We start from the raw sequence: 55,421 nt of genomic DNA on the forward strand, positions 1-55,421 counted from the left end.
CGGGGGTTTTTGGGTCGCGGGCCCCCCCCCCCGGCGTTTCTCTAACCTGTTCGCCCTTCCGGCGCCCCCCCACCCCCCCCCCACGACCGGGCCCGGAAGCACTCCGCCACGTGGTCGTCGACCATCCCCGTCGCCTGCATCAGTGCGTAACAGGTCGTCGGCCCGAGGAACACGAAGCCGCGCTTCTTGAGTTCCTTCGCCATCGCCTTCGACTCGTCGGTGATCGCCGGGACGTCCGCCATCGTCGCGGGCCGGACCTGCGAATCGGGCGCGAACGACCACAGCAGGTCGTCCAGCGAACCGTCGAGTTCCTCGATCGCCCGCGCGTTGGTGATCGCCGCCAGGATCTTGGCCCGGTTCCGCACGATCGAGGCGTCTTCCATGAGACGGGCGACGTCTTCGTCGGTGAAGGCGGCGACCTTCTTGGGCTTGAACTTCTTGAACGCCTTCCGGAACGACTCGCGTTTCCGCAGGATGGTGATCCACGAAAGCCCGGACTGGAACGACTCCAGGCACAGACGCTCGTACAGTTCTTCGTCGCCGTGGAGCGGGACACCCCATTCGGTGTCGTGGTACTCGACGTAGTCCGGGGCCGAGTTACCCCACGAGCACCGCTTGATCCCGTCCGCGCCCAGCAGACCCGCCTCAGCCAACCCGATACCCCTCCGCGTACTTCACGAATCTCTGCAGGCACAGCCGCAGTCCCAGTTCGAAGCCCGGCTTCGCGACCGGCCAGCCGAGCCGCCCGACGACGCCGAACGGCGGCCGTAGATGCTCCGCCCAGACGAACGTCGACGCGTGCGGCCCCTTTTCGATCACCTGGAACACCCCGGTGCCCCGCACGATCTTGCCGGTATGCCGCACGACGCAGCGCAGCGGCGGTTCCCAGCCGGTGATCTCCATGGTGTCGGTGAAGCCGATCCCGGCCACGCCGGTGAACGCCGACAGTTTCGAGCCCACGCTACGCCCGTTGCCTTCGACGACCTCGACCTCGGTGCCGAGCATCCATTCGCCCTGGTGTTCCCAATCCGTCAGGGCGAGCCAAGCCGTCCCGGCCGGTACCGCGACGTCGACGGAGACGACGACATCGGTCACCTGGCGCCCTCGCGCTCGGCCTCCAGTTCGGCCACCTTGGCGCGCAGCTCTTCGATCTCGACGCCGAGCCGCCGCATCACCCAGTCCACTTCGGACATCTTGTAGCCGCGCAGCACCATCTGGAAGCGGACGGCGTGGACGTCCTCGGCCGTGATGTCCTCGGCGGGCAGCCTGGTCGGCGAGCTGCCGGGCGGCAGCGGGGCCAGTTCCTCACCCCTGCCGAACACCACGGCGGCCAGCAGAAACACCACGGCGGCCACCAGCAGCATGACTACGAGATAGATCAGGGCGGTCGTCACGCCACGATCGTGGCACACGAACGCCACGATCGTCGCGCCAGCAACGCGAGTCGCACGCTGACCACCACCCAGAGCACCATGAGGATCCCGCACGGTACGGACAGGAACAGTCTCGACGCGTCGAGGAACCCGGTGGCGATCACCAGCAGCGCCACCGAAAGCAGGTTCAGCCCGACGGCCTCGCCGATCAGCACGCCGGCGGTCTTGACCAGCCGGGTGCCGTCCATCCGCCGGGACAGCCAGCGCATGGAGACGAGGGCGAGCACGCCCAGCACCGGCACGATGAAGACCGAACCGTGGGTGAACTGGGCGATGTACTTGTACCAACCCGGCGTCGGCGCGAGCTGCGACCAGTCGCCGAAGGTCCACTTGCGGGCGAACTCCCAGGCGAGCTGCATCAGCGGCACACCGAGGATCAGTTTCCACAGGGTCCGGATGCCGCTGTGCATACCCAGTTCGGCCTGGTAGTCCCTGGCGATCAGGTGCACCGGCCCGAAATCGGCGACGGCGCGCCGCTGCGCCTCGTGTTCGCTCCAGCCGCCGTCCCGGTACGCGTCCGCCGCGTCGTTGAGCCCGTCACGCGCCTCGCGCAGCAGATCCCGCTTCGCCGACGCCGGGCCGTCCAACCGCGAGCGCAGCTCCCCGAGATAGGCCTCGATCACCGTCATGCCGTGGTTCTCCAACTCCGCGCGGCGACCGTGAGCCGCATGCTGAACAGGATCCAGGTTCCGGACAGGACCGCGCACGGCACGCTGACGAGCATGCGGGCGGGCTCCAGCAGTCCGGTCGCTCCGCCGTACGTCGCGACCGCGACCAGGTTCAAGCCCACCGCCGCGGCCAGCGTCCACGAAATCGCACGCGCGACCGGCGGGCCGGCCATCCGCCGCGAGAGCAGCCGTGCCGCGAGCAGCCCGGCGACCGCGACGGCCGGGGACAGCGCCGCCAGCGTGTCGGCCACGCCGATCGCGCGGTGGTACCAGGACGGCGTCGCATCGAGCCGCGACCAGTCGGCGAAGGCCCGAGCCAGATCCCAGGCGAGGATCAGCAGCGGGACACCGGCGATCAGCTCCCACAGCACGCGAATGTCGCGCCGCAGTCCCAGTTCCGTTTGGTAGTCGCGGGCGATCAGGTCCGCGGGACCGAAGTCCGCGACGGCCCGGCGTTCGGCTTCCGCCTCGTCGACACCGCCCGCGCGGTAGGCGTCGGCCGCGTCGACCAGACCGTCCCTCGCCTCGGTGAGCAGATCGGCTTTCGCCGAGCACGGCCCGGACAACCGGCCCTCCAGCTCTCCGATGTAGGCCTCGATCGCGTTCATGCGGCGAGCGCGGGCCGGGGCCGGAAAGCCGGTGAGAGCAGCCAGAAACTGAAGGCGACCCAGCCGAGCGCCACCAGGTTGCACACGAGGCTCACGTTCATCCTCGACGGATCGAGGACCGTGGTGCTCACGGTGAGCAGCAGCAGCGCCAGCAGGTTCGTGCCCGCCGCGGCGCCCACCGTCCACCGGGTCAGCTTCCCGAGGCTCACGCTGTCGAGCCTGCGCCCCAGCCGCCGCGCTCCGAAAAGCGAAACCGCTCCGATCACGGCCGGAACGAGGACCAGGACGCCGAAGACTTCGATGACGGCCGTGTACCACTCCGGGTTCGGCTTCCCCGAGCGGCTCCAGTCGCCATAGGTCCAGATCCGCGCCAGCTCCCAGGTCACCTGGATCAGCGGGACACCGACGATGACCTTCCACAACGTGCCGATGTCGCCGCGCAACGCCAGCTCGGCCTGATAGTCGCGCGCGATCACGGCGGCCGGGCCGAAGTCGGCGACGGCACGGCGTTCGGCTTCCGCCTCGTCGATACCACCCTCGCGATACGCCTCGGCCGCGTCGACCAGACCGTCCCTGGCCTCGGTGAGCAGATCGGTCTTCGCCCTCGCCGACCCGTGCAACCGTCTGCCCAGGTCGCCGATGTAGGCCTCGATCGCGCTCATGCCGTGCTCCCCCCGAGGACACCACCGATCACGGTGGTGAACTCCTGCCACTCCGCTCGCTCCGCCGCCAAGGCCTTCTGCCCGGAGCGGGTGAGCTTGTACGTACGACGTTTGCGGCCGGAGACGACATCCCATTCGCTGGCGAGGAATCCGGCACGCTCCAAGCGGCGAAGCGCCGGGTAGACGGTGCCCGTCGGCAGGTCGAGCGCGCCGTCACTGCGGAGCTGGAGCGCCTCGATGATGGCGTACCCGTGCAGCTTCCGGCCGTCGAGGACGGCGAGGAGCAGCGCGTCGAGGTGCCCGCGCAGACTGTCGGCCTTCATAGATAGACAGTCTACACATCGCCGCAGACCAGGGTAGCCGGGACATTCCCGGAGCGGCCTCAGGGAATGTCCCCGAGATCACCCCGATTTCATAGATTTAGTGGCTACATGTAGCCAGCCTACGTATACAGTGCCTCGACATGGACGCACTCCCGATCGCGAGACTCCAGTTCGCGACGACGACCTCGTTCCACTTCCTGTTCGTGCTGCTCACACTGGGGCTCGTGACACTCGTCGCGGTGATGCAGACACGCTCCGCGTTCGGCGGCAAGCCGGAACTCGCGCGGATGACTCGTTTCTGGGGCAGGCTTTACGTGATCAATTACGCGCTGGGAATCGTCACCGGAATCGTGATGGAATTCCAGTTCGGGCTCACCTGGACCGGCCTGTCCGCGGTCGCGGGCGACGTGTTCGGCGCACCGCTGGCCATCGAGACGCTGGTGGCCTTCTTCGCCGAATCGACCTTCCTCGGTCTGTGGATCTTCGGCTGGGGGCGGCTGAACAAATGGATCCACCTGACGCTGATCTGGCTGGTCACGCTGACCGCGTACGCCTCGGCGCTGTTCATCATGGTGGCCAACTCGTTCCTGCAGAACCCGGTCGGCACGCACGCCGAGAACGGCGTGCTGAAACTCGACGACTTCGGTGCGCTGTTCACCAACCCGGCGCTGACGGCCTCGCTGCCGCACGTGTTGAGCGCGGCGCTGCTGACCGGCGGCTTCTTCGTGGTCGGTGTCAGCGCGTACCACTTCACCAAGCGCACCAAGGAGATCGAGTTCTTCCGGCGCTCGATGCGGATCGGTGTACTCGCCTCGCTCGTCGGCAGCACGATGGTGATCGGCTTCGGCTTCGCCCAGTTCGGCCCGCTCGGGGAGTACCACCCCGGCAAGCTGGAAGGAGCGGATCCCGTCGTCGGCGCCTCGCTGGGCTTCATGATCCAGATCGGGTTCATCGCCTTCCTCGCCTCGATCCTCGGCACGCTGCTGCTCTTCCGGAACTGGATCACCAAGGTCCGGCCGCTGCTGTACGTGATGGTGCTGGCCATCCCGCTGCCGTTCATCGCGGCGATCCTCGGCTGGCTGGTGCGGGAGATCGGCCGCCAGCCGTGGCTGATCCGCGGGCACCTGACCACCGCCGACGCCGTCGCGGCGATCCCGGCGGGACAGATCTTGTTCTCCTTCATCGCTTTCACGCTGTTGTTCCTGGTGCTCGCGATCGCCGACTGGGTGCTGATGTCGCGGGTCGCGAAACGCGGCCCGGAACCCGTCGAAGAGGCGGCCCCGCCCCGTGCCGAAATTCCCGTCCTGAGCGGAGTCTGACCGATGGTGATCCTCTGGTGGTGCGTGCTCGGTTTCCTGACCGCCGGCTATTTCGCGCTGGCGGGCTACGACTACGGCGTCGGCATGCTGCTCGGCAGGCTGGGCCGTGACGAGGCGGGGCGGCGGCGCGTGCTCGGCGCCTTCGGCCCGTTCTTCCTGGCCAACGAGGTGTGGCTGGTGGCCGCGGTCGGTGTCCTGTTCGGCGCTTTCCCGCATCTGGAAGGAAAAGTGTTCGCCGGGGCGTACATCCCGGTGGTGACCTTGCTGCTCGGACTGGTCACGTTCACCGCGGCGGTGCAGCTGCGCAGCAGGCGGCCGGACGCGGGCCGCGGCGCCTGGACGCTGGCGATCACCGTCGGCGCCTGGGTGACGGCGGTGTCCTGGGGTGTGTTCCTCGGCAATCTCGTCCTCGGGCTCCCGCTCGACGCGGCCGGGAAGCCGAGCGGCGACGTCCTCGCGGTGTTCAGCCCGTACGCGTTGCTCTGGGGCGCGGGGTTCGTCGCACTGTTCGCCTTGCAGGGCGCGGCTTTCCTCGCCGTGCGGGCGCCCGCCGACCTCACCGCCCGCGCGAACCGGATCGCCAAGGCGCTGCTCGCGCCGGCGCTCGCGTTCCTGGTCGTGGCGGTCGGCTGGGGCGCCTTCGAGACCACCGTTTCGTGGTCCGCGCTGCCCGCGATCGTGCTGGCGTTCGCTGCGCTGGGCGTCGCGGCCGCGGCCTTGCGCACCGGACGGCACAAGACGGCGCTGATCGCCACGATGACGCTGTCCGCCTCGCCGGTGCTGGCCGTCGGGACCGCGCGCCTGCCCGACGCACTGGTGTCCTCTGTGGACGGAGGCTTTTCGTTGAGCCTGACGGAAGCGGCCACCAGTACCGAGATGCTCAGCCTGCTCACCTTCGTCCTGCCTCCCGCGCTCGTGGCGATCGCCGCCGTGCAGTGGGTGACGTGGCGCAGGCACGACAACCGGGTCGACCAGCGTTCCCTGCTGCACTTCTAGGAGTTCGAAATGCCTCCCCTTCCCGGGCTGCGACGCCATTTCGGCGTACTGGCCGTCCTCGGAACACTGACCGCCGCGGCGATCCTCGTCCAGGCTGACGGCCTCGCGACGCTGCTCACCGGCGGCGGCGTGACCTGGACGCTCGTGGCCGCCATCGCGGCACGGGCGTTGCTCGCGGGCGTCCAGGGCTCCGTCGGTGGCCGGTTCGCGGCGACGGTCAAGGCCGGGCTGCGCAAACGGCTTCTCGGCGCGGACGCGGAGAAGCCCGGCGAGGTCGCGACCCTGGTGACCAAGGGGATCGACGCGGGCGACGCCTACCTGACCGGTTATCTGCCGACGGTGGTGCTGTCGGCGATCGTGCCGGTCGCGGTGCTCGTCCGACTGTTCGCCGCCGATCTGTCGTCGGCGCTGATCATCCTCGCGACGCTGCCGCTGATCCCGGTGTTCGCGATCCTGGTCGGACAGCACACGAAGGCTAAGACCGCCAAGCAGTGGTCGCTGCTTTCCAAGCTGGGCGGGCATTTCCTCGACGTCGTGCGCGGGCTCGGCACGCTCAAGGTGTTCGGCCGCGCGGAGGCGCAGGCGAACACGGTGCGGGCGATGGCGGACGCGCACACCGACGCGACGATGCGCACGCTGCGGGTCGCGTTCCTGTCCGCGCTGGTGCTGGAACTGGTGGCGACGCTGTCGGTGGCGCTGGTCGCGGTGCCGATCGGATTCCGACTGCTTGAAGGCGGCATGGTCGTGCACACGGCGGTGCTGGTCCTGCTGCTCGCGCCCGAGGCGTACCTGCCGCTGCGGGCGGCCGGGGCGAAGTTCCATGCCAGCGCGGAAGGGCTCGCCACGCTGCGAGAGGCGCTGGCCGTGCGCTCGGAGGACGTGGTTCGGGGTTCGCGGGTGGCCCGCGGCGGTGCGCCGCGGATCGTGTTGGAGAAGGTGAGCGTCGCGTACGGCGACGAGACCGTACTGTCCGAAGTGGACATGGCGATCGAGGCGGGCGAGCATGTCGCGCTCGTCGGGCCCAGCGGCTCCGGGAAGAGCACGCTGCTGGCGGTCCTGCTGGGTTTCGTGACGCCGACGTCCGGCCGGGTCCTCGTCGACGGCGTCGATCTGCGTGAGCTGGATCCTCTGACGTGGCGGGCGAGCGCGGCGTGGGTGCCGCAGCGGCCGACGTTGTTCACCGGGACCGTCGAGGAGAACATCGCCATGGGCCAGGTGCCGGACGTCCAGGCGGCGGCGCGCGCCGCCGCGTTCGACGAGGTCGTGCGCGGGTTGCCCGACGGCTACCGCACCAGGATCGGCGAACTGGGCGCGCCACTTTCGGCCGGGCAGCGGCAACGGCTCGGCCTCGCCAGGGCGCTGGCCCGTACGGAGGCGGGGCTCGCGCTGCTCGACGAGCCGACCGCCAGGCTCGACGCGGAGACCGAAGCCGCCGTGCTCGGCGCGACCCGTGAACTGCTCACCGGCCGGACCGCGGTGCTCGTGGCCCACCGGCCCGCGATGGCGGCGCTGGCCACCCGCGTCCTCGAAGTCCACGAGGGCGCCGTACGAGAACGGGAACTGGTGTGAACGTCTGGGGTGTGTCCACAAAGGACGTGGTGCGGCTGGTCCGTGCCGGGCTGATCGGGGCCGGGGCGGAAATCGCCGGGCTGGCCTTGATGGCCACCGCCGCTTGGCTGCTGCTGAAAGCGGCCGAACAGCCGCCGCTGGCGTCGCTCACCGTGGCGATCGTCGCCGTCCGGACGCTGGCACTGGCGCGCGGCGGATTGCGCTACGCGGAACGGCTGGCCGGACACGAGGTCGTCCTGCGGTATCTCGGTGCCTTGCGGACGCGGGTGTACACGTCGTTGCTGCCGCACCGCACCTCCCGGCATTCCGGTGGTGATCTCGTCACGCGGCTGGTGTCCGATGTGGACGCCGTACAGGATGCGATCCTGCGGTGCCTGCTGCCCGCCGGTGTCGCCGCTTTCGTCGGCGCGGTCTCGACGACGGTCGCGCTGATCGCCAGCCCGGCCGCCGGGCTCGTGCTGGCACTCGGGCTCGTCGTCGCCGGAATCGGGTTGCCGTGGCTGTGCGTGCGGATCACCCGCGCGGCGGCGGAGAAGAGCGCTCCGGCCCGCGCGGACCTCGCCGAACGGACGGTCGAGTTGATCACCGGGCGGCGGGAGCTGATCGCCTACGGTGTGCACGAGTCCACTGTGGACGCCGCCCACACCGCCGTCGAGGCCCTCGCTTCAAGGGACCGCGCGACGGCGAACCGCACGAGCCTGTTGACCGCGGCCGGGATCCTCGTCCAGCTGCTGACCTGCGTCGCGATCGCCCTGACCGCCGGGGTTTCGCCGCCGCTGACCGCGGCCCTCGCGCTGGGCGCGCTGGCCGTGTTCGAGCTGGTCCTCCCGCTGACCGCGGCCGCCCAGCGCTGGGTCGAGGTCCGCGTGTCGGCCGAGCGGGTGCGCGCGCTGCTGACGGAACCGCCGCCCGCGCGCGGCACCGTGGTGCCCGAGCCGGGGCATCTGCGGCTCGAAGGGGTCGGCGTTCGGTTCGAGGGCAGGGCCCCGGCGCTGGACGGCGTCGACCTCGACCTTCCGCCGGGCAGGCGCGTCGGGATCGTGGGACCGAGCGGAGCCGGGAAGACGACGTTGCTGAACGTGCTGCTGGGTTCCGTGGCGCCGACGTCCGGGCGCGCTCTGCTGAACGGGAAACCGCTGGAGACCTACGATCCGACGCTGCTGCCGTCGGTGATTTCGGGCGCGCTCGCGGACGCGCATGTCTTCCACACGACGGTCCGGGAGAACCTACTGCTCGCGAAGCCCGGCGCCACCGACGCCGAACTGCTCGACGCGTGCGCCACGGCCGGTTTCGACCTGCCGCTGAATCGCGAAGTCGGCTCCGACGGCGACGCGTTGTCCGGCGGGCAGCGCCAGCGACTCATCCTGGCGAGAGCAGTGCTCTCGGCGCCGCCGGTCCTCGTTCTGGACGAACCCGTCGAAGGGCTGGATCCGGAACACGGCGACGCCGTCCTGGCCGATGTGCTCGCCGCCGCGCGCGGGACCGTCGTCCTGGTGACGCATCGTGAGTCGCAGGTGGCCGGGTTCGACGAGGTCCTACGACTCGGTTAAACCGCGTACGTCCCGCATCGGCGGCCGGTCACTCACCGACACCTCGGCGACCTCCGGCAGCCATTCGTCACCTACTTGCGCGAACTGGGTGAGCTGGGCCGGGTCGTCCGACTTGATGCCGCAGCGCGCGAGCGCCGTCCCGAGGATCTGGCGCGCCATCACACCCAGCTGAAGCAGCGAACGGTTGCGATGCTTGCGTACGCCGAGGTTGACCTGTGCGAGCCCTTCAAGGCCGTAGCGCGCTTCGGCGTCGAGAATGAGCCCGATCTCGACGCCGTACCCGGCCGCGAAGGGCACTGACTCCAGGAACTCGCGCGTCGCGGCGTACTCGCCACCCAAAGGCTGGATGAGCCCCGAGAGCGACGGGCGCAGCGCCGACAGGACCGGTCGCGCCAGCAACTCGGTGACCCGGCCGCCACCGCTGCTCTCCAGCCGCAGCGGCCGCCGGTAGAACCCCTTGACCAGGTGGACGCCCTCTTCGCAGAGCAGGGGGCCGAGCAGAGTCGGCACGAACGCCGGATCCGGGTCGACGAGGTCGGAGTCGAGGAACACGACGACGTCCCCGGTCGTCGCGGCCAGCGACCGCCACAGCACCTCGCCCTTGCCCGGCACCGGCGGCAGGTCGGGGAGCACGTCCTCGCGGTGCACCACGCGCGCGCCGGCGCGGGCGGCGAGCTCGGCGGTGGCGTCGGTGGACCCGGAGTCCATCACGATCAGCTCGTCGACGACCGTGCCCAGCAACGGCCGGACCGTCCCGACGACCTCGGCGACGGTGTCCTCTTCGTCGAGTGCCGGTAGCACGACCGAAACCGTCCGGTCACCCTTCGCAGCGACGATGTCATCGACCGTCCAGCCGGGGTTCTGCCACGTACGCCGCTCGAACCAACTCATGAGTAGTGATCGTGCCATGCTGGAGTCCGACACCCTGTCGATGGAGGAACCTTGCTACCGCTACTCGTCCGATTCGTGCTCGGCCCGCTGGTCAGGGCGCTGTACCGCCCCGAGATCCGCGGCGTGGAGAACATTCCCGCCACCGGGCCGGTGCTGCTGGCACCCAACCACCGGGCGGCGCTGGACACCGGCGTGATCACTTTCACGGCGATGCGGCAGGTCAAGTTCCTCGGCAAGGCGGAGTACTTCACCGGCCGCGGGCTCAAGGGCAAACTGATGGCCGGTTTCCTGGGCGGCCTCGGCTACGTCCCGGTCGAACGCGGCAACGCGCAGGCCGGTCTCGCCGCGCTGGAAGCGGCGCGGAAGGTGCTCGACGCGGGCGGCGCTTTCGCGATCTACCCCGAAGGCACCCGCTCATTGGACGGGCGGCTGCACCGCGGCCACACCGGTGTCGCGGCGCTGGCGCTGGCGACCGGCGCGAAGGTCGTGCCCGTCGCGCTTTCGGGGACCGAAAACCTGCAGCCCGCCGGGAAGCGGATCCCGCGGCGGGCGAAGATCACCGTCACCTACGGTTCGCCGCTGGACTTCTCGCGGTACGAGGGGCAGGACTCGTCGCCCGCGATCCGGCGCTCGGTGACCGACGAGATCATGTACGCGATCCTGGAGCTTTCGGGGCAGGAGTACGTCGACTCGTACCACAAACGGCCTGATCAGAGCGCTGCCTGACGGTCTTGCCTGGCTGGGGTGGTAGCAAAGGTCCCTTGCTCCCTTTTCGCAGGCCGGCGCGGTGACTGTGTGGGTTTCGGGACATCTGACGTCCCAAAATCCACACAGTCGGTAGACGCCGCTACGCGGAGTGAGGGGCGTGGGGAATTAGGTCACTCAGCGTCCCTACCCCCGGGTGATAGCAAAGGTCCCTTGCTCCCCGCTGGTCGGGTCCCCTGCCTCGCCGCTGCAATGAAAGGCTCTTTCCTTGCAAAATTTGCAAGGAAAGAGCCTTTCATTGCACGCGCGAGTGGGGCTTTGGGGACCAAAGGGACTTTTGGAGCGTTCCGGGCGCGTGGAGCTGGCTGGGTGAAGTGCCCTGGGTCCCTCAAGAGGTCCTTCACGGACTTGGCCGGTCACCTCAAGCGCACCAGTGACCCCACAAGTCACAAGCAGCGCGCGTGAAGGCCCCTTCCCTCGGCTCAGCCGGAGAAACTCGCCCTTCGCGGCGGCCCAAGTACATGAAGGCCCCCTTCACGGCGCTAGGCGCAATGAAGGGGGCCTTCATGTACCAAGGAGACCAGCCCCAAGCCCTACTTGGCCCACTTAGGCCGAGGCGGAGGCACGTAGGCCGCGAAGCCGTCCAGAAGCACCGAAGCGTCCGAGTCGATCGACAGCATGTCCCGGTACCCCGCCGACAGGAAGCCCTCCGACACCATGTGGTCGGCGAACTTCAGCAGCGGCGCGTAGTACCCGCCGACGTCGACCAGCCCGATCGGCTTCTCGTGCAGCCCGAGCTGCGCCCACGTCCACACCTCGAACAGCTCCTCCAACGTGCCCGCGCCGCCGGGCAGCGCGAGGAAGCCGTCGGACAGCGCCGCCATCTTCGCCTTCCGCTGGTGCATGTCGGCGACGACGTGCAGTTCGGTCAGGCCGGCGTGCGCGATCTCGACGCTGCCCAGCGCCTCCGGGATCACGCCGATCACCTCGCCGCCCGCGGCCAACGCGGCGTCCGCGACGACGCCCATGGTCCCGACCGACGCTCCGCCGTAGACAAGCCCGATGCCCCTCGAGGCCAGCAGGGTGCCCAAGGCGCGAGCTTCGTCCGCATACCGCGGATCGAAGCCCATCGAAGAGCCGCAGAAGACGCAGACCCGGCGCGGCGCCGCCATCAGTGGGTGTCCTCCCATGCCTGGTACGACTCCTGGACGACACGCACGGCGTCGTCGATGTCGTCGGTGACGTGCAGCAGGTCGAGGTCCTTCTCGCCGATCTTGCCCTCGGCGAGCAGCGTCTTGGCGATCCAGTCGTACAGGCCGCCCCAGTAGTCGCTGCCGAACAGCACGACCGGGAACTTCGTGACCTTCTTCGTCTGCACCAGGGTGAGCGCCTCGAACAGCTCGTCGAGCGTGCCGAAGCCGCCGGGCAGGCAGATGAACGCCTGCGAGTACTTGATGAACATGGTCTTGCGCGCGAAGAAGTACCGGAAGTTGACGCCGAGGTCGACCCACGGGTTCAGCCCCTGCTCGAACGGCAGCTCGATGCCGAGGCCGACCGAGAAGCCGCCGGCCTCGTTGGCGCCGCGGTTCACCGCTTCCATCGCGCCGGGGCCGCCGCCGGTCATCACCGCGAAGCCCGCGTTCGCGAGCGCGCCGCCGATCTTCCGGCCGAGTTCGTACTCCGGGTGGTCCCGCTTCGTCCGCGCCGAACCGAACACCGTCACCGCGCGCGGCACCTCGGCCAGCGCGCCGAAGCCCTCGACGAACTCCGCCTGGATCCGCAGCACGCGCCACGGGTCGGTGTGCACCCAGTCGCTCGGACCCCGCGAGTCCAGCAGGCGCTGGTCGGTGGTGCTGCCCTGGTCACGGCGATCCCGCCGCAGCACGACCGGGCCCTTGTGGCGCTCGATCGGACGTTCCGGGTACTGGCCGTCGGGGAACTCGCTTGTCTCACTCACCCCGCCAAGCCTACGACGTCGTCACCGTCCGGAGCGGCGGCATCGCCGCGAACAGGAGTTGTCGGATACGCGAACGCGGGGCCCGCCGTCGAGCGGGCCCCGCGTGCACGCCTCAGGAACGGCCGGTCAGCGCGAACGCGAGCATGGCCGTCGAGGTGAAGTCGATGGCGGGCTCGTTGCTCGGCCACGACGCGAGGTCGTCGGCGTAGCGGGACTCGGGGGTGTCGAAGGCTTCGAAGGGCTTCCTGCAGTCCTTCGAACCCGGCGGGAGCTCCATGTGCTCGAAGTTCTCCGCCCCGTTGGGACCGTTCACGACGGCGCCGTAGAGCAGCTTCTCCTCGCCGGCGAGGTTCGCCGCCTGGTGGTGCGGGCACCGCGGGTACGTGGTGCCGACACCGACGACCAGCGAGATGCCCCAGGCGTTCGCGCCGAGGGTGAAGTTCCGCTGCTGTGAGCCGAACGCCGCGTACCGGCGATCACCGGTCAGGTCCGCGTACAGCCGCTCGGTCGCGGCGAACCCGAAGCTCTTGCTGGCCGCGTCGAACTCCTTCACCGAGACAGCGGTCCGGAAAGGACTCTGAGCCGCGCTCGCGACACCTTCGTCGAGCTGACGCCGGAGGTCGCCGATCAGTTCCTTCGGACCCAACGCGGCACCCGGGACACCGTGCCGCAGGAGCTTCGCCAGTTCGGCGTGCGCCAGCGCGCTGGTGTCGTACAGGTTGAGCGTGCTCTTCTCTTCGAGGTCGATGTAGGCCTTCGCCCAGCGCGCCGCCTGCCGCGTCCATTCGGCGGACCGCGGGTCACGCAGGGCCTTGGCCGCCAGTGCCAGCTGCGTCGCGCCGAGTTCCATGTCGTCCCGCCAGGACGACTCCGGGTAGTACGCGTGCGGGAACGCGGTGACCAGTTCGCCGACGTTCTCGGTCTTGGCCTGCGCGAAGACCGACGAGGCCTCGGCGAGGTATTCCCTTGCCAGCGCGGGGTTCCGCTTCGCCTCGACCTGGGCGCCGAGCGCGAAGGCGGCGGCGACCCGGCCGGCGAGGTTCGGGCTGAGCCCCGATCCGCCGGGGTTCGCGGGGAAGACCGGCCGGTGCTTCACGAAGTACTTGGGATCACCCGGCTTCACGTCGAGCGGGTCGTCGTCGTGCGGGTTCCGCCAGACGTCGTGGTCGCCGAGGAAGCCGAACTTGTCGCTGCCCGTGCCGATCCCGACCTGGGCGTAGAGCGTCTTGCTCTTCTCGTCCCACATCTTGTCGAGCCAGTCGAGGCCGAGCTTGACCTCCTTGGCCAGCGCCCGGTCGTAGTCCTCGCGGAGCACGTATCCCAGCTCCGCCAGCGAGTACGCCGTGTTCGACGTGAACTTGACGAAGTCGCCCGCGTCGACCCAGCCGCCCTCGACGTCGATCGGCCCGCCCGCCGGCTTCAGCGGTTCGGTGATCTCGTCGCCGAATTCGCCGCCGAACGACGGCCATTCGTAGACCGTGGCCTGTTTGTCGGCCAGATGCGAGGGTTTGCGGTCGAGACGGCCGGGGATGATGTCGTCACCGTCGCGCTGCGCCTGGAAGAACTCGTTGGTGGCACGGACGAGCGGCGTGAAGAGCCGGTCCTTCGTGTCCACCCGGAACGTCGGCGACGTCGCCTTGGTCTCGCCGGTGACCTCGATCCGGTACTTGCCCGGCATCCAGACCTTGGACAGGTCGAGCTGATACACCGCCGGGTACTTCGCGTTCCACGCGCCGAGCGACTGCCCGGTCCGTCCACGATGGACGGTCCGGCCGCGTTCGTCGATCACCGAGAACGCACCCGGCGCGCTGGACAGGAGATAGGCGTGCTTGGTCTCGGTGATGCCGTAGCCGACCTGATCGACCCGCACCTCACCTTGGACCGCCGCCGCGGCCGAAACCGCCGGAACCGTCAAACCCCCGAGGACCAGTGCCGAAACCGCGGCCACCGTCCGGGACCAGGAACTCACCATCATCGGCGCCCCGCTCATGGATTAGTTAAGAAAGTTTCCTTTTTATTGCGCAAGACGCTAGCGCCCGGAACGCCACCAGTCAATATGTCCGTTTCGCCGGTCGGAAGTCACCGGATCCGACTGTTGTCGGCGGGTAATCGTCTACCGTGGATCGATGCCGCCAGGGGCAGAACCACTCGGCGCGCGGATCCGGCGGTTGCGCCGGGCACGCGGGCTGACTCAGCGTGAGCTCGCCGAGCCGCGCTACGACCGCGGTTTCCTCGCCAAGGTCGAGTCCGGCCGCCGTCTGCCCTCGGACGACGTGCTCTCCCACCTCGCGCGACGGCTCGGCCTCACCACCGACGAACTCCGCTTCGACCGGCCACCCGGTGCCGCCGAAGAACTCACCGACGCCCTGGAGACCGCCTACCGCGAGTTGCAGAAGGGCGGACTCGAAGCCGCCGAGCGCGAGTTCACGCGAGTGGAACGCCGAGCGGCGGAATACCGGTTGCCGGACGTCCAATGCCACGCACGCTTCCATCTCGGCGAAGTCCAGTGGCAGCGCTACGACATCTCGTTGGCGGACAAGGGATTCGCGCACGCCATGGAACTCGCCGACGCCGCGTCGCCCCGGCTGCGCGCGATGATCGTCAACCGCCTCGCCGCCTGCCGCGCGCTTTCGGGCGACCTGGGCGCGTCGGTCGCGCTCGTGGAGAACGCGCTCGCCGATCTCCGCGCCCCCGGCACGAGCGATCCCGACGCGGAACTCGCGCTGGTGACCGCGTTGATCCATCCGCTGATCGAAATGGGCGCGCTCCGCCGGGCCCGCCGGGCCGCCGAGGAAGGCCGTCGCGTCCTTCCGGCCGCTCGCCACGCGGACATCGCCGCGCGCTATCACCGGCAGGCCGCGCAACTGTGGCAGGAGATCGGCCTGGCCGACCGTGCGGAGAAGGACCTTTCGCGGGCACTGCGCCTGTTCACTTCCCTCGGCTACGACCGCGACGCCGCCCGGTGCCGCTGGGCGCGCGGCTTCCTGTGGCGACGGCTGGGCAAACTCGACGAGGCACACGCCGAACTGCGACTTGCCCGCGATCTCCTTGCCAAGGCGGGATCGCGGGAAGGCGTACTCGGCGCGACCATAGAGCTGGCCGACGTCCGCCGCCGCCAAGGAAAACTCGACGAGGCCGCCGAACTCGCCGAAGGGATCCGCCCGCTTCTGGATCGATCCCCCGACATCGAGGCCAGGGCCGAGGTACTCCGGCTACTGGGACTCATCGCCCGCGCGCGCGGCGACTTGCCCGAGGCGACCGCGCTACTCGAAGAAGCGGCCACCGCACAGGAAAAGTCCGAACTGCGCGGCGCACTCGTCGCCACCTCACTGCATTTGGGCGACACGTTGCGCGCCCGCGGATTAATCGAAAAGGCCGCCGAGGCCTATCGTCGCGGCGTACGCGCGGCCGCTATGTCCGATTTCGGGCCGACCGGCTGAAGACCATACGAAAGTCGCCATATATCGCGTATCGCGGGAAAACTCTTACTACACAGGCATTTCATTCCCTGCATGTCGATCTTCACCCGCTCCGCTACGCCATCCGGCCCATTGACGCACCTTGCGACCGGCTCCTTTACTCGGACGTGTCCATCGGGATAACTCCAGTTATCCGAATGGGCACGCTCCCCGTCCCCGCCGTGCGCCCGCCAGGTCGAATTCCCCGCCGCGCCTGAAGGCCGGACGGGTACACGGTCCTGCCCATGGAAGGTTCACATGACCGTTCAGCGAGGGCTCAGAACAGGGTTGGCGGCCGTCGCCGGCCTTGCCCTGAGCATGACGTTCCCGGTGACCCCGGCGAACGCGACCACCGCCACCATCCAGCCCGCGAGCCCCGACGCCGTGGCCGCTAGCGCGGCCGACCGAGCCGCCGCGACCGGTGTAGACCAGTTGCGGAAGGGGGCGCAGGAGGACTTCCGCCGCGTCGGGCTGACCCCCGGTGGCGGAGGACTTTTCTACGCCGCATACGAACGGACCTACCGCGGCCTGCCGGTCGTCGGCGGGGACGCGGTGGTCGTCGCCGACGGCGCCGGGCGCGTCCGTGGCACCAGCGCCGCCGAGACCGCGGCGATCTCGGTCGACACCAAGGCCAAGATCTCCGCGGCCAAGGCCACCGAGGTCGCCCGCGGCCAGATGTCCAAAGTAGACAGTGTGGTCGCGCCGAAGCTCGTCGTGCTGGCGGGGAACTCCCCCAAGCTCGCCTACGAGGTCGTCGTGGCCGGGACCAAGGCGGCGAACCCGAGCAACCTGCACGTCTTCGTGGACGGCGTCACCGGCGCGGTGCTCGAAACCCGTGACGACGTCAAGATGTCCAACTTCCCCGCCGCCGCACCGAAGGCGACCTCGAACGAGGTCAGCACGCTGGGTGCCGGGAACAGCTACTACGCCGGCAACGTCACCATCGACACGACGAACTCCGGCGGCACGTACACGATGCGCGACCCGCAGCGCACCAACATCAGCTGCGCCCGCCAGAACGGCTCGCCCTACAGCGGACCGGACGACAACTGGGGCAACGGTTCCGGCACCGACCTGGAGACCGCCTGCGTCGACGCGCTCTTCGGTGTGCAGACCGAGTGGAAGATGCTGGGCGAATGGCTCGGCCGCAACGGCATCAACGGCAGCGGCGGCGGCTTCCCCGCCTACGTCGGCCTCAACCAGGCCAACGCCTACTGGAACGGCTCCTCGACCACCTACGGCCGCTCCTCGGACAGCCAGCGCCAGGCCACCCCGATGGACGTCGTCGCGCACGAGTACGGCCACGCCATCTTCCAGACCACGCCGGGCGGCGCGGGCAGCGGCAACGAGAACGGCGGGCTCAACGAGTCCACCGGTGACATCTTCGGTGCCGTCACCGAGCACTACGCCAACAACGCCAAAGACGTCCCCGACTACGACGTCGGCGAGGGTGTGAACCTGGTCGGCCGCGGCCCGATCCGCTACATGAACCAGCCGAGCCGGATCTCCGGCAACCCCGACTGCTACTCGTCGTCCATCCCGAACACCGAGGTGCACGCCGCCGCGGGCCCGCAGAACCACTGGTTCTACCTGCTGGCCGAGGGCACCGCGCCGGTCGGCAAGCCGGCCAGCCCGACCTGCAACAACACCTCGATCACCGGGATCGGCATCCAGAAGGCCGCGAAGATCTTCTACAACGGCCTGCTGAAGAAGACCTCCAGCTGGAACCACCGGGCGGCCCGCAAGGCCACCCTGGAAGCGGCGCTCGCGCTGTACCCGGGTTCGTGCACCGAGTTCAACACCACCAAGGCGGCTTGGAACGCCATCAGCGTTCCCGCGGCGACCGGTGAACCGACCTCGTGCACCCCGCAGGGTGACGACTTCTCGGTCGGCGTCACCCCGGCGGCGGGTTCGGTCAAACCGGGCGAGTCGGCCACGGTCACGGTGAACACCGCGACCACCAACGGTGCGGCGCAGACGGTTTCGCTGAGCGCCAGCGGCCTCCCCGCCGGGGCGACCGCGACGTTCAACCCCGCTTCGGTGCAGTCCGGCGCCTCCTCGACGCTCACCATCGCGACGTCGGCGAGCACCCCTGACGGCACCAGCACCATCACGGTGACCGGCACCGCGGCGAGCGGCACGCACACCGCGCAGTACAAGCTGACCGTCGGCACCGGCGGCGACGTGCGCACCTACACCAACGACACCGACTACGCGTTGAACGACTACGGCACGGTGAACAGCCCGATCACCTCGACCGCCACCGGCAACGCGGTCTCGCCGGTGAAGGTGACGGTCACCGGGACGCACACCTGTTCCGAGGACCTCCGCATCAGCCTGCGGGCCCCCGACGGCAGCACGTACTCGGTCAAACCCACCGGTTCCCTGCCCTGCACCGATCTGGGCACCCGGAACTACTCGGTGAACGTGACCAACGAAGTCGCGGCGGGCACCTGGACCCTCGTGGTCTACGACGCCTACGCGCAGGACACCGGCACGCTTTCCAGCTGGTCCATCACCGTTTGATTCCCGTTCCGTGAAGGCCTCCTTCCCTGCCTTCGGCGTAGGGAAGGAGGCCTTCACGGACCATTACCCAGAAAGGAAAACCCCGGCATGAAGTGGGGAAAGCGACTAGGAGCGGCCGTCGTCGGCATGGCCGCCGTCTTGGGTGTCGTCACGGCGCCCGCGCAAGCGGTCACGGCCGCCGCCGCACCGGACATCTCGCTCGCCAACGTCAAGGCGCACCTGAGCGCGTTGCAGACCATCGCCAACCAGAACGGCGGCAACCGCGCCGCCGGACGGCCGGGCTACCCGGCGTCGGTGTCCTACGTGGCACAGAAGCTGCGCGACGCCGGCTACAACGTCACGTTGCAGTCCTGCACGAGCTGCGCGGGTTCGAACCAGAACATCATCGCGGAATGGCCGCAGGGTGACGCCAACCAGGTCATCATGCTCGGCGCGCATCTCGACAGTGTCAGCGCCGGGCCCGGCATCAACGACAACGGCTCGGGTTCGGCCTCGATTCTCGAAGTCGCGCTGACCCTGGCCCGCGAGAACCCGGCGATGGCGAAGCGGGTCCGTTTCGGCTGGTGGGCCGACGAGGAGTCCGGCCTCCGCGGCTCCAGGTTCTACGTCAACAGCCTGCCACAGACCGAACGCACGAAGATCAAGACCTACCTGAACTTCGACATGATCGGCTCCGACAACTGGGGCTACTTCGTCTACGACGACGTCGCCTCGGTCAAGGCCGTGTTCGACGAGTACTTCCGGACGATCGGTATCCAGACCGAGGGCGACACCGAGGGCGACGGCCGTTCGGACCACGCGTCGTTCAAGAGCGCGGGCATCCCGGTCGGCGGTCTCGCGACCGGCGCCGGATACACGAAGAGCGCGGCGCAGCAACAGAAATGGGGCGGCACCGCCGGACGGCCGTTCGACAGCTGCTACCACCGCGCGTGTGACACGCTGTCGAACATCCCGGACACCCCGCTGGAGAAGAACAGTGACGCGATCGCGTACGCGCTCTGGAAGCTCGCCGTCGGCACGTCGACGGGTCCCGACTTCTCGCTCGGTCTCTCGCCGTCGTCCGGTACCGTCCAAGCGGGACAGTCGACGACCGTCACGGTCAACACCGCGACGACTTCCGGTGCGGCGCAAGCGGTTTCACTGAGCGCCAGCGGTCTTCCCGCCGGGGCGACCGCGACGTTCAACCCCGCTTCGGTGCAGTCCGGCGGCTCCTCGACGCTCACCATCGCGACGTCGGCGAGCACCCCCAACGGCACCAGCACGATCACGGTGACCGGTGACGGGACCTCGGTGGACCGCACGGCGCAATACACGCTCACCGTCGGCGACGTCAGCGTGCGCACGTTCACCAACGGCACCGACTTCGCGCTGAACGACTACGCGACGGTCAACAGCCCGATCACCTCCAGCGCGACGGGTGCGGCGACCTCGCCGGTGAAGGTGTCGATCACCGGGACGCACACCTGCTCCGAGGACCTCCGGATCAGCCTGAAGGCTCCGGACGGCAGCACGTACTCGGTCAAGCCCACCGGTTCCCTGCCCTGCACGGATCTCGGCACCAGGACGTACTCGGTCCCCGTGACCAACGAGGCCGCTTCCGGCACTTGGACGCTCGTGCTCTACGACGCCTACGCGCAGGACACCGGCACGCTCGACAGCTGGACCATCACCGTCTGACCACCCGAATGGCGAAGGGCCATCGCACGAGGACACCCGGCCTCGTGGGATGGCCCTTCGCGCGTGAGGGACATTTTCGGACAACTCTTCGATATCTGGTCTAGACCACCCGATCGTCGGTAGCGCCATTCACGCGCGGCGACCTATGTTGAGCCGAACGGCCGCTTCCTGTTCGTTCAAACGCTTTCGAGATGGGAGCTGGGTATGTTCGGTCGCGTCTCTCGGCTGGTCGCAATCACCGGCGCGGCGGTACTCGCCGTCACCACCCTCGTCGTCTTGAGCCCGGCGCAGGCGTCACCCGACGCCGAGGTCTGCGCGGTCAAATCGAAGCCCGCGGGCAAGGTCCTGCAGGGCTATTGGGAGAACTGGGACGGCGCGTCGAACGGCGTCCATCCGCCGATGGGCTGGATCCCGATCACCGACGCCAGGATCAAGGCCAACGGGTACAACGTGATCAACGCGGCCTTTCCGGTCATCCTGTCCGACGGAACGGTCAAATGGGAGGACGGGATGGACGCGACTGTGAAGGTCGCGACCCCGGCCGAAATGTGCGCCGCGAAGGACGCGGGCGCGACGATCCTGATGTCGATCGGCGGCGCCACCGCGGGGATCGACCTCAATTCGGCCGCCGTGGCGGACAAATTCGTCGCGACCATCGTGCCGATCCTGAAGAAGTACAACTTCGACGGAATCGACATCGACATCGAAACCGGCCTCGTCGGCAGCGGGAACATCAGCACGCTGTCCGCGTCGCAGAAGAACCTCATCCGCATCATCGACGGCGTCCTCGCCGCGATGCCGCCGAACTTCGGGCTCACCATGGCGCCCGAGACCGCGTACGTCACCGGCGGCAGCGTCGTCTACGGCTCGATCTGGGGCGCGTACCTGCCGATCATCAAGAAGTACGCGGACAACGGCAGGCTGTGGTGGCTGAACATGCAGTACTACAACGGAAGCATGTACGGCTGCTCCGGCGATTCGTACCAGGCCGGCACGGTCCAGGGCTTCGTCGCGCAGACCAACTGCCTCGACAAAGGTCTGGTGATCCAGGGCCAGACGATCCGCGTCCCGTACGACAAGCAGGCCCCTGGCCTGCCCGCGCAGGCCGGCGCCGGCGGCGGCTACATGTCGCCGAGCCTGGTTTCCCAGGCGTACCGCAGCATCCCGGCACTCAAGGGCCTCATGACCTGGTCGATCAACTGGGACGGTTCGCGGAACTGGACCTTCGGCCAGAACGTAAAATCCCTCCAGGGCCGCTGACCCCTCGTGTCGTCCGTCTGATCACGCGAGTTACGCCTTCAATCACGCGAGTTCGCCGTCTGATCACGCGAGTTACGAGTTCGGTCACGCGGGCTCGCCGTGCGGAACCGGCGAACTCGCGTGATCAGAGGCGGAACTCGCGTGATTGAGGGCGTAACTCACGATTCGCCGCGCGGGATCGGATCGTCGTACTCCCCCGAAGGCCCGGAGTACTGCGTCCCGTCGGGATAGGGCCAGGGGTTCGGGGCGCAGCCGTGCAGGCCGAGCGTCTGCTGCTGCATCACCGGCGCGAGCGCGCCCGGCACGGGACACCGCTCGTGACCGCGCCCGAGCCGGTGCCCGACCTCGTGCGTGACCATGTACTGCCGATAGACCGTCAGGGGCGCGCCGTAACCGGGCACGCCGTTCGCCCAGCGCGCGACGTTGAGCACGACGTTGTTCCTGTTGCGGCACGAGGTGTAGCCGTCCGGCCTGCCGCACAGCACGTCCCGCGTCCCCGGCGTGGCGAGGTGGATCGTGAAGTCGGCCGGACCGTCCGGGCCGACCCGCTGCAACCGCCATCGCCCGCCGGCGGTCCAGCCGCGCGGATCCCCCAAAGTGAGCTCGACCGCCTTGGTGAAGGCGTCGACGCTCACGCCCGTGATGTCGGCTTCGACGGCGAGGCGGTACCGCAGCAGCCTCCCGGTCTGCCCGGCGACCGAGCCTTCGCCGAGCGGGAACAGCCACCGGCCGGATCCCGCCCGCGGGAAGGTGATTTCGGCGGACGGCGGTGCCAGCACGGGTTTCGGGGCCGAGGAAGACGTCGTCGAGGGAACGACGACCGGTGTCACCGCGGGAGGAGCCACCGAATGTGCTTCGCAGCCGGCCACCACCAAGGCGCACACGACGAGAGCCAGGACCCGGCGCGCGGTCATCGGCCCTCCCGGAGTTCTTCGGTCACATCCAGGAGTACGAGCAGGCGCCTGGAGAGGTTGCGGCACCGCGCGCGCAACCTTTCGGCACGCCCGCCCGTATCGTTCTCGGTCATGGGTGAGGAGGTCGGCGGACGCCTACGGCGGCTCCGCGCCGAACGCGGCCTCACCCAGCGCGAACTCGCCGAGCCGCACTACACCGCCGCGTACGTCTCGTCCGTCGAGACGGGCGCGCGGACACCCTCCGGTGACGCGATACGCCATTTCGCCGCGCGACTCGGCGTGGACACCGGCGAACTGCTCGGCATGACGTCGCCCCGCGACGACGTCCGGCTCGATCTGGACATCGCGGCCGCCGCGGCGGACTTCCTGGCGGGCAACGGGTCAGCGCCGAAGATGCGGCGGCTGGCCCGGCGGGCCGAGAAGATCGGCCGCGACCGCCGGGCCGGGCTCGCCTGGCTGTGGCTCGCGCGGCTCACCGGGGGCGATGCCAGGGCACGGTCGGTGGCCGCCGCCGAAGCCGCGCTCGCCGACGACATCCCGCCGTACCGCGAACTGGCCGCAGCGCTGCGGGCGAACGTCCTGATCGAGCGGGACGAGCCGCATCACGCGATGCACCTGCTCCGGACGGCGCTCGACGCGAGCCTCGACCGGCATCCGCATCCGGTGCTGCTCCTGACCCTGCACGCGTACCTCGCCGACGGGCAGCTCCGCCTCGGCGAGAACGCCCTGGCCGCGCATCACGCGGGAGAGGCACTTCGGCTCGCTCGCGGCGGCGAGGAGATCCTGGCCGAACTCACCGAGAACCAGCGGCGGCTGGCCGAGTCCTACCTCGGCGAAGGACGGCTGGCCGACGCCGTCGCCGCCGTGTCGGCGCTGCACGACCTGCTCCACGAACGCGCCCTGCGGCCGGTGCTGGCCCGATGCCTGTTCGCGCGGGCGCTGTACCGGCGTGCCGACGACCTCGAAGGCGCCCTCGCGGACCTTCGCGCGTCACGCGCGGCCGCACCCGATCACCTCGTCACGCTGGAACTCGCCGACGTCTGCCGTGAATTCGGTCGTCTCGACGACGCCGCCGCGCTACTGTCCGAAGCAGCCGAAGCCATCCCGGAGGACTCGCCGCTGTCCGCTTCACTCACGTTCCAGCAGGGCTCATTGGCCTTGGCCCGTGGAGACCTCGAAGCAGCCGAAGCACGCTTCGCGCACGCCATCGACGTACCGTCCTCCACGACACTCGCGGCGTCTTGGCCGCTTCGATCGACAAAGCGGGAGAGCTCCTTCGCGATCAGGGGCGCTTCGAAGAGGCCGCGGACCTACTGCGGCATGGACTGCTCCTTCTCGGAGCCGAGGAGGACGTTTCCCAGTGACCGAAGTGGACTTGGAAGACATCAGCGCTCGTTTGGTGAGCCGATTCGGCGCCAGTGCCGACGGATGGCTCGCCGGGGTCCCCGCTCTCGCCGCGCGGCTGGCCGCTCGATGGGACTTCGAGCTCGGCGAGCTGTTCGAGAGCGGGGCTTCGTCCGTCGTCCTGCGCTGCCGTTGGTCCGACAGGACACCGGCGGTGCTCAAACTCAGCCCGGACGGCGCGCTGCTGACCAAACAGCTCGAAATGCTGCGGGTGTTCGCGCCCTCGGGCCGGGTGCCCGCCGTCCTCGCCGCCGACCCGGACGCCGGTGCGATGGTGCTGGAAGAGATCCGGCCGGGCACCCCGGCCGAGGACCTGCCGTCGTCGGCCCTGCCGGGACAGTGGGGAGAACTGCTCACCGCGCTGCATTCCGTCGCCCCGCCCGCGGACTGGCCGTGGAGCCTGCGCGGCCGGTTCGAGGAGTCGTTCGACCGGATCGGCAAGCGGATCACCGAACCGGCCATCGCCGCCAGGATCGGCCCGGACACCTGGCAGCTGGCGATCGAGCGCTGCGAGAAGTTGCTGGACACCCAGGCCGGCGTCGTGCTGCTCCACGGCGATCTGCATCTCGGCAACGCCTTGGACGGCGGCCCGCGCGGTCTGATCGCGATCGATCCGAAGGCCTGCGTGGGTGATCCGTGCTTCGACGCCGTCGACTACGTGGTGAGCGGCGCCGGGCACGAGGGCGTCGAGGCCCGTTGCCATACGGTGGCGAACGCCTGCGGGCTCGACGGGGACAGGTTGTACGCCTGGAGCCGGGTGGTCGCCCCCATGTTCGCCATCTCGCACCTGACCTATGGCGGCCCGGAGCAGGCGCTCGGCGAATGGCTCGCCCTGGCTAGCTGAGGAACTCGCGCAGCACCGCGGCGACCTGCCGGATCTCGCCCGCGCGCACGTTCTCCTGCCGGGTGTGCGCCAGCGTGGGGTCGCCAGGACCGAAGTTCACCGCCGGGATCCCGAGAGCCGCGAAGCGCGCGACGTCGGTCCAGCCCAGCTTCGCGACCGCCTTGCCCCCGGCCGCGGCGACCAGCTCGGCCGCCGCGGGAGCGCTCAAACCGGGCAACGCGCCGGGCGACAAGTCGACAACCTTGACCTCGTAACCCTCGAAGACCTCGCGAAGGTGTGCCTCGGCGTGTTCGGGGCTCCTGTCGGGCGCGAACCGGTGGTTGATCGTGAGCACGGCCTCGTCCGGGACGACGTTGCCCGCGACACCGCCGCCGATCTTCGTGGCCTGCAAGCCTTCGCGGTAGGTCAGACCGTCGATGTCGACCACGCGCGGCGTGTATTCGGCCAGCCTGCGCAGCGGTTCGGCGAGACCGTGGATCGCGTTGACGCCCATCCAGCCGCGCGCCGTGTGCGCCCGGACGCCGTCGACGCGGAGCTCGATCCGCATCGTGCCCTGACAACCGCCCTCGATCCCGCCGTTCGACGGCTCGCCGAGGATCGCGAGGTCCGCTCGCAGCCACTCGGGCAGCTCACGCTCGATGCGGCCGAGACCGTTCTTCGCCGCGTCGATCTCTTCGCAGTCGTAGAACACGAAGGTGATGTCGTGCCTCGGCTCCGGGAGCGCGGCGGCGAGATGCAGGAAGACGGCGTCGCCACTCTTCATGTCGACGGTGCCGAGACCGTGCAGGATCTCGTCGTCACCGGCCCCCTCACGGCGCACGGGCAAGTTCTCGTTGACCGGAACCGTGTCGAGATGCCCGGCCAGCAGCACCCGCGAAGGGCGGCCGAGGTTCGTGCGGGCGAGGACCGCGTCGCCGTTGCGGATCACCTCGAGATGCGGCGCCTGCGCCTGGAGCGCGGCCTGCACGGTGTCCGCGATCACCTTCTCCTGCTCCGAGACGCTGAAGATGTCCACCAGCGCGGCGGTGAGGTCGACGGGATCGGCGTGCAAGTCGAGCGAAGGCATGCCCGCACCGTACCGCCGGGGGCCCGGGGCTACCGTGAAGGAGTGCGCATGCGAACGATCTTGGTCGCCCTCCTCCTGGTCCTCAGCGGGTGCGGATCGAGCGAAGTCCCGGTGAAGGTCCGGCCGACCCAGGGCACCGGCCCGGACGTGCTGCCGATCAAGCTCAAGGCGCTGACCACCGATCAGTGCTATGTGGCGCCGGGGACCGAATCGCCCAAGAGCTGCCAGAAGTACGTCACCGAACTCTCGAGCGCCGCGGGCACCGTCCGCAAGCGGCGCCCGGACCTGTCGTCGCACGCCGACGTCCTCGATCGCCCGATCGCCGCCTACCGCGCCGCGAACTGCCAGGACCAGGCGGCTCCCGGCGGACCGTGCGGCCAGGCGCTCACCGACATGGCGACGGCGCTGACCAGTGTGAAGAGCCTCGTCGGCGGCTGAGGAGGGTCACTGGGTTACCGTTCAGGTCGTGAGCGAGCAGACCCCTGACCCCGAAACGACCGGCGCCACCGGCGTCGGACTGGCCACCGTCACGACCGACGGCACGGTGCTGGACACCTGGTTCCCGCTGCCGAAGCTGACCGACGGCACCGACAGCGAGGCCGGCACGGTACGGCTGACCGCCGAAGAGGCCTCCGAAGCCCTCGGCGAGGCCGCGGCCGCCCAGCTCGGCCCGGACACCGATCGCGGTGTCGAGGTCGTCGCGGTCCGCACGACCATCGCCAGGCTGTCCGACGCCCCCGGCGACACGCACGACGTCTACCTGCGGCTTCACCTGCTGTCGCACCGTCTGGTCCGGCCGCACGGCGCGAGCCTCGACGGCATCTTCGGCCTGCTGGCGAACGTCGTGTGGACCAACCACGGGCCGTGCCCCGTCGAGGGCTTCGAGGCGACCCGCCTGCGGCTGCGGGCGCGCGGCAACGTCACCGTCTACGGCGTGGACAAGTTCCCGCGGATGGTGGACTACGTCGTGCCGACCGGCGTCCGCATCGCCGACGCCGACCGCGCCCGCCTCGGCGCGCACCTGGCCAACGGCACCACGGTCATGCACGAGGGCTTCATCAACTTCAACGCCGGCACGCTCGGCGCCTCCATGGTCGAAGGCCGGATCTCGGCAGGCGTCGTGGTCGGCGACGGCTCCGACGTCGGCGGCGGCGCGTCGATCATGGGCACGCTGTCCGGTGGCGGCAAGGAGACCATCTCGATCGGCGAGCGCTGCCTGATCGGCGCGAACGGCGGCGTCGGCATCTCGCTCGGTGACGACTCGGTCGTCGAAGCGGGCCTGTACGTCACGGCCGGCACGAAGGTGACCTTCGAGGGCAAGGTCGTGAAGGCGCTGGAGCTGTCCGGTATCTCGGGCGCGGTGTTCCGGCGGAACTCCGGGACCGGCGCCGTCGAGGTCGTCGCGCGCACGGGCGTCGGCATCGAGCTGAACGCGGCCCTGCACGCCAACTGACCTGCGAAAAGAGAGCAAGGGACCTTTGCTACCACTCTCCCCCGGAGAGCGGGAGCAAAGGTCCCTTGCTTCTCTCACGGCCTGGACCGCCTTGCCGGTTCACCTAGAATTCATCTTGTGACAGCCGAGACCCTGCCGCGCAAGAACGTCCCTTCGACCACTCCGGCCGCACTCGGGCTCGGCGATCGTCCCGCGACAGCCGGGCCTGGCGATCCGGCGGCCACCCACGTCCGGGTGAAACTCGACGTCGAGATCCGCGCGCTCCTCGCGCACGAACCCGGCACCAAATCCGGCGCCGACCCCGAAGATCTGCACCAGATGCGGGTCGCGCTGCGCCGCATGCGAAGCGTCCTCAAACTCTCGGGCCGCCTCGTCGGCCCGGACGCCGAGCCGGTGCGCGCCGAGCTCGGCTGGCTCGGCCAGTCCCTCGGCGACGTTCGCGACTACGACGTCCTGATCGGGCATCTCCGCGAGGTCGTCGCCGAGTTCGAGGTGCGCGACCAGCCTGCCGCGCGCCGCCTGGTGTCGAAGTTCGTCACCGAGCGCGGCGTCGCGAAGCGGCGGCTCACCCGCGCGCTCGCCAGCCCCCGGTACGCCTCGATGCTCCAGGACATCGGCCGCCTCGCCCGGCAGCCCGCCGCCGAAGAACCCACGTCCGAAGCCGCCCCGACCTCGGCCGATCTCGTCGCCGGTCTCGCGAAGCCGCATCGAAAGCTCGCGAAGGCCGTGAAGGCTCTTCCCGCCGATCCCCCGGACGACGACCTTCACGCGCTTCGTATCTACGGCAAGAAACTCCGCTACGCCGCCGAGATGGCCAAGCCCGCCGCGAAGAAGAAGCAGGCGGAGCGGATCCAGCGGCTGATCAAGGCCACGAAGAACTTTCAGACAGTCCTCGGGGACCACCAGGACGCCTGTGTCGCGGCTGATCGGATGCGCGGCGTCGCGGCGTCCGTCGACTCCGAGGTCGCTTTCATCGCCGGCCGCATCGCGGAGAAGGAACTGCTGCGCCGCGCCCAGGTCCGCGCCGTGTGGCGCGACGTCTGGGCCGAAGTCGACCAGGCCGCTCAGGCGGTGAGCGCGCGGATGTAGCCGTCCGGGCGGATCTGCACCTGCCGCCCATTCCCGGCTTCATACGCGGCGAAGGCATGCCCGCCGACGTCCTCGAAGTCCGCGTCGGACAGCGCGCTGCCCGCGGGCAGGATCCGCCGCGCGCCTTCGGGCGCCGGACCGTCGCCGAACACCAGCACCGTCGCCTGCGGGCCACGCAGTACCTCGAACAGCCGGACGGACTTGCCGTTCGCGTCCTTCAGCGGCGCGTCCGGCGCGCGGTCGCCGGGCCGGATCCGGCCGGTCGCCGCGGGCGCGAGCGGGCCGCCGCGATATCCGATGTCGAGCTGACGCGTGTTCTCGCCGCGCTCGTGCGCGTCTTCTGCGCCTTCCTTGTACTTCTCGAGGATCTCGGTGCTGATCTTCAACACCCTCGCGGCGACCCCGCGTCGCTCCGCCTCGTAGCTGTCGAGCAGCTCCGGTGAACCGTCGGCGAGCTTCCAGCCCAGGTTGTACGCGTCCTGGACGCCGGTGTTGAGCCCCTGCCCACCGGTCGGCGGGTGGACGTGTGCGGCGTCGCCTGCCAGGAACACCCGGCCTTCCCGGAATCGCTCGGCGAGCCGGATGTTGGGCCGCCACACCGTCGCCCAGGCGAGATCGTGCAGCCGGACCCCGCCGCCGGACAACTCGTCGAGCCGGGACTGCAAGGTGCCGAGCGACGCCTCGACCTCCTCTTCGCCCAGCGGCGCGCCGAACTGGAAGTGCGGAACCCCGGGCAGCGGCGTGAGCACGATTCCCGACATCGGGTCTTCGGGCTTCGCGAACCAATGTCCGTACGCGCGATCGAGCCCCTCGGCCTGCACATCGCCGAGCAGCATGCGCATCGATTCGTCGGTGGTGCCCTCGAACGCGATCCCCAGCGCCTTGCGCACGAAACTCTTCCCGCCGTCGGCGCCGACGAGATAGTCGACCCGCACCCGCTCACCCGGCAGCTCGGCCGTCACGCCGCCGGCGTCCTGCTCGAAGCCGAGCAACGGGGTGCCGAGTTCGACCTGGACGCCGAATTCGGCGAGCCGGTCGCGCAGGATCCCTTCGGTCCGCGACTGGCCGAGGAAGAACCCGTTCGGATACGGCACGTCCGGGGTCGGCTCGGCGAGTTCGGCCATCATCCGTTCGCCGACGACCTCGCCACCCAGGTGGATCTTCATCGCCACGGGCGGCTGACCGATCGCCAGGACCGCGTCCAGCACGCCGAGATCCTCGAAGACCTCCAGCGTGCGCGGTTGCAGCCCGTCGCCGCGCGAGCCTTCGAAGAACGCCTTGGCCTTCTCCACGATCCGCACGCCGACGCCGCGACGCGCGAGATCGATGGCAAGCGTGAGCCCGGTCGGACCGGCTCCCGCGATCAGTACCTCGACCATCTCTCCTCCAGTGAATTTTGATTCAGTGAATCTGATTTCAGTTTGACCGTTGCTAGCCTTCCCTGTCAAGGAGGTGGCGATGACGGCGACGAGCCGCAAGGAGAAGGCGGCGGAAACCGAGGCCGCGCTCAAGGAGGCGGCGAAGCGCGTTTTCGCGGCGAAGGGATACCTGAACACCAAGATCACCGACATCACGGCCGAGGCCGGACGCGCGGCGGGCTCGTTCTACAACCACTTCGCGAGCAAGGAAGAGCTGCTCGAAGCGCTCCTCGAGGACCTCGCGGCGGAGAGCGACGTCAACGCGACCTCACCGGAGCACATGCCCGACTTCACCGACCCGCAAGCCGTGCACTGGCACGTCTGCGAGTACTGGAACTTCCACCGCGACAACGCCGCGACAATGCTCGCGCTGCGACAGGCCGCGATGGTCAGTGACGAGTTCGCGCGCACCTATGCGCGCTTCGGCGCCGATCAGGCGGCGGACCTCCTCGACCACCTCGGGTACATCACCGCGGCGGGTATGGAACTCCCGGCGTCGGAGCGGGTCACGCTCGCGATGATGGCCGAACTGGTCAACGGATTCGCGCACACGTGGCTGCTGGACCCGTCGTCGGTCTCCGAGGAGGAAGCCATCGAGGCGCTGACGCGGTTCATCTACCGGGGTTTCACCGGTCGCGACGTGCCCTAGTCAGGAAGCGAGCCGCTCCACGGCCGCGTCGATCCGTTCGTCCGTCGCGGTCAAGGCGATCCGGACGTGCCGCCCACCGGCCGGCCCGTAGAACGTACCCGGCGCGGCGAGGATGCCGCGATCGGCCAGCCAGTCGACCGTGTCGAGCGCGGATTCCCCGCGCGTGGACCAGAGATACAACCCCGCCTCGGAATGCGAGATCTCGAAACCGCTGTCCAGCAACGCCTTCCGCAGCACCAGCCGACGGCGCGCGTAGCGTTCCCTTTGCGCGGCAAGCGCTTCGTCGTCCTTCAGCGCGGCGACCATGGCCTCCTGCACCGGCCGAGGCACGATCAGCCCGGAGTGTTTGCGGATCTCCAGCAGCCCGGCGACGAGCTTCGGGTCACCGGTGACGAATCCGGCGCGGTAGCTGGCGAGGTTCGCTGACTTCGACAGCGAGTGGACGGCCAGCAAGCCGTCGAGGGAGCCGCCGTGCACGGACGGGTGCAGAATCGACACGGGCTCGCTTTCCCAGCCCAGCGCCAGATAACACTCGTCGGAGACCACGACGACATCGCGTTCGCGCGCCCATTCGACGACCTTGCGCAGGTGGTCGACGCCGAGCACACGCCCGGTCGGATTGGACGGCGAGTTGATCCACAGCATCGAAGGCCGCTGCGGGCCGAGCGCGAAGGTGCTGTCCGCGCGCAACAGGGAAGCCCCTGCCAGCAGCACGCCGACCTCGTAGGTCGGGTACGCCACCTCGGGGATCACGATGAGGTCGCCGGGACCGAACCCAAGCTGCCGCGGCAGCGAAGCGACCAGTTCCTTCGATCCGATCGTCGGCAGCACGGCCGCCTCGGGAACACCCTCGATACCGTGCCGCCGCGACAGCGCGTCGATCGCGGCGGCCCTGAGTTCGGGAATCCCGTGCGTGGTCGGGTACCCCGGGATCTCCGACACGGACGCGAGCGCCGCGCGGATGCTCTCGGGGACCGGGTCCACCGGCGTGCCGATCGACAGGTCGACGAGGCCGCCGGGATGCGCCTGGGCCTTGGCCTTCGCCTCGGCGAGGGAGTCCCAGGGGAAATCCGGAAGAGCGACCCGGCTCATTCGCCCTGCGGGGGAAGAGCCTTGATGAAGGCGGGGTCGTGGCTGGTCTTGCCGACCTTGGAGGCGCCACCGGGCGAGCCGAGCTCGTCGAAGAAGTCGACGTTGGCCTTGGTGTAGTCGTTCCACTCGTCGGGGACGTCGTCCTCGTAGTAGATCGCCTCGACGGGGCAGACCGGCTCGCAGGCACCGCAGTCGACGCATTCGTCCGGGTGGATGTACAGCATGCGGTCACCCTCGTAGATGCAATCCACGGGGCACTCGTCGATACACGCCTTGTCGAGCACGTCGACGCAGGGCTCGGCGATCACGTAGGTCACTGCGCACTCCTGCTTTATCTCTGCTTCACCAGTCTGCAACGGACATTACGCGCCCACGGGCGCCACCGGCCCGCTTAGGCCACCCTTATCCGTACCCCGGGTATGGGCGTTCAGCGGTCTTTCCGGCGAGGCGGCGGAGTGGCCCTGCTGTCCCCGGTGATGACGAACTTCGGCGCCGCGGGCTTCGCCGCTACTGCGTCCTTCTCGTCCTTCTCGACGGCCTTTTCCGCGCCCAACGCCCGGTTGAAGCCGTCCGAGATCTCGCGGACGAGGTCTTCGTTGTGCCTGTCGTCCTTGCGCGCGATGCTCATCGGGGTCCCTCCACTGCCTTCCTTGGCACAATCTAACCGTGAACAGTGCGGAAATGCTCGAGCTCACCTGTAGCCGGGCTTGGACTCCCCTGCTGGAGAGCCGGATCGGTGACTGGAGGCTCCGCTGGGCGGACGGGTTCACCGCCCGGGCCAACAGTGCCCTGGCGATCGGTGACCCGGGAAAACCGCTGCCAGACGCCTTGCGGGCGGTCTGTGACTTCGCCCACGATCATGGCATCCCGCCCGTCGTTCAGGTGATCCAGAACACGTCTCTCGAGGACGCCATCGACGCCTGCGGCTGGGTCCACTATGTGGAACACCGCCCAGCGCACGAGGTTCGCGTGCTGACCGGGCCGCTCTCGCGCGGGACCTCGACCGGAGCGGCGATTTTGGACGAACCGACGTCCGGATGGTGGGAAATGGCGGCGGGCGGCGCGCATCCGGCGGAAGCGCCACGGCATGTCCTCGGCACCGGCAAGGTCGGCTTCGGGGTGGTCGAAATCGACGGCGTCACGGCAGGCGCGGTGCGCGGAGCGGTCGTCGGCGAGTGGCTGCACATCGCCCGGTTGGAGGTACGGCCGGAGTTCCGGCGGCGGGGCCTGGCCCGCGGCCTCATGAACGCCGTGGGCGCCTGGGGCACCGCTCAGGGCGCGACCGGCATGGTGCTGCAGGTCGCGGAGGCGAACTCCGGCGCCCTGAAGCTGTACGAAAGCCTGGGCTGTACGGAGCACCACAGGTACCGCTACTGGGCCCCGGCTCCGGGGGCGTGCGAGGATCGCCCGTCGTGAAGGTCGTCATTTTGGTCGGCGGAGTGGGCGGGGCCCGCTTCCTGCTGGGGGTCAAACAAGCACTGGGTCTTCCCGCGACCGGTTCCGCGCCGGAATCACCGCATGAGGTGACCGCGCTGGTGAACACCGGGGACGACGTGTGGATGCACGGTCTGCGCATCTGCCCGGACCTGGACACCTGCATGTACACCCTCGGCGGGGGGATCGACGAAGAGCGCGGCTGGGGCCACTCCGGGGAGACCTGGACGGTCAAGGAGGAACTCGCCGCCTATGGCGCCGAGCCGACCTGGTTCGGCCTCGGCGACAAGGACATCGCGACGCATCTGATCCGGTCGCGGATGCTGCGCGCGGGCTATCCGCTGTCCCAGGTCACCGAGGCGCTGTGCGATCGCTGGCAGCCGGGTGTACGGCTGCTGCCGATGTCGGACGACCGCGTCGAAACGCATGTCGTGATCGACGACCCCGAGGATCCGGATCAGCGCAAGGCGATCCACTTCCAGGAGTGGTGGGTGCGCTACCGCGCCGAGCCGAAGGCGCATTCGATCATCGCCGTCGGCGCCGACGAGGCCAAACCGGCGCCGGGCGTGCTCGACGCGATCGCGGCCGCCGACATCGTGCTGTTCGCGCCGTCCAATCCGGTGGTCTCGGTGGGTACGACGCTCGGCGTCCCGGGAATCCGCGACGCGCTGCGGAAGACGCGCGCCAAGGTCGTCGGTGTCTCGCCGATCATCGGCGGGAAGCCGTTGCGCGGGATGGCCGACGCGTGCCTGAGCGCGATCGGCGTGGAGACCTCGGCCGAGGCAGTCGGACGGCATTACGGATCCCGCAAGGAATCCGGCGGCGTGCTCGACGGCTGGCTGGTCTCCGAGGGCGAGACCGTCGACGTGCCGGGAGTCGCCGTCCGCGACGTACCCCTGCTGATGTCCGATGTGGACGCTACGGCGGCCATGGTGCGCGCCGCTTTCGAGCTGGCGGGAGTTTCCGTTGACTGACCACGCTTCCGCGAAGATCGAGATCCTGCCGGTCGAAGGCCTGCCGGAGTTCCGCCCCGGCGACGACCTGACCGGGGCGATCGTCGAGGCGGCCCCGTGGCTGCGCTCGGGTGACGTCCTGGTCGTCACCAGCAAGATCGTCTCCAAGGTCGAGGGCATGCTCATCCGGGTCCCCGGCGATCCGGAGGAGCGCGACGCGGCCCGGCGCAAACTCGTCGAGGAGGAGTCCGTCCGCGTGATCGCGCGGATCAACCGGACGGTGATCACCGAGAACAAGCTCGGCATCGTCCAGGCCGCGTCCGGGGTGGACGCGTCGAACGTGGCCTCCGGCGAGGTCGCGTTGCTGCCGTCCGATCCGGACGCTTCCGCGCTCGCGCTGCGGAACGGGCTGCGCGAACGGCTCGGCGTCGAGGTCGCCGTCGTGGTCACCGACACGATGGGCCGCGCGTGGCGGGTCGGGCAGACCGACGCCGCGATCGGCGCGTCCGGCCTGCGGGTACTGCACTCGTACGCGGGCGAGGTCGACAGCCAGGGCAACGAACTCGCGGTCACCGAGGTGGCGATCGCCGACGAACTCGCCGCCGCGGCGGATCTGGTCAAGGGCAAACTCGGCGGGACCCCGGTCGCCGTCGTGCGCGGGCTTCGGCTGACCGACGACGGTTCGACCGCGCGCAACCTGCTGCGGCCGGTCGAGGAGGACCTGTTCCGCCTCGGTACCAACGAATCCCTCGCGCAGGGCCGCCGAGAGGCCGTGCTCGCGCGGCGTTCGATCCGGTCGTTCACCGACGAACCGGTCGATCCCGAGGTGCTGCGCCGCGCGGTCGGGACGGCGCTCACCGCGCCCGCGCCGCATCACACGAAGCCGGTCCGGTTCGTATGGCTGCGCGAAGAAGGCTTGCGCCGCAAGCTTCTCGACGCGATGAAGGCCTCATGGCAGGCCGATCTCGAAGCCGACGACTTCACCGCCGAACAGGTCGCGAAACGCCTCAGCCGCGGCGACATCCTTTACAAGGCGCCCGAAGTCGTGGTGCCGTTCCTCGTCGCCGAGGGCGCGCACACCTATCGCGACGACCGGCGGAACGCTTGTGAGCACACGATGTTCACCGTCGCCGGTGGCGCTGCCGTGCAGGGCCTGCTGGTCGCGCTCGCCGCCGAAGACCTCGGCTCGTGCTGGATCGGGTCGACCATCTTCGCGGCGGCCATCGTGCGCGACGTGCTCGGCCTCGACGAGCGCTGGGAACCGCTCGGCGCCGTCGCGATCGGGCATCCCGCCGCGCTCCCGCCCGCGCGCGGTCCCGTCGAACCCGGTGAAGGACTTCTCGAACTGTGACCCTGCACGACGACGTTGTGTCCACTTTGTCCGGTTGGCGACCGGGGGACGCGGCTCAGGAATCCTTGCGCCAGGCCTATCTCGGCTTCCTCGCCGCCCGCGACGACGTCTGCCGCCGCGAATGCGCGGCCGGGCATATCACCGCTTCGGCCGTCCTTCTCGACGCCGACGCGGAAAACGTGCTGCTCACCCTGCATCCGCGAGTCGGACGCTGGCTGCAGCTCGGCGGGCACTGCGAACCAGGCGACGCGACGCTCGCGGACGCCGCTCTTCGTGAGGCACGAGAAGAATCCGGTATCCAGGACCTCGTGATCGACCCGGCCCCGGTGCATCTCGACGTCCACCCGATCACGTGCTCGCTCGGCGTGCCGACCCGGCATTTCGACGTGCGTTTCGTGGTGCGCGCGCCGCGAGGAGCGCAACCGGTCCAAAGCGACGAATCGGACGATCTTCGTTGGTGGCCGGTGGATTCCCTGCCGGAAGGCTCGGAAGATCTCGCCGAACTGATGGAAGCCGCCGTGCCCGTCGCTCCCGGCCGTTAGGGTGTCCGCTGACGTCCTGAAGGGGGAATGATGCTGACGGCGCTGACGCCATATCTCGACCGGGTCCGGGTCCACAGCAGCGGTGACGGTGACGGCTTCGGCTGGTTTCTGCTGGCCCTGGCGATCATCGTCGTCATCATCGTGATCGTGGTGATCATCGTGAAGGTCAACCAGGCGAAGAAGCCGCCGATGACCTTCCCGCAGAACCCGAACTTCGGCGGTGGCGGCCCGGCGCCCGGCTTCCCGCCTCCTCCGCCAGCCGGTGGCCCCGTCCCGCAAGGCAACTGGCAGCAACAGCCTGGTTTCCCGCCACCTCAGCCCGGTTACGGCCAGGCGCCCGGTTTCCCGCCACCTCCGGCCGGCTTCCCGCCGCCCAATCCGTTCGGCAACTCCCAGTCGATGCCCGCGCCCGGCTTCCCGCCGCCTCCTCCGCAGGCTGGGCCGCCGATCGACGGCAGCGCGGACCGGACCCAGGTCGTGTCCCCTCGGCAGCAGGCGGCCGCCGGCGCCGACCGGACTCAGGTGGTCTCACCGGCCGCGGACCGCACTCAGGTCGTCTCGCCCGCGGGCGGCGACCGGACGCAGGTGGTGTCCGGTGGCGGCGGTGACGCCACCCAGGTCGTCCCCGGCGGTGGCGGCGACCGGACGCAGGTCGTCCCGCCCGGTCACTAGGCGCCGCCCTGCAAGGCAGTTCGCGGTCTTTGTCACTCAGGACCCATAGGACACCAGCCACTTGCATTTGTGTCAGCGATTGTGTCATCATTGCGATACGATCGCTGACACAAAGGGGGCGACACGGTGGTGGAACTCAGCGAATCCCAGCGGCTTCAGTTGACCAGGATGAAGCTGCGCGGCCGGATCAAAGGACAGACGGTCGCGGTGGCCCTGGTCCTGTTCCTGGCGACCTGGGGGACCTGGTTCCTGCTGAGCCAGGAGTTCGTCGTCCGGAGCGCGGGCGCCGCGCCGGAAGTACTGTCGCGCCGGAAGGCCGGCTGGCCGAAGCTCTCCGAATCGGGAGCGTTGATCGCGGTTCTGGTGAGCTTCGTCGTGCTGGCCGGGCTCATCTCGTGGACCTTCCTTCGAGTGCGCAAGGCGGAACAGCGGCTGGCACGGTCGCTGCCGCGCCGGATCGCGCACGGGAAGAAGCTGGGCGTCCTCGAGGTCGCAGGTCTCGGCCCGGTCGTGCTGTGGCTGCTCAGCACGGTCGGCGGGATCGCCATCGGACTGGGCATCGGCACGCTCGCCGAAGCCGCTGAGGCCCGGCTGGCCGGGTTCACCTACGCGGCGGGCATCGTCGTCCTCGGCGGACTGTCACTCGTCCTCGTCCGTCAGGTGATCGAGCAGCCCGCACTGGCCGACGACGAACGTTCCCTGCGCACGGACGACGCGCTCCGCCGGAAGGACGCGCAGCTGGCCCTGCTGCCCGCCGGCGTCTACCTCGCGCTCCCCATGACCACCGCGGTACCGGAATTCGCCGGGTTGTTCTGGGGGTTTCTGCTGGGAGCCGCGACGATCACCCTCGTCGCCGTACTGGCCGCCCGGATCCGCCAGCCGGACCGGCCCCGCTCGGCACCGCCGAGCACGGTGCTCTAATCAAGCCTGCCGACAAAGAGACCCTGGAGCACGAAGTGATCGTCAGCGTCGACACCAACTCACCGGTCCCCCCGTACGAACAGGTCCGAGCGGCCTTCGCCGCACAGATCACGGACCGGACCCTGCCCGTCGGAACGAAACTTCCGACGGTCCGCAAACTCGCCGAAGATCTCGGTATCGCTCCCAACACCGTCGCCAAGGCCTACCGTGAGCTTGAAGAAGCCGGCCTGATCGAAACCCGCGGCCGGGCAGGCACCTTCGTCGGTGACTCCGGCGACCAGAACCGGAAACTGGCGCAGAAGGCGGCCGCCGAGTACGCCGCGATCACCCGCAAGCTCGGGCTGAGCCAGGGCGAAGCGATCGCCATCGTGAACGCCGCACTGGCCTCGAACGTCACGGCCTACCGCACACGGCTGCAGGAACGTCCCGCGCATTGACCCTGGCCTGCCGCCGACACCGCCGCCGGGCTGCTGACCGGATCGCCGGATAGTCTCTCGGCATGGTCTTCCTCTTGGTGCTGGTTGTCGGCGTCCTGATCCTGGCCGGGATCGGCGTCGGGATCTACTTCCTGGTGAAGTCGAACAGCAAGCCGCAGCCGCCCGCGCTTCCCTACCACCAGTACCCGCAGCAGCCGCCGCAGTACCCGAGCCAGCAGCAGCCTTACCCGCCGCAGGGCTGGGGCAACTGACTCCCGCATTCAGAGGACTAAATGCGGTGGCAGTCCCTCGGGGTGGTCGAAGGCTCCCATCACCGCATCAGCCGCGGCGAAGGGAGCCTTCACCCCGCCGCCGACCCCGCCCACGGCACGTTTGACTTACCCCTCAATAACCTCATCGCCACCCACGACCCACTCCACGCCCGTCTTCAGAGGACCGAATGCGGTGGCAGCGCGGTCACATCGCGCGGTAGTCGCGGAGTTCGATCTTCGGCCCGAACCTCGGGCGGCGGAATCCGGCCGTCGCCAGGTAGCGCACCGCGCGCTGCCGCTGCGGTGAATACGGCGCCAGCACCTCGGACATTCCGGCGTCGTCGAGTTTCGTGCCGACCAGTGCGTGTCCGACCATCGACGGGATGTTGTAGTCACCGAAGCTCACCGCGTCCGGGTCTCCCCAGGCGCGCTGCGCGATTTCCGCCGCGGTCCACACTCCGATGCCCGGCACCTTCCGCAGCCAGGCCCGGCCTTCGACACCCTTCAGCTCGACGGCCTTCTCCAGCCGCGACGCGACGCGAGCCGCCGCGATCAGCGTCGTCCGCCGCTTCAGGTCCACCCCGGCGCGATGCCATTTCCAGTCCACAATGGATCGGATGGCGACGGGCGTCGGCGGCACGCGCAGCCGTGCCGGGCCCGGCCCCGGCGCCTGCTCACCGAACCAGCGGCACAGCTCACCCCACGACCGCAGCGCCTCGGTACTGGTCACCTTCTGTTCCAGCACGGCGAGCACCAGCGCGTCCCACACCCGGCCGGTCGAGCCGAGGCGCAGCCCCGGGTTGCGGCGGCGCGCCGTCGCGATGACGTCGTGGTGCGCGACGAACTCGGAGTCGTCGTCGTGCGCGCCCAGCATCGCCGGAACGCCTTCGAGCAGCCTGTCCGCGCCGGGCCCCCACGCCTCCGCCTCGATCTCGCCGTCCGCGCGCCGCAGCAGCGCGAGCGTGCCCGCGCCGTCCGCGGTGTTGGCGGCCAGCCAGGTGACGCCGCCCTCGGTGCGGACGACGTTGGGCGAACGCGATCCCCGGCTCAGCGGCCCCAGGACCGCGTCCAGATCAAGCGAGAACCCGGGACGGAACAGCACACGGTGAAACTACCCGGCACTCGGCTAGGGTGAGCGGGCCACCTGAAACCGTAAGCCTATGGAGGACTGGACGATGACCGAGCGACCGGCGAAGGCCTCGATCGTCAGCGGGTACTTCAACCCGCTCCACCAGGGCCATCTCGACCTGTTCGAGTCCGCGCAGGCGCGGTCCGGCTACCTCATCGTCATCGTCAACAACGATCACCAGCAGGTCCTCAAGAAGGGCAGGGTGATCCAGACCGAGGACGTCCGGGCCCGGATCGTCCGCGCGCTGCGCATCGTCGACGACGTGTACATCGCCGTCGAGCAGGGGCCGGGCATCAACGAATCGTTCGACCAGATCCGCGCGGCGTACCCCGACACGGAGCTCGAGTTCTGCAACGGTGGCGACAGGCGCAACGTCGACGAGCTCCCGGCCGACGAGGTCGAGGCGGGGGCCCGCAACAACATCTCGATGGTCTACGGCATCGGCGGCACGGACAAGGCCGACTCCAGCACACGGATCCTTTCGGACATGGAAGCCTGAGTCCTGGCGGCCCGCCAACTTTTGTCGGAAGACGTTTGCGGGTCTGCTGACGGCAGCCGCATCTAGGGCCTACCCTAGACACCACACAGTCGGCCCTGATCCCAGAGGGCCCCAGGTCAGTCGGGAGGCCTAGGGGAATGGACCCCCGTGCTCGGGCGGACGCCTTGCTCGCACGCGCAAGCGCGCGTGGAGCCTTCGTCGTGACACCGGACAACGCGACGTCCCCGATGGACTCCGCGAACACCCAGCAAATCCCCCGATCGGTGGTCGCCGAGATCGACCGTTCCTCGGACCCGGATACGACCACTCAGCTGCCGGCTTCGTTGATCGCCGAGAACGACCACCCGCTCGCGGGACCCGAGCCGACGACGCGGCTGGACCTGCCGCCGGCGCGGGGCGAAGGCTCGACTCAGCCGCAGCCGTATCCCCGCCGTCCCGGCGCTCCCCAGCAGACCAGGCCCCTGCCGCAGGCCACGACCCCGCTCACCCGGCGGCCGCCAGCCGCGCCGGTGCAGAGTCCGCTGATCGAGCAGCCGGAGCAGGAGACGGTCGAGAACGAGGTCGGCGGCCTGGTGCCGACGGTGAAGCAGAACCCCTCGGGCCGGTCGAACCTCTCGCGCCGTCTGGACGGCATCTAGCCCCTTCACACGCTATGAAAGGTCCTTTCCTTGCAAATTTTGCAAGGAAAGGACCTTTCATAGCGTTACGGGCACGCGCTCAAGAGGCCCGGATCACCCGGTCGATCTCCTTGATCGCCGCTCCCCCGCCGTACGTGGCGTTGGACAGCATCGCGACGTCCAGCCCTTCGGCCGGATAGTGCCGCATCAGCGAGCAGACGCCGACGTTCCCGCCGTCCTTGTAGTAGTGCCGCACCGAGCCGTCCGGCCCCAGGACGAATTCGAGGCCGAAGCCGTACCAGACGCCGCTGCTGTGAAGCACCTGTGGCGTGAGGAACTCCTTCGTACGCACAGGGCTCAGGAGGCGTTCCTCGCGGATCGCCCGCAGAAGCCGGACGAGGTCGCCGACGGTGCAGTACGCGCCTCCGTCGGGCGTCCCGATCGGCGGGTAGCTGAAGATGTTCTGCTTCCAGCCGGTGATCTGCTCGCCGTCGAGGATCGGGTCCCAGCCTTCGGCGACCCTGGGCGCCGGATCGCGTCGGTCGAAGAAACCCGAATCGGTCATCCCAGCGCGGTCGAGCACGGTCTCCCGGACGTGGTCGCGATACGGACTTCCGGTGATCTCTTCGATCACCAGTCCGGCGAGGACGTAGCCCGAATTGCAGTATCGGCAGCCCTCACCCGGCGCGAAATTCGGTGGCCGGTAAGCGAAATTGGGCAGATGGTCCCGCGTGTCGACGACCGAGTACACCGGCTTGTCGACCCACAGCGCCTCGTAGCTCTCGCCCGCTTCCTCGTCGGCGTCGTCGGCGATCCCGGACGTGTGAGTGAGCAGCTGCCGCGTCGTCGCCCCAGGCGCGATCTCCGTGCCGTCGAGGTCGATGATCTCGCCGATCGGGCGATCGAGGTCCAGCCGCCCCTCGTCGGCCAGCCGCAGTGCGGCGATCGCGGTGACGACCTTCGTGATCGACGCGGTGTCGTACCGGACGTCCGGCGCGTTCGGCACCGACCAGCGGCGGCTGGCCAGGCCGTACCCGTGTTCGAACAGTGTCTCGTCTCCGCGCCGGATCAGCACGACCCCGGAGAATCGGTCCTCCCCGGCGCGTTGGGTCAGCCAGGTGTCCAGTGCGGCGAAGTCCATGCACCGACGGTAACGACGGCGGGGAGCCGGGTCGCGCGAATTCCGGTGGCCGGAACCGCTACTTCCGGCGCGTTTCGAGCTTGAGCCGCAGCGCGAGACCGGCCTTCACCGCGAGCATGACCGGCTTCCACAGGAGACCGCGGTGACGGTCCGCGAGGTAGCGGTACGCACTTTCGTGGTGTACGCGCAGCATCTTCTCCGAAGCCTGCGAAGTCGAGTGCCCGCCGATGTGCATGACGCTGGCGGAAGGCGCGTACACGTTCAGCCAGCCCGCGCGGGTCAGCCGGTCGCCGAGGTCGACGTCCTCGAAGTACATGAAGTAGCGCGTGTCGAACCCGTCGACCGAGTCGAAGGCCTCGCGGCGGAACAGCTGGCAGGATCCGGAAAGCCAGCCCGCCGTGCGCTCGACCGGGGTGCCGGTCTCCTGCCGGTACTGCCGGGTCCACGGGTTGCCCGGCCAGATCTTGCCGAACGCCGCGTGCCCGATCCCCCGGCCGAACGACGGCAGCAGCCGGGCCGACGGGTAGACGGTGCCGTCGAGGTCGTGGATGAGCGGACCGAACGCGCCACCGCGCGGCCAGCGCTCGGCCACCTCGAGCAACGCGTCGAGCGAACCGGGTTCCCATTCGACGTCGGGGTTCACCACGGCGACCCAGCCGTAGCTGTCGTCGAGTTCCGCGACACCGCGGTTGGCGGCCGTGCCGTAACCGACGTTCTCGCCGATCCTGAGCAGCTTGACGTTGTCCCGGCGGGCGGCCTTGTCGAGCGCGTCGTCCGTGGAGTCGTTGTCGGCGACGACGACCTGGAGGTCCCGGTCCGTCGCCTTCTCGAGCGTGTCGAGGAACTTCTCCAGGGTTTCGCCGGGGAAGTACGTCACGGTCACGACGGCGAGCCCGTCGCCGTAGCTGGGGTGCTCAGTCACGCGGTCATTGTCCACCCGTCACCGAACGCGACCACGCCCCCACCCACCTCGTGAGCGATGGTCAGCCCGCCCGCCTCTGCGCGTGCCGGTGCCAAGCCTTCGCGTAAGCCTCCCGATGCCGCTCCGCGGTCATCGCCCACGAGAACTCCTTCGCCCGCCGAAGCGCGGCTTCGGCCAGCTCGGCCCGCCTCGCCGGGGCGTCGAGCAGCTCCGAGATGGCCGCCGCGACGTCTCCGGCGCCGACCCCGCAGTACGCGACCGCGTCCCCGCCGACCTCCGGCAGCGAAAGCCGCCGGGTCGTGAGCACGGCCGCGCCGCACGCCATCGCCTCCAGCACCGGCAGCCCGAAACCCTCGCCGAGGCTCGGGTAGGCCACCAGTTCGGAGCCGCCGAGGAAGCCGGCGAGGGTGTCGAACGGCAGGTATCCGGCCCGGATCACGCGTAGCCGGTGCGGTACGGCGTCGAGGGCGCGTTCGACCTGCGAATCCCAGCCCGGCTGCCCGGCCAGCACCAGCGCCGGCGGGTTCGGCCTGCCGATCACGGCGTGCGCGAAGCCGCGGATCAGCGCGGGCACGTTCTTGCGCGGTTCCAGCGCGCCGAGGAAGGCGACGTACGGGGTCTTCCCGAGTCCGACGGCCTGCCGCGCGGCCTCGATCTCGGCGGGCGACGGCGGATGGAACCGGTCCGGTTCGACGCCGTGATGGATGATCTCCAGTTCCGCCGTCCGCACCTGGCCGACGCGCTCCAGTTCGGCCGCCGTCGCGATGCTCGGCACGACGCACAGCGTCGCGCGGCGAAGTGCCGTCGCGGTCCAGGCGCGGAAGAAGCGCGCCTTCACCGAAGAGTGCAGCACCGCGTCGGTGAAAAAGGTCGCGTCGTGCAGCGTCACCACCGAAGCGGCCGGGCTGGCCAGCGGCATCGTGTAGTGCGGTGAGTGGACGACGTCGGCGGCGAGCCGCCGGACCAGCCGGGGCAGGGTCGCCTGCTCCCAGGTCAACCTGGCCGTCCTGGTCGACGTCGATGGCGAGGTGGGCACGATCCGCGCGCCGGGCGCCAGCCGGTCGTACAACACCGCGTCCCGGGGCTGGCAGACGACGGTGATCCGCGCGCCGTCCTCGTCCAGTGCCGCGACCAGCGAATCCACGTAACGTCCGACGCCACCCCGGTCCGCTGGGACGGCGGTCGCGTCGATCAGCACGCGAGGGTCATCGGTCACCCTAGGAGGGTACGGCGGCTCACCGGCTCCGCGGTGAGGAACCGACAGATTCACTTCAGGCGAGGAAACTCCGGCTGAGTCTTGTCAGGCAACCCGATCTCGCTGGTGGAGCCCCCAAACGGCCGAGGCGGCACGCTGCCAGGTGAACTCACTCGAACGGCTGAGACCACTGTCACGCAGCGCTGCCGCGTGCTCCGCATCGTCAAGTACGTCGCGAAGGGCGTCCGCAAGCGCTTGCGCATCGCCGACAGGGACGGCCACACCAGCTCCCCCGGCCACCTCCACCAGTGCCGGGACATCCGAATGCACCACCGGCACCCCGGCCGCCATCGCCTCGATCAGCGGCAGCCCGAACCCCTCCGCCCGGCTCGGCATCGCCAGCACCGACGCGCCCCGCACCGTGAACGCCAGTTCCGCGTCGCTCACTTTCCCCAGCACACGGACGTCGGCGCCGTGCTCACGCGCCAGCGCCACCGGGTCGATGCCACCCCACCCGGGCTGGCCAGCCAGCACCAGCGGCACCCCGATCCGGCCGACGGCGTCGATCAGCACGTCGATGCCCTTGCGCGGCTCGATCGTCCCGATCGCGAGCACGTACCGCACCGGCAGCGAGACCTCGGCGAACCCGGCGGGCGGGCGGACACCGTGCGGGATCACATGCAGCGGAACCGACACCGGCACCAGCGCGGTGAGCTCGTCCGCAATCGCTTGCGTGGGCACGGTCAGCGCGGTCGCCCGCGCCGCGGCCCGCGCGATCACCGCCTTGTGCCACGCGACGCCACGCGGGGTCAGCGTCTCGGGATGGGTCCAGGGCACGGTGTCGTGCACCGCGACCGACAGCGTCCGCCCCCTCGGCACCCGGGCGGGCGCCAGCGGCGTCGGCGCGTGGACCGCGTCGCCACCTGGCCACCACGGCAGGCCAAGCTGCCAAGCGGCGATCAGCGCCCGTGGCGGGATCGGCAGCACGCGCGGGCCCTCGACCCCTTCGACGACCGCGGCCTCGATGTCGGCGTGCCGGGCGACCACGCTCGACACCGTCCATCCCGGTGGCGCGGTCTCGGCGAGCGCCCGCAGCAGCTCGCCGGTGTACCGGCCGGTCCCGCCGGGGACCGGCGCCAGCAGCTGCTCGGCGAGCACGACCAGTTCGGGCATGGTCTCTATTCTCTCTGGCATGACCAGCACCACCGTCGTCGTGGTCACCTGGCGCGGCGCCGCGCACATCACCGCCTGCCTCGACGCCCTCGCCGCGCAGTCCCGCCCGCATCGGACGCTGGTCGTCGACAACGCCTCCGACGACGGGACGGCCGCCCTGCTCGCCGCCCATCCCTCGAAGCCCGAGGTGCTCCGCCTGCGGCGCAACACCGGGTACGCGGGCGCCATGGCCGCCGCACTGGACAACGTGGACACCCCGCTGATGGCCTGGCTGAACGACGACGCCGCCCCCGCCTCGGAGTGGCTCGCGACCTGCGAAGACACCCTCGCCAAGGCTCCGCTCGCCGCCGCCGTGAGCGCCCGGCTGACGCTGGCCGACGGGACCGTCCAGTCCACCGGCGTCCGCCTGACCGCCGACGGCCACGGCGCCGACCTGCCGGAACCCGCCGACGAGGTCTTCGGTTTCTGCGGGGGCGCGGCCGTGCTGGACGTCGAGGCACTCCGTTCCGTCGGCGGCGTCCCGGCGTCCTACTTCTGCTACTACGAGGACACCGACACCGCGTGGCGGCTGCGGCTGGCGGGCTGGGACGTTGTGGGGGCCGACGCCGACGTCACCCATCAGCACGGCGCGAGCACCCGGCCGGGTTCGGTCCAGTTCCATCTGTGGAATGAACGCAACCGCCTCCTGACCCTCCTGCGGTGTGCTCCGCGCGCGGTGGCGATCCGCCAGCTGGTGAAGTTCGCCGTGCTCACCCTGGTACTGCCCCTCCGAGGGAAACCAGCGGCACCGAACTTCCGTCTGAGCCTCCGGTGCCGGGTCCTCGGCGCCGTCGCCACCCGGCTGCCGCGCACGCTGCTCGAGCGGCGTGCCATCGGGCGGCGGGCGACACTGGGCCGAGGCGCGGTCTGGGACGCGTGGGCGGGCAATTAAGCTCTGCCAGAAGACGGAGATGAAGGTTGAGTCCGAGAAGGGCCCTCGCGGGAGCCCGCCCCGGCCGAAGGCCCCGCTTCGCGGTGGCAGGGCGCCCCATCACCAGAGTGGTGGGCAGGCGAACGAGCGCCCTGGCGACGCGAAGCGGTCACGGGCTCTTCATTGACGCTGCCCCAATCGAGAGCAGGGAGTACGGCTTTGGCGCAGGGGGAAACGCAACCGGTCGTCTCGGTGATCGTGGTGAACTACCGGGGAGCGGCCGACACCGTCACCTGCCTGCGCGCGCTCGCCGAACACGATTACCCGAACCTCGAGGTCATCTGCGTCGACAACGCCTCCGGCGGCACCGACGTGGCCGAGATCAGAGCGGCGGCCCCGGGGGTCAAGCTCGTCGAGTCCCCGGTGAACTCCGGCTTCGCGGGCGGCTGCAACCTCGGCGCGCAGCACGCCACCGGCACCGTCCTCGCCTTTCTCAACAACGACGCCCGCCCGGCTCCCGGCTGGGTCGGCGCGGCCGTGGCCGAGTTGCGCGCGCAGCCGACGGTCGCCGCGGTGGCCAGCAAGGTCCTCGACTGGGACGGCACCGGCACCGATTTCGTCGACGCCGGCCTCACCTGGTTCGGCATGGGCTACAAGCGCCACGCCGGCAGCCCGCTGTCCGACGTCCCCGCCGCCGAACACGAGATCGCCAAGGACGTCCTGTTCGCGACCGGTTCGGCGATGTTCGTCCGCGCCGGGGTGTTCGCCGAACTCGGCGGCTTCGACGAGCGGTTCTTCATGTTCTACGAGGACGTCGACCTCGGCTGGCGGCTGAACCTGCGCGGCTGGCGCGTGCGCTACGTGCCGGAGTCGCTGACCTACCACCGCCACCACGCCACGATGTCCACAGTGGACGCACCGGACTCCGGACGCGAGACGTTCCTGCTGGAGCGCAACGCGTTGGCGGCGCTGTACAAGAACCTTTCCGACGAAACCCTCACGCGCGCCCTGCCCGCCGCGCTGGCGCTGGCCGTCCGCCGGGCGACCGCGCGCGGCGACCTCGACGCCACCCGGTTCGATCTCGCCCAGGGCGTCGGCCCTGCCGAAACCGGCCCGGTCGAGGTGCCGAGGACGACGTTGGCCGGCGTGCTGGCGATCGACCAGTTCGTCGAACTGCTGCCCTCGCTCGCCGAGTCGCGCGCCGCCGAACAGGCCGCCCGCGTCCGCACGGACGCCGATCTGCTTCCCTTGCTGCGCAAGGCTTTGGAGCCCGCGTATCCGCTGCCGCGCTATCTCGCCGCGCACGAAATCCTGGTCGAGACGTTCGGTATCGACGCGCTCTTCGGGCAGCGTCGCAAGGTACTGGTGATCACCGGCGACGCGATCACCGAACGCATGGCGGGCCCGGCGATCCGCGCGTGGAACATGGCCGCGACGCTGGCCACCGAACACGACGTCCACCTGGTGACGGTCAACCCGCTCGCCGATCCGCCGCCCGCGGCGTTCCGGGTCAGCGCGGCCACCCGGCGTGACCTGGAGACGCCGATCGCCTGGGCCGACATCATCGTCCTGCAGGGCCACGTGCTGGAACTCGCGCCCTCGCTGAAGAAGCAGTACGCGCACAAGATCGTGGTCGCGGATCTGTACGACCCGATGCACCTCGAACTGCTCGAACAGGGCAAGGGCGTTCCCGACGACAAGCGGGCACTGGATCTCATCGGGGTCACCAAGGTCCTCGACGCGCAACTGGAACGCGGCGACTTCTTCCTCTGCGCCTCGGACCGTCAGCGCCACTTCTGGCTGGGCCACCTCGCCGCGATGGGCAGGCTGTCACCGCGCCTGTACGACGCCGACCCGACCACGCAATCGCTGCTGTCCATCGTCCCGTTCGGCCTGCCGTCGCAGGCCCCGGTGCGCACCGGCCCCGGACTCCGGTCCACTTTGGACGGAATCGGCGAGACCGACCACGTCGTGCTGTGGGCGGGCGGCGTCTACAGCTGGTTCGACCCACTGACCCTGGTCCGGGCGATCGAACTGCTGCGGCAGCGCCGCGGTGACGTCCGCCTGGTGTTCCTCGGGATGAAGCATCCCAACCCCGAGGTCACCGAGATGGACATCGGCGCGCGCACGATGTTGCTGTCCGACACGCTCGGGCTCACCGGCAAGCACGTGTTCTTCAACCAGCAGTGGGTGCCGTACGAGGAGCGTCAGAACTGGCTGCTCGACGCGAACTGCGGCGTCACCACGCACTACGAGCACGTCGAGACGACGTTCGCGTTCCGGACGCGGGTACTGGACTACCTGTGGGCCGGACTGCCGATCGTCACCACCGACGGCGACTCGTTCGCCGACCTGGTCCGCGAGGAACGGCTCGGTGTCGTCGTCCCGGCCGAGGACGTGGACGCGCTGGCCGACGCGCTGGAAAAGGCGTTGTACGACGAGGAGTTCGCCGCGGGCTGTGTCGAACGGATGGCCGCGGTCGCCCGGCGGTACGCCTGGCCGGAGGCACTGAAGCCGCTGGTGGAGTTCTGCCGGAACCCGCGGCCCGCCGCCGACCGGCTGCCCGGTTCCGCCGACCTCGTGGTCGCCGAACCGGTGCGGGGCAAGGAAATGCTGCGCCGCGACGTCGGACTGATCCGCGAGTACCTCGCCGACGGCGGCCCGAAGGAACTCGCGCGGCGCGTCGGCGGCCGCGTGGTCAAGGTCGCCAAGCAGAGGCTCGGCCGTGGCTGACCGTCCCTTGCGCGTCCTGCTCGACGGGACCCCGCTGCTCGGCGCCAGGACGGGTATCGGCCGGTACACCGTCGCGCTGTCCGAAGAGCTCGCCTCGATGTCCGAAGTGGACACTCGTGCGGTCGCGTTCACGTTGCGCGGCTGGCGAAGGCTGCGGCACGTACTCCCGCACGGCGTCCGGGCGCGCGGTATGCCGGTGGCGGCGCGACTGCTGCGCAAGGCCTGGCTGCGTTCACAACTGCCGCCGGTGGAGCTGTTCGCCGGGCCGACGGATGTCGTGCACGGCACCAACTTCGTGCTGCCCGGCCGGTTCCGCGCGGCGGGTGTGGTGACCATCCACGATCTGGCCTTTTTGGACGCTCCCGAGGAGCTCGCGCCGAGCGATCACGAACTGCCGCGGCTGGTGCGGCGCGGCGCCCGGCTCGCCGACGCGATCTGCACGCCCACCAACGCCGTCGCCGACCAGGTCGCCGAACGGCTCGACGTGGACCGCGGCAAGATCATCGTCACCCCGCTCGGGGTGAACCCGGCCTGGTTCACCGCCCGCCCGCCGGACCCGGAACGCCGCAAGGAACTCGGGCTCCCGGACAAGTACCTGCTCTTCGCCGGCGCCCCCGGGCCCCGGAAGGGCCTGCACTGGCTTAGGCAGGCGCACGAGTCCGCGCCGGACCTGCCCGATCTGGTGTTCGTCGGTCCCGGTTCGTTCGCGGTGGATTCTCGTTCGCGCCACGTGGGCTACCTGTCGGACGTGAACCTCCGGCGCGTCGTCGCCGGGGCCAGCGCGCTGGTGCTGCCGTCGCGCGACGAAGGCTTCGGGCTCCCGGTGCTGGAAGCGTTGGCGTCGGACGTCCCCGTGGTGTGCACGGACATCCCGGCGCTGCGCGAGGTCGCGGGAAACTGCGCGAGCCTGGTCCCCTACGAAGACGTCGACGGGCTCGTGGAGGCGCTGCGGATCGCCGTCAGCGACCCGCACGCCGTCGCCACTTCGGCCGCGCGCCGCGCGCACGTCGCGAACTTCACCTGGCGGGCGTGCGCGGAACTCACCGTCGCCGCGTACCGCCAGGCGAGCACGAAGCACTGACGCGAGTTACGTCTCCAATCACGTGTGTTACGCCCCCAATCACGCGAGTTCGCCGTCTGATCACGCGAGTTCGCCATTCACGCACGCGAGCCCTCCGTGCGGCAAAGGCGAACTCACGTGATTGAAGGTGTAACTCACGTGATTGAGGACGTAACTCGCGTGATTGAACGGCGAACTCGCGTGATCAGGAAGCGAAGTAGGCCTTCAGCGCCTCAGGCCAGCCCCGGAGCGGAGTGAGGCCCGCCTCACGCCAGGACGCGTTCGACAGCACCCCGTACGCCGGGCGCGCCGCCGGACGTGGGAACTCCGCCGTCGTACAAGGCTTCACGCGCGCCGGATCCGCGCCCAGCTCCGCGAAGATCGCCTTCGCGAACCCGCACCACGTCGTCGACCCACCACCCGTGCAGTGCAGCACCCGCTGCGACGGCCCTTCACCGGCGGCGATCCGGCCCGCCAGCTCCAGCAGGCCCGCGGCGAGGTCGCGGGACCAGGTCGGCGAACCGGTCTGATCGTCCACAACGGACAGTTCGTCGCGCTCCTTTTCCAGGCGCGCCATGGTCTCCACGAAGTTCGCCCCGGTCTTTCCGTACACCCAGGACGTCCGCACGATCCACGAACGGGCACCCGAACCGAGCAGCGCGTCCTCCCCGGCCGCCTTCGTCCGGCCGTAGGCGTTGAGCGGCCCCAGGAGATCATCGGTCTCGTACGGCGAAGTCGCGTCGCCCGCGAACACGTAGTCCGTGGACACGTGGATGAGTGGCACCCCGCGCGACGAGCACGCCGCGGCGAGCACCCGGGGGCCGTCGGCGTTCACCGCGAACGCCCGCTCTTCATCGGTTTCCGCCGCGTCGACCGCGGTGTACGCCGCCGCGTTGATCACCACCGGCGACCTTCCCGCCGCCCGCGCCCGGCTCGCCAGCTCGGTCACCGCGGCGATGACCTGACCGGTGTCGCGCACGTCCAGCTCCGACGACGACGGGGTCGTGGCGTCGATGGAGCCCGCGGCCAGCGCCGCGAGGTCCCGCCCCAGCTGCCCGGATCCGCCCGGTACGAGAATGCTCAGCACTTCTTCACTCCCCCGCACGCGTCTTCAGCGGCTCCCACCAAGACCGGTTCTCGCCGTACCAGGCGACCGTGTCGGCCAGACCGTCCTCAAAGGACTTACGCGGCGCGTAACCGAGCTCCCGCGAGATCTTGGTGATGTCGACGGAATACCGGCGGTCGTGCCCCTTGCGGTCCTCGACCGGCTCGACGCTGTCCCAGCCGGCGCCGACGGCGGCGAGGAGCCGCTCGGTCAGCTCGCGGTTGGTCAGTTCCGTACCGCCGCCGATGTTGTAGACCTCGCCCGGCCTGCCGCCGTCGGCGACGAGCTGGATGCCGTTGCAGTGATCGTCCACGTGCAGCCAGTCACGTACGTTGAGCCCGTCGCCGTAGAGCGGGACCTTCTTGCCGTCGAGCAGGTTGGTCACGAAGAGCGGGATGACCTTCTCGGGGAATTGGTACGGACCGTAGTTGTTCGAGCACCTCGTGACGCAGACGGGCAATCCGTGCGTGCGGAAGAACGAACGGGCCAGCAGATCCGAGGACGCCTTCGACGCCGAGTACGGCGAATTCGGCTCCAGCGCGTGGTCCTCGTCCCAGGATCCCTTGTCGATCGAGCCGTAGACCTCGTCGGTGGACACGTGGACGAACTTCCCGACCCCCGCCTCCAGCGCGGCCTGCAACAGGGTCTGCGTGCCTAGCACGTTCGTCAGCACGAAGTCGGCCGCGCCGGCGATCGAACGGTCCACATGGGACTCGGCGGCGAAGTGCACGACCAGGTCGATACCCCGCATCAGCGCACCGACCAGGGCGGCGTCACAGATGTCGCCCTTTTCGAACCGGTAGCGCGGGTTGTCGCGCACGGGCTCCAGGTTCGCTTCGTTTCCCGCGTAGGTCAGCTTGTCGAGCACGATCAGCTCGGCGTCGGCCAAGCTCGGGTACGCACCCGTCAGCACCTGCCGGACGTAATGCGAACCGATGAACCCGGCGCCACCGGTGACCAGCACTCGCATGCCGCGATCCTCCCTCTGCTTCTTCCTGACCGGCCGAGTGTGTCACGACCGGGGCAACCTTTCACCAGCCTACGGACGTCTAACACGAGGATCAGTAGAGTTATGGACGAGGCACGCGTGTGCCCTGGGGAGATTCGTGGAGGACCGCACGTGACCGAGTGGCCCGGGCCACCCATTCCGGCGCGCCGTGGCGGCGGCGTCGTGGTGTTCGCCCGCCGTGGCGTGAAGGTCGTGTTCAGCCTGGTCTCGATCACGATCCTGGCACTGACCTGGTGGGGCTGGCAGTTCATCGGTGACCCGTCCCAGGGCTTCGCGACCACGAACATCTTCGAGGACAACGGCCACCCGCCCGCGAAACCGCTGGACGGCGCGATCGACATCCTGCTCGTCGGCCAGGACAGCCGCACCGACGCGCAGGGCAACCCGCTGCCGCGCGAGGTCCTCGACATGCTGCACGCCGGTGTTTCGGACGGCGAGCGCCAGACCGACACGATGATCCTGGTGCACATCCCCCAGAACGGTAAGAAGGCGGTCGCGATCTCCTTCCCCCGTGACTCGTGGGTCGAGATCACCGGCGGTTTCGGCAAGCACAAGCTCAACAGCGCGTACGTGTACGCCTACAACGACACGTCGAAGACGCTGCAGCAGCAGGGCAACACCGACCTCAAGGACGTCGACGCCAAGGCCAAGGACGCCGGCCGCAAGAACCTGATCGCGACGCTGGAGAAGTTCATCGGCAAGCCGAAGATGATCGACCGGTACGCCGAGGTGAACCTGTCGAGCTTCTACGAGATCACCAAGGCGATCGGCGGCGTCGAGGTCTGCCTCAACAACGCGGTCAAGGAGAAGAAGTCCGGCGTGGATTTGCCCGCCGGGAAGTCGACCGTCGAGGGCGTCCAGGCGCTCGCGTTCGTCCGTCAGCGTTACGACCTGCAGAACGGCGACCTCGACCGGATCGCGCGGCAGCAGGCCTTCCTTTCCGGGCTGGCGAACAAGGTGCTCTCGTCGGACGTCCTGATCAACCCGGCGAAGATCGCGGATCTGATCGAAGCCGTGAAGAAGTCGGTCGTGCTGTCGGCCGGTTGGGATCTGCCGGAGTTCGCCGCGCAGATGCGCGGGCTGACCAGCGGAAACGTCGAGTTCCACACGATTCCGACCCAGGGCGACGCGACCATCGGCGGGGCCGCCGTGCTGCGCGTGGACCCTGCTCAGGTGCAGGCCGAGGTCGCCCGCCTCACCGCCGACGGGGAGACAGCGCCGTCCGAGACCCCGGCCATCCTGCCGGGCGCGGAAGCGGTGACCGTCGAACTCTTCGACGGCACCGGTTCGCCCACGGCGGCCATCGAGACCCGGAACCTGTTGCAGGGCAAGGGTTTCAAACTCGCGGCCGATACCAAGCTCAGCACCCGGAACTCGACGGTCATCCGGCACGCGCCGGGCGACGACGACGCGCTGGCCCTGATCAAGCAGGTCTTCGGCACCGCGGTGCAGGCCGAGGCGGACCGTGACGTCGCACCGGGCAAGGTGCGGGTGCTGCTCGGCAAGGACTTCAAGGGCGCGTCCACCGGCGCGGCCACGCCCCCGGCGGCGACGTCGGCGCCCTCGAAGCCGCCTCAGCCGCCCTCCAGTGCTCCGGCGGCACCCACCACGAAGCCGATCGTCGCGGGCAATGTGCCCTGCGTCAATTAATTCCGGGTACTCAGCGTGGCCGCCCTCACGGTGGCTTAGCCTTCTCCTACGATCGGACCAGCTACAGCGCCAGGGGAGGTGATCAGGGATGAGCGACGAGGACAAGAGCGTCAACGAACGTTCTGAGCACTTGGACACCGAAGAACCGAAGTCCGAAGAGGACGGCAATTCGGACACCGAGAGTGACGAAAAGCTCGTCCCGACGCCGTACCCGCGGAATCCGCCGCTCCCCCAGCCGTCGGCCCCGGCCGAGGACGAGCCGATCTCGGGTGTGCTCGACATGCCCGAGCGCCCGCTGCGCCGCGCCGGCCGGATCACCCGGCGGATCGCGCTCGGCCTCGTGTCCCTGCTCGCCCTCGGCACGACGGGCTACGCGTACGTCACCAAGGACCAGCTGCAGAACAACGTCCCCACGACGAACGCACTGAGCAAGGCCGACGATCCCGCCGCGCCGCCCGCAGACGACGGCGCGACCGACATCCTCCTGGTCGGCAGCGACGCGCGGACCGACGCGCAGGGCAACCCGCTCCCACTCCGGGTGCTCAAGCAGTTGCGCACCGAGGAGAAACCCGGCGTCAGCACCGACACCATCATCATCCTGCGCATCCCGAAGAACGGCGGGAAACCGTCCGGCGTCTCGATCCCGCGCGACACCTGGACCGACATCCCCGGCCGTGGCCCGAACAAGATCAACTCGGCGTACGGCGTCGCGAAGACCAACTACGCGAACGCCCATCGGGGTGAAACCGATCAGGCGAAACTCGAACGCGATTCCGATCAGGAAGGCCGCAGGGCACTGGTCCAGACCGTTCAGGAACTGACGCAGATCCGGATCGACCACTACGCCGAGGTCAACCTGCTCGGGTTCTACCTGCTGACCGAGGCGCTGGGCGGCGTCAAGGTCTGCCTGAACCACGCGACCGAGGACAAGGACTCGGGCGCGAACTTCCGGCGCGGCGAGCAGACCGTGTCGGGCGGTGAGGCGCTCTCCTTCGTGCGGCAGCGGAAGAACCTGCCGCGCGGCGACCTCGACCGCATCGTGCGGCAGCAGACGTTCCTGTCCTCGGCGCTGAACCAGGTGCTTTCGGCGGGGACGCTGACCAGTCCGTCGACGATGTCGGGCCTGATGGACGTCGTGCGCCGGTCGATCGTCCTGGACGAGGGACTGGACCTGCTGGAGTTCGCGCAGCAGGCGAAGGGGATCGCGTCGGGCGATCTGACGTTCACGACCATCCCGGTGGTGAACATCAACGGCCGCAGCGCGGACGGTCAGAGCATCGTCGAGATCGACATCGCCGCCGTGCGGAGCTTCATCTCCGGTCTGGCGGGCCGGGGCGGCGGTGGCGGCGCTCCCGGCGCGGCTCCGGTGCTCGCCGCGTCGAGCGTTCCCTGCGTGAACTAACGTCGTGGCGTGAGCCTCACCGAACTGCTGCTGCGGCCCGTGCTCGGGTCGCCCGCGAAACCGCTGATCACGCACTACGACGACAACCAGGGCAGCCGGGTCGAACTGTCCGTGGCGACCACGGTCAACTGGGCGGCCAAGACGGCGAACTGGCTGGTCGACGAGTTCGACGTCGAACCAGGGGACGAGGTCGCCGTGGTGCTGCCATCGCATTGGCAGACCGCCGGTGTTCTGCTGGGCGCGTGGTGGTGCGGCGCCAGGGTGGTGACGGAGACCGCGGGAGCACGGGTGGCGTTCGTCGCGCCGGGCGGAGCGTCCGACGCGGCCGCCACGGCCGTCGTCTCGCTACACCCGATGGGCCTCGGGCTGCCCGCCGGTTCAGTGCCGGACGGCGCGTTGGACTACCTGACTGAAGCCCGGCTTTCGGGTGACCAGTTCAGCCCGCTGTTCCCCGTGCCCGGTGACACTCCGGCGCTGGGCTCGTCCACTGTGGACGAAGTGCTCGCCGAAGCCCGCGCTCGCGCCACCGGCCTTGACCTGTCAGCCGAAGACCGGGTTCTGTCCACTGTGGAGTGGACGGGCGAGGAAGGGATTCTCGCGGGGTTCCTGACGCCGCTGGCGGCGGGTGCACACCTGGTCCAGGTCACCGACGCGGATCCGGCCAAACTCGCTTCGCGGCGCGAATCCGAGCGGACGACGGCGGACCTCCCCTCCTGAAGTGCCATGAAAGGTCCTTTCCTTGCAAATTTCGCAAGGAAAGGACCTTTCATGGCATCGGGTCAGG

57 protein-coding genes and 1 pseudogene (1 of these 58 running past the window's edge) are annotated in these 55,421 nt (G+C 69.4%); 31 read left to right on the top strand and 27 right to left on the bottom strand.

Annotated elements, in window-relative coordinates; all coding sequences use genetic code 11:
- Window positions 1-41: 41 nt before the first annotated feature.
- From ACFVM3_RS23785 to ACFVM3_RS23815, 7 genes are read right to left on the bottom strand one after another with little or no spacing between them, the layout of a single operon-like run.
- Window positions 42-653, bottom strand: coding sequence for a DNA-3-methyladenine glycosylase I (locus ACFVM3_RS23785; protein ID WP_378441825.1), 612 nt, complete (start codon window positions 651-653; stop codon window positions 42-44).
- Window positions 646-1,095 (bottom strand): SRPBCC family protein, encoded by a 450-nt coding sequence (locus tag ACFVM3_RS23790; RefSeq protein ID WP_378441827.1) that lies wholly within the window; start codon window positions 1,093-1,095, stop codon window positions 646-648. The genes ACFVM3_RS23785 and ACFVM3_RS23790 overlap by 8 nt, the downstream gene beginning before the upstream one ends.
- Window positions 1,092-1,394: a DivIVA domain-containing protein gene (locus ACFVM3_RS23795; RefSeq protein WP_340684462.1), complete on the bottom strand. Its 303-nt coding sequence runs from the start codon at window positions 1,392-1,394 to the stop codon at window positions 1,092-1,094. The genes ACFVM3_RS23790 and ACFVM3_RS23795 overlap by 4 nt, the downstream gene beginning before the upstream one ends.
- The gene (locus tag ACFVM3_RS23800) at window positions 1,391-2,062 is read right to left on the bottom strand and encodes a permease prefix domain 1-containing protein (protein WP_378441829.1); all 672 of its coding nucleotides are present in this window, start codon (window positions 2,060-2,062) and stop codon (window positions 1,391-1,393) included. The genes ACFVM3_RS23795 and ACFVM3_RS23800 overlap by 4 nt, the downstream gene beginning before the upstream one ends.
- Entirely contained in the window at window positions 2,059-2,709 is a 651-nt protein-coding gene (locus ACFVM3_RS23805) for a permease prefix domain 1-containing protein (RefSeq protein ID WP_378441831.1), read from the bottom strand. Before ACFVM3_RS23805 ends, ACFVM3_RS23800 begins: the two co-directional genes overlap by 4 nt.
- Window positions 2,706-3,371: a permease prefix domain 1-containing protein gene (locus ACFVM3_RS23810; RefSeq protein ID WP_378441833.1), complete on the bottom strand. Its 666-nt coding sequence runs from the start codon at window positions 3,369-3,371 to the stop codon at window positions 2,706-2,708. The genes ACFVM3_RS23805 and ACFVM3_RS23810 overlap by 4 nt, the downstream gene beginning before the upstream one ends.
- On the bottom strand, window positions 3,368-3,694 hold the full coding sequence (locus ACFVM3_RS23815; protein ID WP_005155407.1) for a helix-turn-helix transcriptional regulator: 327 nt from the start codon (window positions 3,692-3,694) through the stop codon (window positions 3,368-3,370). The genes ACFVM3_RS23810 and ACFVM3_RS23815 overlap by 4 nt, the downstream gene beginning before the upstream one ends.
- Window positions 3,695-3,834: 140 nt before the next feature.
- On the opposite strand from ACFVM3_RS23815, the gene ACFVM3_RS23820 reads away from it, so the two are divergent.
- Genes ACFVM3_RS23820 through cydC form a run of 4 tightly spaced genes read left to right on the top strand, consistent with a single transcriptional unit; the run spans window position 3,835 to window position 9,128 of the window.
- Window positions 3,835-5,013: a cytochrome ubiquinol oxidase subunit I gene (locus ACFVM3_RS23820; protein WP_378441835.1), complete on the top strand. Its 1,179-nt coding sequence runs from the start codon at window positions 3,835-3,837 to the stop codon at window positions 5,011-5,013.
- 3 nt (window positions 5,014-5,016) lie between these two features.
- Window positions 5,017-6,009, top strand: coding sequence for a cytochrome d ubiquinol oxidase subunit II (locus tag ACFVM3_RS23825; protein WP_378441837.1), 993 nt, complete (start codon window positions 5,017-5,019; stop codon window positions 6,007-6,009).
- Between the two features lie 9 nt (window positions 6,010-6,018).
- The gene (cydD, locus tag ACFVM3_RS23830) at window positions 6,019-7,578 is read left to right on the top strand and encodes a thiol reductant ABC exporter subunit CydD (RefSeq protein ID WP_378441839.1); all 1,560 of its coding nucleotides are present in this window, start codon (window positions 6,019-6,021) and stop codon (window positions 7,576-7,578) included.
- Window positions 7,575-9,128, top strand: a complete 1,554-nt coding sequence (gene cydC / locus ACFVM3_RS23835) for a thiol reductant ABC exporter subunit CydC (RefSeq protein WP_378441841.1) — start codon at window positions 7,575-7,577, stop codon at window positions 9,126-9,128. The genes cydD and cydC overlap by 4 nt, the downstream gene beginning before the upstream one ends.
- Here the strand turns inward: cydC and ACFVM3_RS23840 are convergent.
- Window positions 9,114-10,019 (bottom strand): glucosyl-3-phosphoglycerate synthase, encoded by a 906-nt coding sequence (locus ACFVM3_RS23840; protein ID WP_378441843.1) that lies wholly within the window; start codon window positions 10,017-10,019, stop codon window positions 9,114-9,116. The genes cydC and ACFVM3_RS23840 overlap by 15 nt on opposite strands.
- A gap of 51 nt (window positions 10,020-10,070) precedes the next feature.
- On the opposite strand from ACFVM3_RS23840, the gene ACFVM3_RS23845 reads away from it, so the two are divergent.
- Window positions 10,071-10,745, top strand: a complete 675-nt coding sequence (locus ACFVM3_RS23845; RefSeq protein WP_378441845.1) for a lysophospholipid acyltransferase family protein — start codon at window positions 10,071-10,073, stop codon at window positions 10,743-10,745.
- Window positions 10,746-11,317: 572 nt separating this feature from the next.
- Here ACFVM3_RS23845 and ACFVM3_RS23850 read toward each other — a convergent pair.
- The 3 genes from ACFVM3_RS23850 to ACFVM3_RS23860 form a co-directional block, all read right to left on the bottom strand.
- Entirely contained in the window at window positions 11,318-11,896 is a 579-nt protein-coding gene (locus tag ACFVM3_RS23850; RefSeq protein WP_378441914.1) for a TIGR00730 family Rossman fold protein, read from the bottom strand.
- Window positions 11,896-12,681, bottom strand: coding sequence for a TIGR00730 family Rossman fold protein (locus ACFVM3_RS23855; RefSeq protein ID WP_126736377.1), 786 nt, complete (start codon window positions 12,679-12,681; stop codon window positions 11,896-11,898). Before ACFVM3_RS23855 ends, ACFVM3_RS23850 begins: the two co-directional genes overlap by 1 nt.
- A 112-nt stretch (window positions 12,682-12,793) precedes the next feature.
- Window positions 12,794-14,656 (bottom strand): glycoside hydrolase family 9 protein, encoded by a 1,863-nt coding sequence (locus ACFVM3_RS23860; RefSeq protein ID WP_378441916.1) that lies wholly within the window; start codon window positions 14,654-14,656, stop codon window positions 12,794-12,796.
- Between the two features lie 151 nt (window positions 14,657-14,807).
- On the opposite strand from ACFVM3_RS23860, the gene ACFVM3_RS23865 reads away from it, so the two are divergent.
- The 4 genes from ACFVM3_RS23865 (at window position 14,808) to ACFVM3_RS23880 (ending at window position 21,602) form a co-directional block, all read left to right on the top strand.
- Window positions 14,808-16,121, top strand: coding sequence for a tetratricopeptide repeat protein (locus tag ACFVM3_RS23865; RefSeq protein WP_378441847.1), 1,314 nt, complete (start codon window positions 14,808-14,810; stop codon window positions 16,119-16,121).
- 276 nt (window positions 16,122-16,397) lie between these two features.
- Entirely contained in the window at window positions 16,398-18,665 is a 2,268-nt protein-coding gene (locus tag ACFVM3_RS23870) for a M4 family metallopeptidase (RefSeq protein WP_378441849.1), read from the top strand.
- An 87-nt stretch (window positions 18,666-18,752) separates the two neighbouring features.
- Entirely contained in the window at window positions 18,753-20,342 is a 1,590-nt protein-coding gene (locus ACFVM3_RS23875) for a M28 family peptidase (protein WP_378441851.1), read from the top strand.
- Window positions 20,343-20,546: 204 nt separating this feature from the next.
- A complete protein-coding gene (locus ACFVM3_RS23880; protein WP_378441853.1) occupies window positions 20,547-21,602 on the top strand; it encodes a chitinase in 1,056 nt (351 codons plus the stop codon).
- Window positions 21,603-21,760: 158 nt separating this feature from the next.
- Here the strand turns inward: ACFVM3_RS23880 and ACFVM3_RS23885 are convergent, their stop codons facing one another.
- On the bottom strand, window positions 21,761-22,516 hold the full coding sequence (locus ACFVM3_RS23885) for a DUF3152 domain-containing protein (RefSeq protein ID WP_378441855.1): 756 nt from the start codon (window positions 22,514-22,516) through the stop codon (window positions 21,761-21,763).
- 111 nt (window positions 22,517-22,627) lie between these two features.
- Between ACFVM3_RS23885 and ACFVM3_RS23890 the strand changes: the two are divergent.
- Window positions 22,628-22,753: pseudogene (locus ACFVM3_RS23890) on the top strand (helix-turn-helix domain-containing protein); the annotation flags it as partial.
- On the opposite strand, the gene ACFVM3_RS23895 reads toward ACFVM3_RS23890, so the two are convergent.
- Both ACFVM3_RS23895 and ACFVM3_RS23900 read right to left on the bottom strand, forming a co-directional pair.
- Window positions 22,708-22,860, bottom strand: coding sequence for a hypothetical protein (locus ACFVM3_RS23895; RefSeq protein ID WP_378441857.1), 153 nt, complete (start codon window positions 22,858-22,860; stop codon window positions 22,708-22,710). The pseudogene ACFVM3_RS23890 and the gene ACFVM3_RS23895 overlap by 46 nt on opposite strands.
- A gap of 37 nt (window positions 22,861-22,897) precedes the next feature.
- Window positions 22,898-23,395, bottom strand: coding sequence for a hypothetical protein (locus tag ACFVM3_RS23900; RefSeq protein ID WP_378441858.1), 498 nt, complete (start codon window positions 23,393-23,395; stop codon window positions 22,898-22,900).
- A 481-nt stretch (window positions 23,396-23,876) separates the two neighbouring features.
- Between ACFVM3_RS23900 and ACFVM3_RS23905 the strand changes: the two genes are divergently transcribed.
- A complete protein-coding gene (locus ACFVM3_RS23905) occupies window positions 23,877-24,764 on the top strand; it encodes an aminoglycoside phosphotransferase family protein (protein ID WP_378441860.1) in 888 nt (295 codons plus the stop codon).
- Here ACFVM3_RS23905 and dapE read toward each other — a convergent pair.
- Window positions 24,757-25,830, bottom strand: a complete 1,074-nt coding sequence (gene dapE, locus ACFVM3_RS23910) for a succinyl-diaminopimelate desuccinylase (protein ID WP_378441862.1) — start codon at window positions 25,828-25,830, stop codon at window positions 24,757-24,759. The two genes, ACFVM3_RS23905 and dapE, sit on opposite strands and share 8 nt — an antisense overlap.
- 48 nt (window positions 25,831-25,878) lie before the next feature.
- On the opposite strand from dapE, the gene ACFVM3_RS23915 reads away from it, so the two are divergent.
- From ACFVM3_RS23915 to ACFVM3_RS23925, 3 genes are all read left to right on the top strand, one after another.
- The gene (locus ACFVM3_RS23915) at window positions 25,879-26,268 is read left to right on the top strand and encodes a hypothetical protein (protein ID WP_378441863.1); all 390 of its coding nucleotides are present in this window, start codon (window positions 25,879-25,881) and stop codon (window positions 26,266-26,268) included.
- 28 nt (window positions 26,269-26,296) lie between these two features.
- On the top strand, window positions 26,297-27,283 hold the full coding sequence (dapD, locus tag ACFVM3_RS23920) for a 2,3,4,5-tetrahydropyridine-2,6-dicarboxylate N-succinyltransferase (protein ID WP_378441865.1): 987 nt from the start codon (window positions 26,297-26,299) through the stop codon (window positions 27,281-27,283).
- 117 nt (window positions 27,284-27,400) lie between these two features.
- The gene (locus tag ACFVM3_RS23925; protein WP_378441867.1) at window positions 27,401-28,372 is read left to right on the top strand and encodes a CHAD domain-containing protein; all 972 of its coding nucleotides are present in this window, start codon (window positions 27,401-27,403) and stop codon (window positions 28,370-28,372) included.
- On the opposite strand, the gene ACFVM3_RS23930 is transcribed toward ACFVM3_RS23925, so the two are convergent.
- Window positions 28,348-29,751 (bottom strand): FAD-dependent monooxygenase, encoded by a 1,404-nt coding sequence (locus tag ACFVM3_RS23930; RefSeq protein WP_378441868.1) that lies wholly within the window; start codon window positions 29,749-29,751, stop codon window positions 28,348-28,350. The genes ACFVM3_RS23925 and ACFVM3_RS23930 overlap by 25 nt on opposite strands.
- Window positions 29,752-29,830: 79 nt before the next feature.
- Between ACFVM3_RS23930 and ACFVM3_RS23935 the strand changes: the two genes are divergently transcribed.
- Entirely contained in the window at window positions 29,831-30,439 is a 609-nt protein-coding gene (locus ACFVM3_RS23935) for a TetR/AcrR family transcriptional regulator (protein ID WP_378441870.1), read from the top strand.
- On the opposite strand, the gene dapC is transcribed toward ACFVM3_RS23935, so the two are convergent.
- The 3 genes from dapC to ACFVM3_RS23950 form a co-directional block, all read right to left on the bottom strand.
- Complete coding sequence (gene dapC, locus ACFVM3_RS23940) at window positions 30,440-31,531, bottom strand: succinyldiaminopimelate transaminase (RefSeq protein ID WP_378441872.1); 1,092 nt, start codon at window positions 31,529-31,531, stop codon at window positions 30,440-30,442. It lies immediately after the preceding gene.
- Window positions 31,528-31,848: a ferredoxin gene (gene fdxA / locus ACFVM3_RS23945; RefSeq protein WP_016331413.1), complete on the bottom strand. Its 321-nt coding sequence runs from the start codon at window positions 31,846-31,848 to the stop codon at window positions 31,528-31,530. Before fdxA ends, dapC begins: the two co-directional genes overlap by 4 nt.
- Window positions 31,849-31,958: 110 nt before the next feature.
- Window positions 31,959-32,159: a hypothetical protein gene (locus tag ACFVM3_RS23950; protein WP_126736392.1), complete on the bottom strand. Its 201-nt coding sequence runs from the start codon at window positions 32,157-32,159 to the stop codon at window positions 31,959-31,961.
- Window positions 32,160-32,212: 53 nt separating this feature from the next.
- Here ACFVM3_RS23950 and ACFVM3_RS23955 point away from each other — a divergent pair, with 53 nt between their 5' ends.
- From ACFVM3_RS23955 to ACFVM3_RS23990, 8 genes are all read left to right on the top strand, one after another.
- Window positions 32,213-32,947, top strand: coding sequence for a GNAT family N-acetyltransferase (locus tag ACFVM3_RS23955; protein ID WP_378441918.1), 735 nt, complete (start codon window positions 32,213-32,215; stop codon window positions 32,945-32,947).
- The gene (gene cofD / locus ACFVM3_RS23960; RefSeq protein ID WP_378441874.1) at window positions 32,944-33,939 is read left to right on the top strand and encodes a 2-phospho-L-lactate transferase; all 996 of its coding nucleotides are present in this window, start codon (window positions 32,944-32,946) and stop codon (window positions 33,937-33,939) included. The genes ACFVM3_RS23955 and cofD overlap by 4 nt, the downstream gene beginning before the upstream one ends.
- Window positions 33,932-35,269 (top strand): coenzyme F420-0:L-glutamate ligase, encoded by a 1,338-nt coding sequence (locus tag ACFVM3_RS23965; RefSeq protein WP_378441876.1) that lies wholly within the window; start codon window positions 33,932-33,934, stop codon window positions 35,267-35,269. The genes cofD and ACFVM3_RS23965 overlap by 8 nt, the downstream gene beginning before the upstream one ends.
- Window positions 35,266-35,811 (top strand): NUDIX hydrolase, encoded by a 546-nt coding sequence (locus ACFVM3_RS23970; RefSeq protein WP_378441878.1) that lies wholly within the window; start codon window positions 35,266-35,268, stop codon window positions 35,809-35,811. The genes ACFVM3_RS23965 and ACFVM3_RS23970 overlap by 4 nt, the downstream gene beginning before the upstream one ends.
- 27 nt (window positions 35,812-35,838) lie before the next feature.
- On the top strand, window positions 35,839-36,483 hold the full coding sequence (locus tag ACFVM3_RS23975) for a hypothetical protein (protein ID WP_378441880.1): 645 nt from the start codon (window positions 35,839-35,841) through the stop codon (window positions 36,481-36,483).
- 126 nt (window positions 36,484-36,609) lie between these two features.
- Window positions 36,610-37,404, top strand: a complete 795-nt coding sequence (locus ACFVM3_RS23980; protein ID WP_378441882.1) for a hypothetical protein — start codon at window positions 36,610-36,612, stop codon at window positions 37,402-37,404.
- 35 nt (window positions 37,405-37,439) lie between these two features.
- Window positions 37,440-37,841: a GntR family transcriptional regulator gene (locus ACFVM3_RS23985; RefSeq protein ID WP_378441884.1), complete on the top strand. Its 402-nt coding sequence runs from the start codon at window positions 37,440-37,442 to the stop codon at window positions 37,839-37,841.
- Window positions 37,842-37,903: 62 nt separating this feature from the next.
- Window positions 37,904-38,092, top strand: a complete 189-nt coding sequence (locus ACFVM3_RS23990; RefSeq protein ID WP_378441886.1) for a hypothetical protein — start codon at window positions 37,904-37,906, stop codon at window positions 38,090-38,092.
- Between the two features lie 205 nt (window positions 38,093-38,297).
- Here the strand turns inward: ACFVM3_RS23990 and ACFVM3_RS23995 are convergent, their stop codons facing one another.
- On the bottom strand, window positions 38,298-39,194 hold the full coding sequence (locus tag ACFVM3_RS23995; protein WP_378441887.1) for a DNA-3-methyladenine glycosylase family protein: 897 nt from the start codon (window positions 39,192-39,194) through the stop codon (window positions 38,298-38,300).
- Between the two features lie 73 nt (window positions 39,195-39,267).
- Between ACFVM3_RS23995 and ACFVM3_RS24000 the strand changes: the two genes are divergently transcribed.
- Both ACFVM3_RS24000 and ACFVM3_RS24005 read left to right on the top strand, forming a co-directional pair.
- A complete protein-coding gene (locus ACFVM3_RS24000) occupies window positions 39,268-39,720 on the top strand; it encodes an adenylyltransferase/cytidyltransferase family protein (RefSeq protein ID WP_219145914.1) in 453 nt (150 codons plus the stop codon).
- A 200-nt stretch (window positions 39,721-39,920) separates the two neighbouring features.
- Window positions 39,921-40,358 (top strand): hypothetical protein, encoded by a 438-nt coding sequence (locus ACFVM3_RS24005; RefSeq protein ID WP_378441889.1) that lies wholly within the window; start codon window positions 39,921-39,923, stop codon window positions 40,356-40,358.
- A 79-nt stretch (window positions 40,359-40,437) separates the two neighbouring features.
- Here ACFVM3_RS24005 and ACFVM3_RS24010 read toward each other — a convergent pair whose 3' ends face one another.
- The 4 genes from ACFVM3_RS24010 to ACFVM3_RS24025 all read right to left on the bottom strand — a co-directional run bounded on the left by ACFVM3_RS24010 (window position 40,438) and on the right by ACFVM3_RS24025 (window position 44,768).
- Entirely contained in the window at window positions 40,438-41,478 is a 1,041-nt protein-coding gene (locus ACFVM3_RS24010) for a serine hydrolase domain-containing protein (protein ID WP_378441891.1), read from the bottom strand.
- Between the two features lie 58 nt (window positions 41,479-41,536).
- Window positions 41,537-42,400, bottom strand: coding sequence for a glycosyltransferase family 2 protein (locus tag ACFVM3_RS24015; protein WP_378441893.1), 864 nt, complete (start codon window positions 42,398-42,400; stop codon window positions 41,537-41,539).
- 61 nt (window positions 42,401-42,461) lie between these two features.
- Window positions 42,462-43,598 (bottom strand): glycosyltransferase family 4 protein, encoded by a 1,137-nt coding sequence (locus ACFVM3_RS24020; RefSeq protein ID WP_378441919.1) that lies wholly within the window; start codon window positions 43,596-43,598, stop codon window positions 42,462-42,464.
- 102 nt (window positions 43,599-43,700) lie between these two features.
- Entirely contained in the window at window positions 43,701-44,768 is a 1,068-nt protein-coding gene (locus tag ACFVM3_RS24025) for a glycosyltransferase family 4 protein (protein ID WP_378441921.1), read from the bottom strand.
- Between the two features lie 19 nt (window positions 44,769-44,787).
- Between ACFVM3_RS24025 and ACFVM3_RS24030 the strand changes: the two genes are divergently transcribed.
- The 3 genes from ACFVM3_RS24030 to ACFVM3_RS24040 all read left to right on the top strand — a co-directional run bounded on the left by ACFVM3_RS24030 (window position 44,788) and on the right by ACFVM3_RS24040 (window position 49,492).
- Complete coding sequence (locus tag ACFVM3_RS24030) at window positions 44,788-45,699, top strand: glycosyltransferase family 2 protein (RefSeq protein WP_378441895.1); 912 nt, start codon at window positions 44,788-44,790, stop codon at window positions 45,697-45,699.
- 198 nt (window positions 45,700-45,897) lie between these two features.
- On the top strand, window positions 45,898-48,411 hold the full coding sequence (locus ACFVM3_RS24035; RefSeq protein ID WP_378441897.1) for a glycosyltransferase: 2,514 nt from the start codon (window positions 45,898-45,900) through the stop codon (window positions 48,409-48,411).
- Window positions 48,404-49,492 carry a glycosyltransferase family 4 protein gene (locus ACFVM3_RS24040; protein WP_378441899.1) on the top strand — a complete coding sequence of 363 codons (1,089 nt, stop codon included), beginning with the start codon at window positions 48,404-48,406 and terminating at the stop codon, window positions 49,490-49,492. The genes ACFVM3_RS24035 and ACFVM3_RS24040 overlap by 8 nt, the downstream gene beginning before the upstream one ends.
- A gap of 184 nt (window positions 49,493-49,676) precedes the next feature.
- Here ACFVM3_RS24040 and rfbD read toward each other — a convergent pair whose 3' ends face one another.
- Window positions 49,677-50,558, bottom strand: coding sequence for a dTDP-4-dehydrorhamnose reductase (gene rfbD, locus ACFVM3_RS24045; RefSeq protein ID WP_378441900.1), 882 nt, complete (start codon window positions 50,556-50,558; stop codon window positions 49,677-49,679).
- Window positions 50,559-50,562: 4 nt separating this feature from the next.
- Window positions 50,563-51,546, bottom strand: coding sequence for a dTDP-glucose 4,6-dehydratase (gene rfbB / locus ACFVM3_RS24050; protein WP_378441902.1), 984 nt, complete (start codon window positions 51,544-51,546; stop codon window positions 50,563-50,565).
- 150 nt (window positions 51,547-51,696) lie between these two features.
- On the opposite strand from rfbB, the gene ACFVM3_RS24055 reads away from it, so the two are divergent.
- From ACFVM3_RS24055 to ACFVM3_RS24065, 3 genes are all read left to right on the top strand, one after another.
- A complete protein-coding gene (locus ACFVM3_RS24055) occupies window positions 51,697-53,235 on the top strand; it encodes an LCP family protein (protein ID WP_378441904.1) in 1,539 nt (512 codons plus the stop codon).
- A gap of 88 nt (window positions 53,236-53,323) precedes the next feature.
- Window positions 53,324-54,637, top strand: a complete 1,314-nt coding sequence (locus tag ACFVM3_RS24060; protein WP_378441906.1) for an LCP family protein — start codon at window positions 53,324-53,326, stop codon at window positions 54,635-54,637.
- Window positions 54,638-54,646: 9 nt separating this feature from the next.
- Window positions 54,647-55,354: a TIGR03089 family protein gene (locus ACFVM3_RS24065; protein ID WP_378441908.1), complete on the top strand. Its 708-nt coding sequence runs from the start codon at window positions 54,647-54,649 to the stop codon at window positions 55,352-55,354.
- 62 nt (window positions 55,355-55,416) lie between these two features.
- Here ACFVM3_RS24065 and ACFVM3_RS24070 read toward each other — a convergent pair whose 3' ends face one another.
- Window positions 55,417-55,421: the 3' end of a DoxX family protein gene (locus tag ACFVM3_RS24070; protein WP_125789921.1), read on the bottom strand. 421 nt of this gene lie beyond the right edge of the window; only the last 5 of its 426 coding nucleotides appear in the window; its start codon lies beyond the right edge, outside the window; it ends in the stop codon at window positions 55,417-55,419.

This window comes from Amycolatopsis sp. NPDC057786, from assembly GCF_042797905.1.
Taxonomy (GTDB): domain Bacteria; phylum Actinomycetota; class Actinomycetes; order Mycobacteriales; family Pseudonocardiaceae; genus Amycolatopsis.

Bases quoted from the DNA above. Each gene is read 5' to 3' on its own strand.
- ACFVM3_RS23800 (WP_378441829.1), bottom strand. From the start codon at position 2,062: ATGACGGTGATCGAGGCCTATCTCGGGGAGCTGCGCTCGCGGTTGGAC.
- ACFVM3_RS23805 (WP_378441831.1), bottom strand. From the start codon at position 2,709: ATGAACGCGATCGAGGCCTACATCGGAGAGCTGGAGGGCCGGTTGTCC.
- ACFVM3_RS23810 (WP_378441833.1), bottom strand. From the start codon at position 3,371: ATGAGCGCGATCGAGGCCTACATCGGCGACCTGGGCAGACGGTTGCAC.
- ACFVM3_RS23815 (WP_005155407.1), bottom strand. From the start codon at position 3,694: ATGAAGGCCGACAGTCTGCGCGGGCACCTCGACGCGCTGCTCCTCGCC.
- ACFVM3_RS23820 (WP_378441835.1), top strand. From the start codon at position 3,835: ATGGACGCACTCCCGATCGCGAGACTCCAGTTCGCGACGACGACCTCG.
- ACFVM3_RS23825 (WP_378441837.1), top strand. From the start codon at position 5,017: ATGGTGATCCTCTGGTGGTGCGTGCTCGGTTTCCTGACCGCCGGCTAT.
- cydD (WP_378441839.1), top strand. From the start codon at position 6,019: ATGCCTCCCCTTCCCGGGCTGCGACGCCATTTCGGCGTACTGGCCGTC.
- ACFVM3_RS23840 (WP_378441843.1), bottom strand. From the start codon at position 10,019: ATGAGTTGGTTCGAGCGGCGTACGTGGCAGAACCCCGGCTGGACGGTC.
- ACFVM3_RS23850 (WP_378441914.1), bottom strand. From the start codon at position 11,896: ATGGCGGCGCCGCGCCGGGTCTGCGTCTTCTGCGGCTCTTCGATGGGC.
- ACFVM3_RS23860 (WP_378441916.1), bottom strand. From the start codon at position 14,656: ATGATGGTGAGTTCCTGGTCCCGGACGGTGGCCGCGGTTTCGGCACTG.
- ACFVM3_RS23865 (WP_378441847.1), top strand. From the start codon at position 14,808: ATGCCGCCAGGGGCAGAACCACTCGGCGCGCGGATCCGGCGGTTGCGC.
- ACFVM3_RS23870 (WP_378441849.1), top strand. From the start codon at position 16,398: ATGACCGTTCAGCGAGGGCTCAGAACAGGGTTGGCGGCCGTCGCCGGC.
- ACFVM3_RS23875 (WP_378441851.1), top strand. From the start codon at position 18,753: ATGAAGTGGGGAAAGCGACTAGGAGCGGCCGTCGTCGGCATGGCCGCC.
- ACFVM3_RS23880 (WP_378441853.1), top strand. From the start codon at position 20,547: ATGTTCGGTCGCGTCTCTCGGCTGGTCGCAATCACCGGCGCGGCGGTA.
- ACFVM3_RS23885 (WP_378441855.1), bottom strand. From the start codon at position 22,516: ATGACCGCGCGCCGGGTCCTGGCTCTCGTCGTGTGCGCCTTGGTGGTG.
- ACFVM3_RS23895 (WP_378441857.1), bottom strand. From the start codon at position 22,860: ATGTCCAGATCGAGCCGGACGTCGTCGCGGGGCGACGTCATGCCGAGC.
- dapE (WP_378441862.1), bottom strand. From the start codon at position 25,830: ATGCCTTCGCTCGACTTGCACGCCGATCCCGTCGACCTCACCGCCGCG.
- ACFVM3_RS23915 (WP_378441863.1), top strand. From the start codon at position 25,879: ATGCGAACGATCTTGGTCGCCCTCCTCCTGGTCCTCAGCGGGTGCGGA.
- ACFVM3_RS23930 (WP_378441868.1), bottom strand. From the start codon at position 29,751: ATGGTCGAGGTACTGATCGCGGGAGCCGGTCCGACCGGGCTCACGCTT.
- ACFVM3_RS23935 (WP_378441870.1), top strand. From the start codon at position 29,831: ATGACGGCGACGAGCCGCAAGGAGAAGGCGGCGGAAACCGAGGCCGCG.
- dapC (WP_378441872.1), bottom strand. From the start codon at position 31,531: ATGAGCCGGGTCGCTCTTCCGGATTTCCCCTGGGACTCCCTCGCCGAG.
- ACFVM3_RS23950 (WP_126736392.1), bottom strand. From the start codon at position 32,159: ATGAGCATCGCGCGCAAGGACGACAGGCACAACGAAGACCTCGTCCGC.
- ACFVM3_RS23955 (WP_378441918.1), top strand. From the start codon at position 32,213: ATGCTCGAGCTCACCTGTAGCCGGGCTTGGACTCCCCTGCTGGAGAGC.
- ACFVM3_RS23975 (WP_378441880.1), top strand. From the start codon at position 35,839: ATGATGCTGACGGCGCTGACGCCATATCTCGACCGGGTCCGGGTCCAC.
- ACFVM3_RS23990 (WP_378441886.1), top strand. From the start codon at position 37,904: ATGGTCTTCCTCTTGGTGCTGGTTGTCGGCGTCCTGATCCTGGCCGGG.
- ACFVM3_RS24000 (WP_219145914.1), top strand. From the start codon at position 39,268: ATGACCGAGCGACCGGCGAAGGCCTCGATCGTCAGCGGGTACTTCAAC.
- ACFVM3_RS24010 (WP_378441891.1), bottom strand. From the start codon at position 41,478: ATGGACTTCGCCGCACTGGACACCTGGCTGACCCAACGCGCCGGGGAG.
- ACFVM3_RS24025 (WP_378441921.1), bottom strand. From the start codon at position 44,768: ATGCCCGAACTGGTCGTGCTCGCCGAGCAGCTGCTGGCGCCGGTCCCC.
- ACFVM3_RS24030 (WP_378441895.1), top strand. From the start codon at position 44,788: ATGACCAGCACCACCGTCGTCGTGGTCACCTGGCGCGGCGCCGCGCAC.
- rfbB (WP_378441902.1), bottom strand. From the start codon at position 51,546: ATGCGAGTGCTGGTCACCGGTGGCGCCGGGTTCATCGGTTCGCATTAC.
- ACFVM3_RS24060 (WP_378441906.1), top strand. From the start codon at position 53,324: ATGAGCGACGAGGACAAGAGCGTCAACGAACGTTCTGAGCACTTGGAC.